We start from the raw sequence: 57,671 nt of genomic DNA on the forward strand, positions 1-57,671 counted from the left end.
CTGAAGTCCAACATCGGCCACGCCCAGGCCGCCGCCGGCGTCGGCGGCATCATCAAGATGGTCATGGCGATGCGCCACGGCGTCATCCCGCAGACTCTGCACGTGGACGAGCCGACGCCGCACGTGGACTGGTCGGCCGGTGAGGTCCGGCTGCTGACCGAGGCCATGGAGTGGCCGGAGACGGACCATCCGCGCCGTGCCGCAGTGTCGTCCTTCGGCGTCAGCGGCACCAACGCCCACACCATCATCGAACAGGCCCCGGCCCACGACGAGGAGACCGCAGCCGAGGAGTCTGCAGGGGCTCCTCCCGCCGCCGACCCGCCGGCCTGGGTGCTCTCCGCCAAGAGTGACGCGGCGCTGCAGGCCCAGGCGGCCCGGCTGCTGCCCTTCGCACAGGGCGAGGCCCGGCCCGAGGACGTCGGGCTGTCCCTGGCCACGACCCGGGCGGCGCTGCGCCACAGGGCCGCGGTCGTGGGGGAGAGCCACGAGGAACTGCTTCTCGGGCTCAAGGACCTGGCCGCAGGGACCCCCTCGTCCCGTGTGCTGCTGGGACGCCCGGCCGGCGGCAAGACCGGCTTCCTCTTCTCAGGCCAGGGCTCGCAGCGCATCGGCATGGGCCGTGAGCTGTACGCGGCGTTCCCCGTCTTCGCCGAGGCCTACGACGAGGTGTGCGCGCGTCTGGATGCGCCGGTCGACGTCGATGCTGAAACGCTTCACCAGACCGGGTGCACCCAGCCCGCGCTGTTCGCCGTCGAGGTGGCGCTGTTCCGGCTCCTCGAATCCTGGGGCGTGCGACCGGACTTCGTCGTGGGCCACTCCGTGGGCGAGATCGCGGCCGCGCACGTGGCCGGCGCACTGTCGCTCGACGACGCGGCGAAGCTGGTGTCCGCCCGCGCCCGGCTGATGCAGGCGCTGCCGGCCGGCGGCGTGATGGTCGCCGTGCAGGCCACCGAAGAGGAGGTCTTGCCGCACCTCACCGACGGGGTGGCCATCGCCGCGGTCAACGGCCCCTCGTCGGTGGTGATCTCCGGTGACGAGACGGCAGCCCTGGCGATTGCCGCGGCCATCGCCGAGCAGGGCCGCAAGACGTCCCGGCTGAAGGTCAGCCACGCGTTCCACTCCCCGCTCATGGACCCCATGCTGGAGGAGTTCGCGCAGGTCGTGCGCGGTCTGACCTTCGAGCAGTCGCAGCTCCCCGTCGTCTCCAACGTCACGGGTGAGCTCGTCGAGGCGTACACGGCCGAGTACTGGGTCCGGCACGTCCGCGAGGCAGTCCGCTTCGCCGACGGCGTGCAGACCCTGCACGACCTGGGCGTGACGACCTTCGTCGAGATCGGCCCCGGCGGCGTCCTGAGCGGGATGGCGCAGGGCTGCGTGGACGGTGCCGTCACGGTGCCGCTGCTGCGTGCGGACCGTCCCGAGCGGCAGGCGCTCGTCACGGCACTCGCGCAGCTGCACACCCACGGTGTCGCGGTGGACTGGAGCGTCCTCTTCTCGGGTGCGCGGAAGGTCGACCTGCCGACGTACGCGTTCCAGCACGAGCGGTACTGGGTGGAGACGCAGCATGCTGCCCCCGCGGCGGTGGATCCGGTGGACACGGAGTTCTGGGAGACCGTGGAGCGCGAGGACCTGCAGGCCCTCGCCGAGACCCTGGACATCGCTGCCGAGGACGCGTTCAGCGACGTGCTGCCCAGGCTGTCGTCGTGGCGGCGGCAGCGCAAGGAGCAGTCCGCCGTCGACGACTGGCGCTACCGCGAGTCGTGGACCCGCCTGGGCGGGATCGCTCCGGCCGGCATCGGCGGCACCTGGCTGCTGGCCGTGCCGGAGGAGGAGAACGAGCAGATTGCCGCGGTCCGCACCGCGCTGACTGCCCGTGACGTCGACCTGAAGACCCTGGTCGTCGGTGCGGAGAGTGACCGCGCCGGGCTGGCCGGGGAACTGGCCGGGCTCGGGCCGGTCGACGGCGTGCTGTCCCTGCTCGTCAGCGACGACCCCGTGCTGCCTACCCTGCTGCTCGTCCAGGCCCTGGGCGACGCGGGCGTCGACGCCCCGCTGTGGTGCCTCACCTCGGGCGCGGTGGCCGTGAGCGGCTCCGACTCCTTACGCAACGCACGGCACACCCAGGTCTGGGGCCTGGGCCGGACCGTCGCCCTGGAACTGCCCCGGCGCTGGGGCGGCCTGATCGACCTGCCGGAGACCGTCGACGACCAGGCCGCCGCACGTCTCGCCGGGGTGCTGGGACGGGCGCAGACGGGCCGGTGGGAGGAGGACCAGCTCGCCGTCCGCGCCTCCGGCGTCTTCGCCCGGCGGCTCGCCCACGCACCGGCCCGCCCGGCCACCGGCCGCTGGCAGCCCGGGGGCACCGTCCTGATCACCGGCGGCACGGGTGCGCTGGGCGGCCACGTCGCCCGCTGGCTGGCACGCAACGGCGCCGAGCACCTCGTCCTCACCAGCCGCCGGGGCGCGGACGCCCCGGGCGCCGCCGCACTGCGGGCCGAACTGGAGACCTTCGGCGCCCGCGTGACCGTCGCCGCGTGCGACGTGGCCGACCGCGACGCCGTGGCGGCCCTGCTCGCCGAGCACACCTTCGCCGCCGTCGTGCACACCGCCGGAGTCGCTGACGCCGGCATGGTGGACGACAGCACCCCGGCCGCCTTCGCCGCCGCGCTCGCCGCGAAGGCCGGCGGCGCGGCACACCTGGACGAGCTGCTGGGCGATCAGGAGCTCGACGCCTTTGTCCTCTTCTCCTCCATCTCCGGCGTCTGGGGCAGCGGCGGCCAGGCCGCCTATGCGGCGGGCAACGCCTTCCTGGACGGGCTCGCGCGGCAGCGCCGCGACCGCGGCCTCACCGCGACCGCCGTCTCCTGGGGCCCGTGGGCCGACGGAGGCATGGTCGAGGACGGGGACGACGAGGAGCGGCTGCGCAGCCGCGGGCTCCGCGCGATGACCCCCGCATCGGCGATCACCGCCCTGCAGCGTGCACTCGACCGCGACGAGACCCTGCTGACCGTGGCCGACGTGGACTGGTCGCGCTTCATCGTGCCGTTCACCCTCGGCCGCCCCAGCCCGCTGCTCGGCGACCTCCCCGAGGTGCGCGCGACCCTCGCGGAGGACGCCCCCGAGGCGGGCCGCGGTTCCGGGGCGCTCGCCGAGAGTCTGGCCGGGTTGTCGCACGACGACCGGGAACGCGCCCTCGTGGACCTCGTGCGCACGCACGCCGCCGCCGTCCTCGGCCACCGCGGAGCGGGCGCGATCGAGGCCGACCGGTCCTTCCGGGACCTCGGCTTCGACTCCCTGACCGCGGTGGAACTCCGCAACCGGATCAACGAGGTGACCGGCCTGGCCCTGCCGATGACCCTGGTCTTCGACCACCCCACGGCCGCGGACCTCGCCGCTCACCTGCTTGCTGAAGTCACCGATGGGGAGGACCCGGAGGCCACGGCCTCGGCGGCCGCCGCAGTGCTGGACGAGCCGATCGCCATCGTCGGGATGGCCTGCCGCTACCCCGGCGGCGTGCGCTCGCCCGAGGACCTGTGGGAGCTGGTCGCCTCCGGCCGCGACGCGATCTCCCGGTTCCCCGGCAACCGCGGCTGGGACGTCGAGGCGCTCTACCACCCGGACCCCGACCACCCCGGCACCACGTACACCACCCACGGCGGTTTCCTGCACGACGCGGACGAGTTCGACCCCGCCGTCTTCGGGATCAGCCCGCGCGAGGCCATCGCCATGGACCCGCAGCAGCGCCTGCTGCTGGAGACCACGTGGGAGGCCTTCGAACGCGCTGGGATCGCCCCCCACACGGTGCGCTCCACCGGCACCGGCGTGTTCATCGGCTCCGGCTACCAGGACTACGCCGCCCGCCCGCTCAAGGTGCCCGACGGCGTCGAGGGCTACCTCTCCAGCGGCAACTCGGCCAGCGTGATCGCCGGCCGCCTCTCCTACGCCTTCGGCCTGCAGGGGCCGTCGGTCACCGTGGACACCGCGTGCTCGTCCTCGCTGACTGCCCTCCACCTGGCCGTGCAGGCGCTGCGCAACGGCGAGTGCTCGATGGCGCTGGCCGGCGGCGTGATGGTGATGGCCGGCCCGTCCGCGTTCACGATGTCGAGCAGGCAGCGCGCGCTGTCCGCCGACGGCCGCTGCAAGGCGTTCTCCTCGTCCGCTGACGGCACCGGCTTCGCCGAGGGCGTGGGCCTGGTCCTGGTCGAGCGCCTGTCCGACGCGCGCCGTAACGGGCACGAGGTCCTGGCCGTCGTGCGGGGCAGCGCGGTCAACCAGGACGGCGCCTCCAACGGCCTGACCGCTCCCAGCGGCAAGGCCCAGCAGCAGGTGATCCGGCAGGCACTGGCCAACGCCCGGCTCGCCCCGGGCCAGGTGGACGCCGTGGAGGCCCACGGCACCGGCACCAGGCTCGGTGACCCCATCGAGGCACAGGCACTGCTGGCCACGTACGGCAAGGAGCGCTCGCAGGACCGGCCGCTGTGGCTCGGCTCGCTGAAGTCCAACATCGGCCACTCCCAGGCGGCCGCGGGCGTCGGCGGCGTCATCAAGATGGTGATGGCCATCCGCAACGGCGTCCTGCCGCAGACGCTGCACGTCGACGAGCCGACCCCGGACGTCGACTGGTCCAGCGGGAACGTACGCCTGCTGACCGAGCAGACCGCCTGGCCCGGCCAGGGCAGCCCCCGCCGCGCAGCCGTCTCCTCGTTCGGGATGAGCGGCACCAACGTGCACACCATCATCGAGCAGGCTCCGGAGACCGGGCCCGCCGCCGAGGACGAGCAGGCCCCCGAAACCCCGGACGGTACCCCCGCCGCCCAGGCCGTGGACGTGTTCCCGTGGGCGCTGTCCGCCAAGTCCGTGCGCTCCCTGCGCGAGCAGGCGCGTCGGCTGCTGAACCACCTCGACCGCACCGAAGGGCTCTCCCTGCCCGACGTCGGCCGCGCCCTCGTCACCACGCGGACGCAGCTGGAGCAGCGGGCCGTGATTGTCGGCCGCGACCGGCACGAGCTGCGGGCCGGGCTCGCGGCGCTCGCCGACGGCGAACCCGCGGACACCGTGGTCCAGGGCACCACAACAGCCTCCGGCAAGGTCGTCCTCGTCTTCCCCGGCCATGGCTCGCAGTGGACGGAGATGGCCAGGGAACTGTTGGACATCTCCCCGGTCTTCGCCGAGCAGGCGAAGGCCTGCGCCGAGGCGTTCGCCCCCTACGTCGACTGGCCGCTGCTCGACGTCCTGCGCGCCGAGCCGGGCGCGCCGGGCATGGCCGAGGTGGAGGTCGCCCAGCCTGCGCTGTTCACGGTGATGGTGTCGCTGGCCGCCCTGTGGCACTCCTACGGTGTGACGCCTGCCGCCGTCGTCGGCCACTCGCAGGGCGAGATCGCCGCCGCGTACGTCGCGGGGGCGCTGACGCTGGACGACGCGGCCCGGATCGTAGCCCTGCGCAGCCGCGCGCTGACCAAGCTGATGGGCAAGGGCGCGATGCTGGCGGTCGCGATGCCCGCTGACCGGGCCCGCGCGAGGCTGGAGAAGTACGGGGACCGGTTGTCGGTCGCCGCCGTCAACGGGCCCGCCGCCCTGACCGTCTCCGGAGCGCCCGGTGCTGTCGACGAGCTGCTGGCGGAGCTCGAAGGTGAAGGCGTACGCGTGCGCAAGGTCCGCGGCGCCACCGGCGCCGGGCATTCCGCCCAGGTCGAGAGCCTGCGCATGGAGCTGCTGGAGTTGCTGGCCCCGGTCGCGCCGCGCGCGGCGGAGATCCCCTTCTACTCCACGGTGACCGGTACGGTGCTGGACACCACTGCCCTGGACGCCGAGTACTGGTACCGCAACGCCCGCCGCACGGTGGAGTTCGAGCAGACCGTGCGGACGCTGCTGGAGGACGGGCACGGGGTGTTCGTCGAGTGCAGCCCGCACCCGCTGTTGACCGGCGCCGTGCAGGAGATCGCAGAGGAGGCCGGTGCCGACGCCGTAACCGGTGCCTCGTTGCGCAGGGACAAGGGCGGCATGGACCGCTTCCTGCGCTCCGTGTCCGAACTGCACGTGAACGGCGTGCACGTGGACTGGACGGTCCCTTTCGCCGGGCATCCCGAACGGCGCGTGGACCTGCCGACGTACGCGTTCCAGCGGCAGAGCTACTGGCTGGAGGGCCTCGCCCCGGTGCCCGTGGGCGCCGATCCGGTCGAGGCCCGGTTCTGGGAGATGGTGGAGAACACGGACCTGCCCGGGCTCGCCGGTGAGCTCGGGGCGGACGACGCCCTCATCGGCCCGGCGCTGCCGGTGCTGTCCGCCTGGCGCCGGCGAAGCCGCGAGAAGTCCATGGTGGACAGCTGGCGCTACCGCGTCTCCTTCCGGCAGCTGACCGACCACCCCGCACCGGACCTGGGCGGCCTGTGGCTCGCCGTCCTCCCCGCCGGCCTGGCGGACGAGGAGTGGGCGCCGTGCGTCGTCGGGGTGCTCGGCGCCCACGGCGCCAAGGTGCGGGTCGTCGAACTCCCCGTCGACTGTGACCGCGCGGACGCAGCGAACCGACTTGCCGAGGAACTCGGCGCCGAACAGCCCGCCGGAGTCCTCTCGATGCTGGGCCTCGCACCCGGCCGCCACCCGGCCCACCCGACGCTGTCCGCGAGCCTCGCCGCGACCGTGACCCTGATGCAGGCGCTGGGCGACCTGGACGTCCAGGCACCGCTGTGGTGCGCGACCCGAGGCGCCGTGTCCACCGGAGCCACCGACCCGCTGCGCGACGCCGACCAGGCACAGCTGTGGGGCCTGGGCATCGTGGCCGCGCTGGAACAGCCCCGGCGTTGGGGCGGTCTGGTCGACCTGCCCGAGGCGCTGGACGAGCACGCACTGCGCCGCCTGGCCGGAGTGCTGGCCCAGCACGACGAGGACCAGCTCGCCGTACGCACCGACGGCGTCTTCGGTCGGCGCCTGGTCCGTGCGCGGGCCGCCGATGCGGAGCCCGCCATGCCGTGGCAGCCTCGCGGCACCGTCCTGGTCACCGGCGGAACCGGCGGCGTGGGACGGCACCTCGCCCGCTGGCTGGCCGGCGCGGGCGCGCAGCACCTGGTGCTGACCAGCAGGAGCGGGCCCGACGCCCCCGGCGCGCAGGAACTGCACGCGGAGCTGACCGCACTGGGCACCGAAGTCACCATTGCCGCCTGCGACATCGCCGACCGCGACGCGGTCGCGCGGCTGCTCGCCGGTATCGAGACCAGGCACCCGCTCACCGCGGTGCTGCACGCCGCCGGCACGGCACGGTCGTCCATGCTGGCCGACGCCGGCCTCGACGAGTTCGCCGAAGCCGCAGCCTCCAAGGTCACCGGTGCCGTCCACCTGGACGAGCTGCTCGACGGCCGTGAGCTGGACGCGTTCGTCTTCTTCGCCTCCGGCGCCGGCGTCTGGGGCAGCGGCGGGCAGGCCTCCTACGCCTGTGCCAACGCCTTCCTCGACGCCCTGGCACTGCGGCGGCGGGCCCGCGGCCTGACCGCGACCTCGGTCGCCTGGGGCGGCTGGGCCGGCGGCGGCATGGTCGACGAGGCGGTCCAGGAGCGCGGCGAGAAGCGGGGCCTGGGCTTCATGGCCCCCGAGCTGGCCATCTCCGCACTGCACCAGGCCGTCGAGCACGACGAGGCGGCCCTGACCGTCGCCCCGATCGACTGGGAGCGGTTCCTGCCCGCCTTCACCGTGGGACGGCCCAGCCCGTTGCTGGCCGATCTGCCGGACGTACAGCGGCTCCTGGAGGCCGAGCAGGCCGCCGACGAAGAGACCGGCGCCGAAGCGGGATTGGCTACCGAACTCGCCGGACTCGCCCCGGCAGAGCAGGAGGAGCGCCTGCTCGAGCACATCCGCTCCCAGAGCGCCGTGGTGCTCGGCCACGTGTCGGCCGAGGACGTGCCGCCCACCGCGCAGTTCCTGGAGCTGGGCTTCGACTCGCTCACCGCGATCGACTTGCGCCGGCGCCTGTCGGCGGCGACCGGTCTCAAGTTGCCCGCCGGACTGGCCTTCGACCACCCCACGCCCGCCAGGCTCGCCAAGCACCTGCTGACGCAGCTCTCAGGCGCGGGCCGCGGAGCCGCGGAGGAACGGCCGGCCGACATGCTGGTCCAGCTCTACCAGCATGCGAGCGAGAACGGGACGGCCGCCGAGGCCATGGGGATGCTGATGGAGGCGGCCCGCTTCCGGCCCTCCTTCGAGCGGCCCGAGGAACTGGCCGAACGGCCCGCTCCGGTGCGGTTCTCGCAGGGCGACCGGCACCTCGCGCTGATGTGTTTCTCGCCGTACGTCGTACCGGCCGGGGCGCACCAGTACGCGCGGTTCGCCGCACCCTTCCGCGACCGGCTGGACATGTGGGCGCTGACCCACCCGGGCTACGAGAAGGGCGAGCCGGTCCCGTCCGATGTGGAGGCCGTGCTGCGCCTGCACGCGCAGACGGTACGGGAACGCGCGGGCGGCAAGCCCGTCGTCCTGCTCGGCTACTCCTCTGGCGGCTGGATCGCCCACGGCGTGGCGGCGCGCCTGGAGGCCATGGGCGAGAAGCCTGCGGCCGTGGTGATGGTCGACAGCTTCAGCCGCGAGATCCCCTTCGACCACCAGGTGCTCAACGCCATGGCCCAAGCGCAGTCGCAGCGCCTGGACTTCATGAGGTCCGGCGGCGAACAGCTCACCGCGATGGGCCGCTACATGCACCTGTTCGACGACTGGGCCGCGCCGGAGATCGCCGCGCCGACCCTGCTCGTACGGGCGAGCGAGCCCATGCTGGTCGGCGCCGCGGACGGCGATGGACGCGCGGCACCGCCCGAGCACGTGGACACGATCGTCGAAGTGGCCGGAAACCACTACTCGATGATGGAGGACCACGCCGGCACCACTGCGGCGGCGGTGGGGTCCTGGCTGGCGGACATTGTCACGGATCCGTCCGGCCCCGCCGCCCCTCTCGACGAAACGACCGCTTGACCGGCCCGCGACCACCGCGAGCACTCCGGACCAGACAGAGCAGAGGTGGGAGAGAGACATGACGAAGCCGCTCTACGAGGTCGGCGAGACGCCGCCGCTCGGTGAGGTCCCGCGGCAGATGTACGCCTCGGTGATCCGTCAGAACCGTTTGGGTCCGCCGAAGCAGGCGTTCCGGACCGAGGTCGTCGACACCCCCGCCATGGGCCGGGGCCAGGTGCTGGTCTACGTGATGGCCGCCGGCATCAACTACAACAACGTGTGGTCCTCGCTGGGCAAGCCCGTCGACGTCATCGGCATGCGGCAGCGCCAGGGCCAGACCGAGGACTTCCACATCGGCGGCTCGGAGGCCTCCGGCGTGGTGTGGGCCGTCGGCGAAGGCGTCCGCAACGTCAAGGTGGGCGACCACGTGCTGCTCACCAGCGGCCAGTGGGACGAGACCGCCGAGGACATCCGGATGGGCACGGACCCGCTGGTCTCCGAGAGCATCAAGGCCTGGGGCTACGAGACCAACTATGGTTCCTTCGCCCAGTTCTGCCGCGTCGACGAGTACCAGTGCCACCCCAAGCCCGCCCACCTGTCGTGGGAGGAGTCGGCGGCCTTCCTGCTCACCGGACCCACTGCCTACCGGCAGCTGTTCGGCTGGCAGGGCAACACCGTCCGCCCCGGCGACCCCGTCTTCATCTGGGGCGGCGCGGGCGGCCTCGGCTCGATGGCCATCCAGCTCGTCAAACTGGCCGGCGGCATCCCGATCGCCGTGGTCTCCGACGAGGACCGCGCCGCGTACTGCCGCCGCCTCGGCGCGGCGGGCACCGTCAACCGCCGCGACTTCGACCACTGGGGCCGGCTGCCCGACACCGGGGACGCCGAGGCGTCGGCGCGGTTCCTGCGCGGTGCCCGCGGGGTGGGCAAGAAGATCTGGGAGATCCTCGGCGAGCGCAAGTCCCCGCGGATCGTGCTGGAGCACAGCGGCCAGGACACCCTGCCGACCTCGATGTACCTGTGCGACAACGCCGGCATGGTGGTGATCTGCGGCGGCACCTCCGGCTACAACGGCGACGTCGACCTGCGCCACCTGTGGATGCGCTCCAAGCGCCTCCAGGGCTCGCACTACGCCGACACGCGCCAGTGCCGCGAGGTCATCAACCTCGTCGGCGCGGGCATGCTCGACCCCTGCCTGTCCGCCTGCGAAGGCTTCGAGGACATCGGGCGCATGCACCAGATGATGCACGACAACGTGCGCCCCTCCGGGAACATGGCCGTCCTCGTGAACGCGTCCCGGCGCGGCGAGACGACGCTCGAACTCCCCGCCGCCTGAACCGCCCCCGCCGTACGAACCTCACCGTACGAGCCCGCACCGCACGAACCGTCCCTCCTCCCACCAGCAAGCGCAAGGAGAGTCATGTCCCAGCCCACCGCCGGCGTGCCCGCCGTCCCCAAGGCCCGCAGCTGCCCGTTCCTGCCGCCGGACGGCATCGCCGGCATCCGGGAGGCCTCCCCGGTGACCCGGGCCACCTTCACCAGCGGCCACGAGGCCTGGCTGGTGACCGGCTACGAGCAGGTGCGCGCCCTGCTGCGTGACCCGTCGTTCAGCGTCAAGGTGCCTCACGCGCTGCACACCCAGGACGGCGTCGTCACCCAGAAGCCCGGCCGCGGCAGCCTGCTGTGGCAGGACGCCCCGGAGCACACCGACGACCGCAAGCTGCTCGCCAAAGAGTTCACCGTCCGGCGTATGCAGGCGCTCCGGCCGAACATCCAGCGCATCGTCGACGAACACCTCGACGCCATCGATGCCCAGGGCGGCCCGGTCGACCTGGTGAAAACCTTCGCCAACCAGGTGCCGTCCATGGTGATCTCCGACCTGTTCGGCGTCCCGGCCGAACGGCGGGCGGAGTTCCAGGAGATCGCCGAGGCGATGATGCGGGTCGACCAGGACGCCGCCGCCACGGAGGCCGCCGGCCTGCGCCTCGGCGGACTGCTCTACCAGCTCGTCCAGGAGCGCCGGGCCAACCCCGGCGACGACCTGATCTCGGCGCTGATCACCACCGAGGACCCCGACGGCGTCATCGACGACATGTTCCTCATGAACGCGGCCGGTACCCTGCTGATCGCAGCCCACGACACCACCGCCTGCATGATCGGCCTCGGTACGGCGCTGTTGCTCGACCGCCCCCACCAGCTGGCCCTGCTCCGCAAGGACCCGTCACTGATCGGCAACGCCGTCGAGGAGCTGCTGCGCTACCTCACCATCGGCCAGTTCGGCGCCGAGCGCGTCGCCACCCAGGACGTGGAGATCGGCGGCGTGCGCATCGCCAAGGGCGAGCAGGTCGTCGCGCACGTCCTGGCCGCCGACTTCGACCCCTCCTTCGTGGAGGAGCCGGAGCGCTTCGACATCACCCGCCGCCCCGCCCCGCACGTGGCCTTCGGCTTCGGCGCCCACCAGTGCATAGGCCAGCAGCTCGCCCGGATCGAGTTGCAGATCGTCTTCGAGACCCTGTTCCGGCGCTTCCCGACCCTGCGCCTGGCCAAGCCCGTCGAGGAGCTCCGCTTCCGCACCGACATGGTCTTCTACGGCGCGCACGAGCTGCCCGTCACCTGGTGACCTCCGCGCCACGGCCCACCCCACAGGTGAGCAGCGCCCGCGAACCGCGGGCGCTGCTCACCGCGCTCCAGCGCGCCGCGTCGCGCCGGAGACGGCCGGGGCAGCCCTGAACTCTAGGGGTTGCCCTACCGCAGGGCGCAGAGCCTCCGGACATGGCCGAGCGGGCGCTGACCGGACTGCGCACAGCCCTGCCGACGGACCGGATTCTGCACACCCTGCTGACGGACCGAATTCCTTTTCCCGCGACCATTCCGCAGCCATTTCCACGGCCGTTCCCGTATCCATTCCCGTATCGACGGACGACGGCACTGCCGATCGTTTGAAAGGCATGACATGACCGAGACCGAAATCCGCCCCACCGGATCGCTGGCCCCGTCCTTCCCCGTGGACCGGACCTGCCCGTACCAGCCGCCGCAGGTCTACGCGGATTGGCGGGGCGAGAGCCCGCTGAGCCGGGTCACGCTCGTCGACGGCCGGGAGGCGTGGCTGGTGACCGGGCACGCCGAGGGACGGGCGCTGCTCGCCGACCCCCGGCTGTCCTCCGACTGGGGCCACCCGGCCTTCCCCGTCGTCGTCCAGCGCACCGAGGACCGCGGCGGGCTCGCGTTCCCCCTGATCGGCGTCGACGACCCGCTGCACGCCCGGCAGCGGCGCATGCTGATCCCCAGCTTCGGCGTCAAGCGCATGAACGCCATCCGCCCGATGATCCAGGACCTCGTGGACCGGCTCCTGGACGACATGCTGGCCAAGGGGCCGGTCGCGGACCTGGTGTCGGCCTTCGCCCTGCCTGTGCCCTCGATGGCGATCTGCGAGCTGCTCGGCGTCCCGTACGGCGACCACGACTTCTTCGAGGAGCGCTCCCGCGACTTCGTGGGCGCCGCGACGTCGGAGGAGGCCGACGCGGCCTTCGCCGCGCTGTACGGCTACCTGCACGAGCTGGTGGCTAAGAAGCAGGCCGACCCCGGTGACGGCCTGCTGGACGAGCTGATCGCGCGCCAGCTGGAGGAGGGCGCGCTGGACCACGACGAGGTGGTCATGATCGCGCTGGTCCTGCTGGTGGCCGGCCACGAGACCAGCGTCAACGCGATCGCCCTCGGCGCCCTCACGCTCCTGCAGCACCCCGAGCAGCTCGACGCGCTGCGGCGCGATCCCGGGGCGATCACCGGAGCGGTCGAGGAGCTGCTGCGCTTCACCTCCGTCTCTGACTTCATGGTCCGGATGGTCAAGGAGGGCATCGAGGTCGGCGGCGAGACCCTCAAGGCCGGGGACGCGGTGGTCGTCTCCATTTCGCTGATGAACCGTGACGCCAAGGCGTACGAGGACCCCGACACCTTCGACATCCGGCGGAACGCCAAGCACCACGTCGGCTTCGGCCACGGCATCCACCAGTGCCTCGGGCAGAACCTCGCCCGCGCCGAGATCGAGATCGCCCTCGGCACGCTCTTCGCCCGCATTCCGGACCTGCGGCTGGCCGTCCCCCTCGACGAGGTGCCCATCAAGGCGGGTCACGACGCCCAGGGCCCGATCGAGCTCCCCGTCACCGTCACCTGGTGAGGACCCGGACGGAGAGAACGGAAGCGACGGCAGGAACGGAGAAGGAGCGCGCCATGCGCATCACCATCGACCGCGATCGGTGCATCGGCGCCGGCCAGTGCGTACTCACCGCGCCCGGCGCCTTCACCCAGGACGACGACGGGCTGGTCACCCTGCTCCCCGGGCACGAGGACGGGACAGACGACCCGAACGTACGCTACGTCCCGGGGGCCTGTCCGGTCCAGGCAGTCACGGTATCCGACGACTGAACCGCGTCTGCCGAGAATTGATCCAGCCCGTCCCATGACTCACGACAAGCCGCTCGGTCGGGGAACGCACGCTGACGTGCACCAAGGGCTGAAGACGTTGCCCACCACGGACAGTTGGCTGAGTCCATTGCCCGTCCGGCTGCTGTCGAGTCAGCAGGGTGTTCGCCGGTGCGGATGACCGGTCGAAGCCGACCCTCCGCGTCCCTGCGGGTGCTCACCTCTCGGTGAGCACCCGCGGCCGCGGACGTGGCCCGAGTCGTCCGTGCCGGTCTCTGACGGTCGTGCCGCGGCCGGGGCAGCAGGGCGGGAAGGAGTGGGGCATACGGTGCGCTTTGTGCGGCGGTGGTACTCCTCGTTCACTGAGCGGAGGTTGGCCGTCAGACCGCGGCCCTGCGGTGCTGATGGATTCCAGGCGGAACTGCACACCCCACGGCGGCAGCGCGCGGTGGCGCACGGGCACGACGACCCGCGGGGGGCCCAGGCCGTGGCCTCCAGCGGGTAGTCGACCCTGGCAGCGTTCTCGAAGCAGAACCCGAAGTCGGCCGGGCGGTGCGGGGGGCTGGGACTGGGCGAGAGGACGACGTTGAAGGCACTTTCGCGTTTCCGCTCAGGATCCGGACGCCGCCGCAGGTGAAACGCGGAGGCTAGGACGCTGCCTTGACGTCCTCCGCGATGATTCGCTCGATGTTCCGCTCGGCCAGCGCCGTGATCGTCACAAAGGGGTTGACTCCGATGGACCCCGGTATGAGCGCGCCGTCCGTGACGTAGAGGTTGCGGTAGCCCGCGACCCGGCCGTACACGTCGGTGGCCTTGCCCAGGACGCAGCCGCCGAGCGGGTGGTAGCTGAAGTCGTCGGAGAAGTTCTTCAGATGCGGCCCGAACAAGTCGTAGCGGTACGTCGTCGTGTTGGCCTCGTTGATCCGGTCGAAGAGCGACTTCGCGGCGTCGACCGCGGGCGTGTTCTGGTCCCGGGTCCAGCGCAGCACGGCCCGGTCGGTGGCCTTGTCGTAGACGAAGGTGCCGCGCTCGGGGTTCTTGGTGATCGCCAGATAGAGGCTGATCCAGGTCTCCAGACCGGCCGGCATCGGCGCGATCTCCGCGAAGACCGGGGCGGCGGGGTTGTCCCAGTCGTCGATGCCCAGGGCGGGGATCGACGACTGGTGGGCTCCTGTGGGGCTCCAGACATGGTTGGCCCGGCCGGTCATGATGTTGCCGTTGGGGCCCCAGCCTGCGCCGACTTCGGCGTTTAGGTCGGGCAGCGCGCCGGTGTCCCGGGCGCGCACGAGCAGCTCGGTGGAGCCGAGGCTGCCGGCGCCGAGGAACAGATGGCGGCAGGCGATCTCCTTGTGGACGACGGCCGTGCCGTCGGCGTCGATCTGGTCCACGGACAGCACATAGCTGCCGTCCGGCTGTTGATGGATCGCCTTGACCTGATGCAGGGTCTCGATGGTGACCTTGCCGGTGCCGAGCGCCGCGGCCAAGTAGGTCTTGTCCAGGCTCTGTTTGCCGTGGTTGTTGCCGTAGATGACCTCGCCCGCCAGCGCGGACTTGGGCACCTCACCGGCCGCCTCGCGCCGCATGTGGCCGAAGTCGTAGACGTTGGGCACGAAGGTGGTGCTCAGGCCCGCCTTGCCCGCTTGTTCGCGCGAGACCCGCGCGAACTTGTACCACTCCGTTTCCTCGAACCAGCCCTTGTCGATGTGGTTCACCTTGAGCATGGAGTTGGCACGCGGGAAGTACCGGTCGTACATCTCGGCGGCGTCCACCCGCGGGAGGACCTCCTGGAAGTACGAGCGCTTCGGCACGACGGCCATACCGCCGTTGACCAGCGAACCGCCGCCCACGCCCCGCCCCACATACACCGACATCTGGTCGAAGTGCACCCTGTCCAGCACTCCCGCGTACGGGTCGATGTCCCGGTTGATCACATCCAGCCACAGGAACGAGCCCAGCGGGGCCTCGGTGCGCGACTTGAACCAGCTGGAACGCCGGTCGGGCTTGAGCATTCCGCAGAAGACGTTGCCGTCGTCGGCGGGCTTGTTCCACAGCTGGCCCATTTCGAGCATGAGCGTCGGAATTCCGGCCTCGCCGAGCCGCAGTGCGGATACCGCGGCGCCGTATCCCGTACCGATCACCACGGCCGGTACGAACGAGCCGCTGCCGCCCTGTGGATTCCTCTTATCGGCGGCCGCTACACGTGGGGCGGCGGAAATCGTGGTCATTCCGGCGACGGCGGCGCCGCTGAGGGCGGCCAGTCCTAGCAGGCGGCGCCGTGACAGTTGCTGGTTCTCGAACACGCTGGTAGTACCCGACCTTCGCCGACAGGATCCTCCCCCGCGGGGCTGTTCCGCGGGGCCGTTCCGGCAGGGATCGCGGGCCTTGTCGACCAGCCCGAGCCGCCGGGTTCCACCATCCTGTTCAATAAAGACTGGGGGAAATGCCAGAGACACAGAGGCCGTTGACCGGCTGAAATGCGATGCCCCATCCGGAGCGGCGGTCCCCGGCTCGCCCGTGCCGGTCTCTGACGGTCGTACCCCGGCCGGGGCAGTGGGGCGGGAAGGGGTGGGGCATATGGTGCGCCCTGCGCAGCCGTGGTACTCCTCGTTCACTGAGCCGAAGTTGGCCATCAGGCGGCGGCACTTCGGTGCTGAGGGATTCCAGGTGAAACTGCACACCCCGCAGCAGCAGTGCGCGGTGGCGCAGGGCCACGACGACCCGCCGAGCGCCCAGGCCGTGGCCTCCAGTTCCGGAGGCAGGTCCGCTATGGCCAGGGAGCGGTAGTGCACCACCTCCAGCGGCGCGGGCGGACCCTCGAACAGACCGGTGTCGTCGTGCCGTACCGGGGAGATGCGGCCGTGGCGCGGTTGAGGGGCGCACTCACCCGGGCGCCTTGGAAGATGACGAGGCCCTGTTTGCCCAGGCCCCCCGAGGCCGGGCAGCCGACCCTGGCAGCGTTCTCGAAGCAGAACTGAAGTCGGCCAGGCGGTGCGGGGAGCTGGGACTGGGCGAGAGGACGACGTTGTCGAAGGAGTCCAGCAGCTCCGGGCCCCAGGCCGTGTCGTCGTTGCGCACGACCTCGGGTTCATCGCCGTTGACCTTGGCGTGTGGTGGAAGAGGTTGCAGGTTAAAGGAGTCGTAGTTGTCGACCAGCAGCGTACGCATCACAGCCGCCCGAGTTCGCGGGATATGAGGGACACGACCGCGGCCTGCTGCCCCGTCAGGAAGAAGTGCCCGCCGGGCAGCACCTCCAGTCGGAAGGAGCCGTCGGTGTGCCGCTCCCAGGCCGTTGCCTCGTCGATGGTGGTGCGCGGGTCGGCGTCGCCGGTCAGAGCGGTGATTGGGCAGCTCACGCGGCGCTGTTCGCCGCAGTGGTACCTCTCGATCGCCTCGTAGTCGCCACGGATGGCCGACAGCGCCATGCGTAGGATCTCCTCGTTGCCCAGCACCTTCTGGTCGGTACCGTCAAGGATCTTCAACTCGGCGATGATGCCGTCGTCGTCGCGCCGGTGGACACTCTCCGCGCGATGGGTGGAGGGCGCCCGGCGCCCCGACGCGACCAGGGCTCGGGGCGCGGCTCCTGAGCCCTTCTGCTCCAGTCGCCACGCCGTCTCGAAGGCGAGGACGGCCCCCATGCTGTGACCGAAGAACAGGGTCGGTTTCTCGTCCAGTTGGAGGAGCTTGTCGGTGATCCGGTCAGCCAGTTCCCCGATGTCGGTGACACAGGGCTCCAGCCTGCGGTCTTGTCGGCCGGGATACTGCAGGGCGATGACGTCGGCGCTGGAGGAGAAGGCGGTCGACATGGGCAGGTAGAAGCTGGCCGACCCGCCGGCGTACGGGAAGCAGACCAGCCGGGGGGCATTGCCGGGCGCCGGGTGATATCGCCTGACCCACATGGCCAGGTCGTCGTCCACGCTGTTCAACAGCTCGGGTCCTTTCTTGCTGGGGAGTGGCGACAGGGCCGCGGGGTTGCGACGGTGCGCGTGCTCAGTCCTTGTGCACGGTGATCGCCAGGCCGGGACACAGGTCGGCGTACTGTGCACCGCGTCCCGCTCTGACGCGGCGGGCCGTGGTGGCCGCTGAGCCCCATGCGCCGCCGGGCCTGCAGGCACTCGCGGGTCATGTCGAAGCCGGCACCGTCGCCCGGCCGACGGAGGGCTCCAGGGCCGCGGTCAGAATGCCGACAGGGGTGGTTTGCCCGCTCCGTCGTGGCCGAGTAGCGTCAGTACCGTTCCCGAGGAGTGGACAGGGCGACCGAGTTGAGTGCGCGTAGGGAGCCGAAGGCTTTGCTGACGCCATGTGCCTAGATCACGTTCTCGTCTCCTTCCTGATGCGGGGGAGGCGTTGGACTGGGTCAGGACATCACTGACTCCTATGGGTTGGTCGGTCCGGTACCCCGGCCTCCTGCCGCGGAGGGTGGGACGGTTGCCTTCGATACTCGGGCAGGGACATTCGGGAAAACCCTAGAAGTGCCGCCCCCGGGAGGCACGCACAGCCTTGCCGCGCCCGGGCAGGCGGGCACCCAACAGGGTCAGCAGCGGTTCTGCCTGGAGGGCGGTCTGCTCGAGCACGTGGTCAGGGTCGGACGCCGCGGTGATGATGGCGCCGACGCCATAGCGCAGTCCGTGGCCGGTGAGCAACGCGGTGTGTGTGGCGAGGGCGAAGTCGGCCGCACCGGTCAGGGAGAAATACCCGACCGCGCCCGCGTGGATGCCGCGGGGGCCGCTCTCCAGCCGGTCGGTTATCCGAGTCGTGCCGAGTTTGGGGGCGCCCGTGACCGAGGCACCCGGGAAAGCCGAGCGCACCGCGGCCGCGGCTCCGGCGTCCGCGCGCAGTTTTGCCCGTACGGTGCTCACCATGCGGTGGGCCGAGGCACCCGTCTCCACATCCAAGAACGGATCGACCGAGACGTTGCTGGTGAGGGCGAGGGAGCCCAGATCGTGCCGGACAACGTCAACGAGTGTCAGATGCTCGGCCCGGTCCCGCTCACTGGTCGCCAGGTCCGCGACCAGCAGCGCGTCCTCCTGCGGGGTGGCTCCGCGCTGCCGGGAGCCACCCACGATGGTCGACTCCACCCGTGCGTCCTGGTTGACGTGAAGGAAACGCTCGGGGGAGGCGCTGAGCACTGACAAGGGACCGAAGCTGAGAAAGGCTCCGAACGAAGCCGGATGGATCCGCCGCAGGGATCGGTAGGCGTGCCAGGGGTCGAGGCCCGTTCTGGCCTCGATCATGTTGGCCAGGTACGCGCCGTAGCTGCGACCGGCCGCCAGCTCCTCCAGGCAGGCGTCGACGAGCCTGAGGTACCGCTCGCGCTCGTGACGCAGTCGAAGTCGTACCGGCGTGGCGGCCGACGGGTGAGAGGCGGCCGAGGCATGCGGCAGCCGCAGGTGGGTGAGGGTTGCGTGGGCGGTGCTGAGCCAGGCCCGCGCCGGGGCTTCCTGCCCTTCCTCGGCGAGGGCGAGCAGATGGAGGGTGTCCGTGTCGTGGTCCAGGACGACTGCTCGGTCGGCGAAGACCATGACGGCGTCGGCATGCCGTGACCGGTGGGCTCGCGCGCCCCCGCACTCGGCCTTCAACTCGTAGGCGAGGAAGCCGACCCAGCCGAGCGCGAAGTCGCACGGCACGTCCGGGCAGTCGACCGCGAGGGAGCGCAGGTCCGCTTCGATGAAGTCCAGGAAGCCGCTGCGTACGACCTCCACCGACCCCGCCGCCTGAACGGACACGGTGCCCTTGGCGACGTTCGCGGTGGCGATTCGGGCGAGCGGCCCGTCGGCGTTGCCCAGTACGGAGAAACGCCCTGCACCGACGCCGGTCCGGCTGCTGTCCAGCCAGAACGCATGGTCACCGGAGCGGAACAGCCGGTCGAAGACGGCCTCGGCGTTCCTGTGGCCGTGCAGTCGCCTTAGCAGCACCCGCAGTTGGCGTCGCCGCTGGGGCGGCCGGCCGCCGCGCGGGGACCGGCCCGGCGCTCTGGGGGGCATGGGAGCGTGCATCGGCAGAACGGTTCGTACACGGCCGTGCCGCTCGGTGAGGTCACGGAAGTTGGCCAGCAGATGAGGGCCCGTCTCGGCGCCGGCGGACTCGGGGTGGAACTGCACGCCCCACAGGGGGAGGGCGCAGTGCCGCAGGGCCATGACCACGCCGTCGTCCGTCGCCCAGGCGGTCGGCTCCAGGGCGGGCGAGAGGCCGGTGACCGCGAGGGAGTGGTAGCGGACCACTTCCAGCGGGTTGGGCAGGCCGTGGAAAAGACCGCTGCCGGTGTGCCGCACGGGTGAGGTGCGTCCATGGCACGGCCAGGGGGCCCGGCCCACCGAACCGCCGTGCGCCAGGGCGATGGCCTGGTGGCCGAGACCCACCCCGAGCACCGGCAGCCGTCCGTGTGCGGTTACTTCGGCGCAGATACCGGAGCGGGCGGTCTCGAGCGGGGTGCCCTGCCCCGGGGACAGCAGCACGTTGTCGAAGCCCTTGAGCAGGCCGGGACGCCAGGCGGGGTCGTCGTTGCGGACGACCTCGGGCTCGCGTCCGTTCACTTCGGCGATGCGATGGAACAGGTTGTAGGTGAACGAGTCGTAGTTGTCGACCAGCAGAGTGCGCATCACGGGTCCTTGTTCCGCACATGCTTGGGCGGGACCGGGGCTTGCGGCCAGTTGAATCGGGCCAGGAAGCGGCCCGGTGGGTCGGTCTCCTGTGCTGTCTGGCGCGAGGGGAAAGCGTTTCCTCGATGGGATTCCGGAAGGGGAAACCGCGGCCGGAAGTCGAATCAGAGAATTTTCAGGAGAGGGAGCGTCGTTCGCGGAAAATTACCCGGAAGGCTGCACTGGGCGGACTTATCCGAGTGGTTGATCGATGGAGAGCCGGTGCCGATGAGTGGGATGCGGGCCGAAAACGAATGGCCGGATCGCGTCGCGTTCTCGGGGATGGGTCAACTTCGGAAAGAGTACCTGCGTGGTGGGCGCCGAAGTCGTCCAGACAGTGTGTGCTGATTGTCACGTCGATCCGTTCGAACCCTCGACCCTCTGAATTCAGTCGCGGGAGCTGCCGGGCGGCGCCATGCCGCGCCCTGGCGGGGTGTCCGAGTTCCGGAAGGTCGACGGGCGGAATCGTTCTTGTCGCGGCGCTCGTCGCTCCCCCCGTTGTCCGAGGCCGGGGTCCACATTGCATCCCTATGTAATCTCATGGTCGGCGCCGGGAATTCCTTAGACTTCCGCAGTTGGAAGAGCAAGATTTGTGACTGTTCGTCACCTTTGTCGCAATTTATCGAATCGGGTTTAGTGATGTGATGACGGGAACTTTCATGGCGGCGCGCCCCCTGCTATCTCGGCTACCCAAAGGAGGTATCCTCCGGAACCAGGGGGGTGCTCCGGCGATCCTCGCAAGCTTGCGCAAATGTGATTCGTGCTGTTTGGGTGCGCTGCTCACCTCGGCGGAAATTTGCTGCAAATTCGCGAGCGAGTCGGTCGCCGAGCAATGTTGCTAAAAGGTGTGTTGAGGGTGCGAGGGGGTTGCGTGCGTAACCATGGGAAAATACTGCAGCACGACGTATTGCTCGGCCGCGACAACGAACTGGCAGCACTCGTCGCGCGGGTGAGCGCCGCGCGCCGCGGCGATACCGGATGCGCGATCCTCACCGCGCCCTCCGGCTTCGGGAAGAGCGTTCTGCTCGACTCGCTGCTGCGTACCCCCGGATGCTGGGGCATGACGGTGCTGCGCGGCCACTGCGGGGAGGCGGCCGGAGGGGCCGGGGCATACTCCGGATTACGGGCCCTGTTCGCGGCGACGGGCACCCCGGCAACGCACCGCGAGGAGACAGACGGGGGTGCCGGCCATCCGGCTGAGTTCCTGCCCGGACCCGGGGGTACACAACGGTTCAGCCTCCCCACCGCTTACCCGGTGTTCCGCCGACTCCACAGGCACGCCTTACGTCTGATGGCGCATCGACCACTCATCCTCGCGCTCGACGATGCCCACGACTGCGACGAACACTCCTTGCGCTGGCTGGATTTCATCCTGCGGCGGGCGGCCGGGCACCCCCTGCTGGTCCTCCTCGCACGGCGTTCCGAGGCCCGTCTGCGAGCCCCCGAGGCCTGGGCCGGCCTCCTTGCGCAACCCGCGATGTCCCTCCTGCACCTCGGCGCTCTCGGTACCGACACCGTCGGCAGCCTGGCCGAGCAGGTCTTCGGGACACCGGTGCACCCCCGACTGGCCCGGGACGTGGCCGCGGTGACCGGCGGCAACCCGCGGACCGCTGTACGACTGCTGCGCGAACTGCGACGCCGGGGGGCCGGCCCGGACGAGGCGGGCGCGCGCCAGGCGGTGGAATTGGGCGCTCGCATGGGAGCCAGGTCGGTGCGGCGCGTGCTCGCCCGTGAGCGCGCCGACCTGCGGAGCGCCGCGGCTGCCGTCGCGCTGCTCGGCACCGAACCCCTCAAGTACATCGCGGTCCTGGCGGACGTGGATCGCGGGTCGGCCGAAGAGGCGGTGACAGTACTGCGCCACGCCGGAGCCCTGTCCCCTGATGGCGCGGAAGTGGTGCACGACGCCGTACGGGACGCGCTTCTAGAGTCGCTCAGTGTCAGCCAGAGGGCAGAACTGCACGCGCGCGCCGCCCTGTTGCTCAGCGACGCTGGCAGCCCGGCCGACCAGGTGGCCCGGCATCTGGTTGAGCTGCCCCAAGTCCACGAACCGTGGATGGCGGCAGTACTGCGGGATGCCGCCGCCTGGGCCGAGCAGCGCGGCGCCTTCAGCGACGCGGCCGGTTTCCTGCGCCGTGCCCTGGAGGCGGAGCCGGACGACGCCGAAGCCCGACTGCGGCTCGCCCTCGCCGTGACCCCCACCGACCCCTTGGCCGCGGCTGCGCTGTTCCGAACCGCACTCGCCGACGCCGCAGACACCGCCGCACGAGCCAGCATCGCGGTCCAATACGCCATGGCCTGCCTGACCGTGCCCCTCCCGGCCTCTCACCGGGCGGAACTGCTGGAGGCCCTGGAAGCCGCCCGGGACACCCTCACGAACGACTCGCAGACCGACGTACAGCTGCGCGACCAGGTGGCGGCCGTCCTGCTGCTCATGGGGCGGCGTCGAACTGACACGGCGGGCCGGCAACCCCACGGTCCCGTAACGGCGCCGCACCAGGTGCGAACCGGCCTCAGCGACCCGCTCCAGACAGCGGCGCTCGGCGCATTGCACGACGCACTGTCCGGCCACTCCCGGGAGAGGGCGGTGCGGGACGTCCGCCGGGTGCTCGTCGCCGCCCCCAAACAACCGCTTTGGCTGCAGTTAGCCGCCGCCACCACCCTCGCCCTCGCCGACGAGACCGCGGACGCGCACGCCGCACTCGACACCGTGCTACGCCGCACCGCCGATGAACCGGCCTCCTGGACTCGCGTACTTGCCCTGACCACACGGTCCACCTTGCTGCGCCGCGACGGCGCCTTCTTCGATGCCACCGCCGCGGCCCGCGTCGCGATCGACACGGTGGGCGAATCGGGCAGTGACGCGTGGATGCGGCAGGCGCGTGCGGTGCTGGCGTCTGCTCTCGTCGACCAGGGCGAGCCCCAGCGGGCGGAGCGCCTTCTGGACGGGATCAGCCGCGCCGAACCGAGCAGCTCCGCCATCGAAAACCAGCTGTACCTGTACGCCCGGGCTCGGGCCCGCTGGGCCGCCGGTCACCCCGCGCAGGCCCTTCGGCTGCTGCGCGAGTGCGGCTGGGCACAGGAGGCTGCCGGTGTGGTGAACCCGGTGGTCACCCCGTGGTGGGCGGAGGCCTGCCTCATCCTCGCGGCCATGCGCCACCCCGCCGACGGCAGGGAACTCGCCGACCAGGGAGCTGAACGCGCCCGCCGCTGGGGAACGCCACGCGCCCTCGGCCTTGCCGCGCTTGCACGGGGCGTGCTCACTCGGGGCCGGGCAGGGGTCGATCTGCTCGCCGAGTCGGTGCATCACCTGTCCCGCTCACCCGCTGTTGCCGAATGCGCCCGGGCTGAATACGCCCTTGGCCGAGCCCTCCTCCTGCACGGCGACGAGACCGCCGCCCGGAACCGGCTGCGCAGGGCGGCGGGCCTCGCCGGTGGCTGCGGCGCGCTCGCGCTGGCGGAGTCGGCCCGCAACCTGCTGGTCTCCGCCGGAGGACGGATGGCGGGCGCCACCGGTACGTCGACTGGGGGTCTGCTTACCACGACCGAGCTCAAGGTGGCCGGACTGGCGGTGTCCGGAGCGAGCAACCGCCAGATCGCACAACGACTGTTCGTCACCGTGCGGACCGTCGAGTCCCATCTGACCAATGTCTACCGCAAGCTCGGGGTGCGTCGACGGGAGGGACTCGGCCTCGCTCTGCGCGCCGTCCAGGGCCGCTCGATGCAGCTCCCGGGCGCATCAGTGCTGGAGGGAACGTGAATGTCCGCCCTGCCGGAGACGCACGCCACGGACGAAGGAGCGGAGGCTGGACAGCCAGGTGAGCACCGGATGACTTATTCGGCCAACTCCTCCCGGTTCCACCACGCCCAGTCGGCGACGGCCGCCACACATCTGCCGCCCTGCACCGGTGAACGGGAACGGACGCGCCTGGCGGCGCTGGTCGACGCCCTGGACACCGCGGGCCCGGTACTGGTCACGCTGTCGGGCGGAAGTGGATCCGGCCAGAGCGCCCTCGTCCGCTGGGCCGTGGACCGGGCACGCACGGCCGGTCGCCGGGTGCTGCACGCCCGCGCCGTCCTGTCGGAGAAGGAGCAGTCGTATGCCGTGGTGACACAGTTGCTGGACCAACTCGACGGCATGGCCACGAGCCATCGGGCAGCGCGACCCGAGCCTCTTCCGGGCTTGACGAGGGTGCTGCGCGCCGTGCGTGAGCACCCGACCGTCCTGGCCGTCGAGGACACGCACTGGCTCGACCGGGAGTCGCTGCACTGGCTCCAGGCGCTGCTGCGCCGGTCCGCCGGTCTGCCGCTCGTCGTCGCGTGCGGTGGCAGCGAAGCGGTGGCCGATGAACCGGGATGGCTGAGCGCGCTCGGCTCTGCTCCGGGCCCAGCCTCCTGCCACCACCTGCCCCTGGCGCCGCTGTCACCGCATGAGGTCGCAGCCGCGGTCACGCGGATCTGTGGGCCGGGGAACGATGAGCGGTTCGCGGCGGAGGCGGGCCGGATCAGCGGCGGCCAACCCGCGGTGCTCCACGACCTGTTGCTGCGGTTCGGCGCCCTAGGGCACCACACGGGCGCAGCCCGTGTGTCGCTCCTCCACACGATCGGCACCGAGGTACGCGGCGACCACCTCGTCCACGCGATGCACACGCTCGGCTCGGAAGGGGGCGCGGTGGTACGGGCCCTGGCTGTCTGCGGAGACCTGCTCGACTTCCCTTTCGTGTGCGCTCTCGCACGCGCGACCCGTCTCAACCAGCACCGGCTGCGCGCCGCCTTGACGCAGACGGTCGGTATCCAGGGCCTGCCGGGCGGCCGTCTGCGGGTCGAACCGTCCCTGCGCACGCGGGTCCTGGAGGGGATGACCGCAGCTGACCGGACCGACTTGCACACGCAGGCCGCCGAACTTGCCCATCGCGCCGGAGCCGAGGACAGGGCGGTGGCCGATCTGCTGCTCGGCGCCCGCCCGATCGCAGCGCCTTGGGCGGTGCGGACGCTGCGACGGGACGCGGACCGGGCGGTCCGGGACGACACACACGGGCGCGCCGTCGTACTGCTCACCCGGGCCTCGCAGGAGGTACGGGACCCCGCCGAGCGCGCGCGGCTTGACCTGGAACTGGCCGCCGTGCACTTGGTCACCGAGCCTGAGGCGGGTGATCTGCGGATCGAGCGGCTGATCCGCACGCCCGGCAACCCCGTCGTGGTGCGTGTAGCCGCCGCCGACCTCGGCATCACCGCAGGCGGCACCCGGGCTGTGCGCCGCGCTCTCACGGACGTGCTGACGGAGGCGACCGGCGCCGAACGGGAGGATATGCTCGCGCTGTTCTGGGCCGCCGACCCCACCGCTCAGGAGCACGACGTGGTGTCCGTTCCCTCGGTCCCACCGCTTCCTGAGCGGCCGGCCTCACCCGCTCAGGCCGCCGTGCGTGCCTGGCAACTGGCCCTGTACGGCGAGGCGCTCGACGAAGTCCGGAGCCTGGCGCGGACGGCCCTGGCCTACGATCACCGGTCCGACGGCCCGCTCGTCCAGCCTACGCTGGCCGCCTGCAAGGCCCTGTGCCTCGCCGACGCGCTGGACGAGGCGGAAGCCGGCTTGAACCGGTTGCTTGGCACACTCGGCGGCAGCCGGCTCCGGCTGGCTGCCCCGCGCCTTCTCGCGTTGCGCGGCGAGGTCCATCTGCGCCGTGGTCGGCTTGCCCAGGCCGAGCGGGACCTGCGGGAGGCCGAGCAGGCGGTGGGCCTGCTCGTGCGGTCGGCCGCCGTCCTGCCGCACTTGCACGGCATCGGCACCATCGTCGACGTGGAGAGCGGCCGTGATGAGCGAGCCCGTGACCGCGTCACCATGCCCATGCCGTCCGCTGCCGAACACAGCGAGTACTGGCCCCATCTGCTGTTCGCCCGGGGCGTGGTCGCATTGCGCTCCGGCAGCCCCGCGGAGGCGCGGGACCAGCTGCTGGAATGCGGCCGCCGGCTGTTGAGCCGTCACCATCTCAATCCCGCTCTGGTGCCTTGGCGTTCGCTGACCGCGCTGGCCTGCCACGCCGCGGGTGATGCAGACGCGGCCCTGAGCCTCAGCGAGCAGGAGCTGACGCTCGCCCGGCGCTGGCGCATCGGCAGCAGCGTCGCCTGGGCCGAGCTGACTGCAGTCCTGGTGACCGCGCGGAAAGACCGTCTGGCCACCCTCCGCTCGGCCATGGAAGCAGTCCGGTCCGGACCGACCGGTCCGGAATACGCCCGCGTGCTCGCCGAGTTCACCGCCACGGAGTTGACCGCCCCCGGGGGTGACCGGCAGCTGGCGGCGGTGTCCCTGGTCGAACTGAGCGCGCTGACCGCCGCCCATCCGGCAGCCCCGATGGCGGCCCGGGCTCGTGCCCTGGCCGGAATGGCCGCCGAAACGGTACCGGTTCCGGGCTGGGACGTGCTCTCCCCGGGTGAGCGGCAGGCCGCACTGCTCGCCGGCATCGGCCGCAGCAACCGTGACATAGCCGCTGTGCTGCAGGTCTCCAGCCGTGCCGTGGAACTCCGGCTAGCCCGGGTGTACCGCAAGTTGTGCATCAACGGGCGTCAGGAACTGCGGGCACTGGTCCGCGCGACGGAAGGACACTGAACGCGATGCTGCTCGACCGAGGAGCCGAACTGGCGGTGGCACAGGGCGCTCTGCGCGCCGCTGCCGGAGGGAGATCCTCGCTCCTTCTGGTGGCCGGCCCCCTGGGAATTGGTCGATCGGCGCTGTTACGTGAACTGTCCGAGCGCGTCGATCCGAAGACGGTGCACCTGTTACGGGCCAACGCGGCGGCGGGGGAACGGGACTTTGCCTTCGGGGTGGTACGCCAGCTGTTTGACAGTGTGTTGACCACTGCATCCAGCCAGGCCCGAGAACACTGGTTCGCCGGCGCAGAAGCCGCCCGGCAGGTCTTGGACTACGACACCCACGCACCGGACGAAACGATTCTGCGGGACTTGCGCTCGCTGCTGGCCGAAGTGAGCGCCACGGTACCTCTGCTGGTTCTCGTCGACGACGTGCAGTGGGCGGATGCCTGGTCGCTGCGCTGGCTCGCTCATCTCGTCCTGCGCCTGGAGGGCCTGCGGATGCTGCTCGTGTGCACACTGCGCGACGGCGATCCCGGTGCGGGCGACCCGCTGGTCGAGGAGGTCGCGGCGGCCTCGGCACACGTCCTGCGACCCGCGCCGCTGTCCCTGGCCGCCACCGGGGAACTCGTCCGCGAGCACTTGGGCCGGCCCGCCGACAAGGAGTTCGTGCGGGCGTGCCACGAGACTTCCCGGGGCAATCCGCTCTTCCTTCTCTCCGGGCTCTCTGAACTCTCCGCCACCGGTTGCCGGCCACTGGCCGGCAACGCCCACGTCGCGCGCTCGCCGCACTCTGTCCGGCTCCGGGACCGGATCACGAGCTGCCTGCTCATGCAACCGCAACCGGTCAGGGACGCAGCGGCTGGGCTCGCCATCGCCACCCCGGACGGGCAGCAGGACTCCCACCTTGTCGGCCGGCTCGCGGGCCTCGACGACGTCGGCCTGGCGACGGCACTGCGCGCGCTGCACCGGCTTGGGCTGCTGGCTGAGGCGGGCCGGCCGCGCTTCGCGCACCCGGCGGTGCGCGAAGCGGTCGAGTGCTCGATGAGTTCCGCCGAGCTCCAGCGTCGGCACGAAGCCGCCGCCGAGATCCTGTATGAACACGGTCGCCCGGCGGAAGAGGTAGCTGCCCACCTGATGGAGGTGCCCACCTCCAGGCACTCTTGGTCCGTTCCGGTTCTGCGCAGCGCGGCGGACGCTGCCGCACACAGAAGCGCGCCGGAACTGGCCGCCCGGTATCTGCAACGGGCGCTGCTGGACGCGGTCGAGCAGGACCGGACGAGGGCTCGGCTCCTGGTTGAACTAGCTGCTGCGGAGGGGTCCTTCGACCCGACCGCCGCCGAACGCCACATCGCTCAGGCTGTGCCCCTGCTCCCCACGGCCCGTGACCGGGCCACTGCCGCGCTGCAGCTCTCGCCCTGTTTGACCGCCCCCCTGAGCCCCGCGAGGATCGACCTGTTCAGACGGGCTGCCGAGGATCTGGCGGGTCCTGATGCTCAGGAAGGCGCCGGCAGTGAGGAGGCGCACCGTTTGGAAGCGAGGCTGCGCTACGCGGGCCTTTGCGACTACGCGCAACTCACCGATGCCGTCGCGAGGCTGCGGGCGCTGGAGCCTTCCGTCCTCGTCCGCACGCGCGGTGGCCGGGAACTATTGGCCGTGCTGCTGTACGCGTCGGCGCTCGGCGCCGACGGCGAGGCGTCGGAGGTTGCGCGGCAGGCCCGCGGCATCCTGGAATGGGAGGCGGCCACCGCCCCCGGCCACGGCTCGGTGGTCCACCTGGTCCTGCTGACCCTGGTGGGGGCCGATTCCGTACAGGCTGCCGAGCCCTGGCTGAATGCTGCCCAGCAGAGCGCAAGCAGGGATGGTGGCACGCCCGGTGCCGTGGGGCATGCCCAGCGCGAGCTGTTCCAGCTTGCTCTGGGCCGGTTGCCCCAGGCGCGTGAGGAGGCGCAGCGCGTCGTCGACCTGGATGGGACCGTGAGCGAGGAGCGCCGCTGTTTCTACGCCGCCGTACTCGCCGCGCTGACGCTGTCGACACAGGATGCGCACTTGGAGACGCGGGTGGCGACGGAGGCGCCAGGCCAGCCGCTCGGGCCGGTCCCAGCCGCGCTGCTGAGCCTGTTGCGGATCTCGCAGGAGGCTCAGGCTGGAGATGCCACCGCGGCACTGGACACCGCCATGCACTGCGGTCGCCAACTGGAGTGCGCGGGGTGGCGCAACCCTGTTCTCTTCCCGTGGCGCCCCTGGGCGATCTCCCTGTCCCACCGGCTCGGTGACCACCACATCGCCCGGACACTCGCGGTCGAGGAGTACTCGCAGGCGAGAGAGTGGGGAGCGCCGGTAGCCATTGGCAGGGCACTACGGCTGCAGGCGCTGACGGAAGGGACGGGCGCGAGCGTCGATCTGCTACGGGAGGCCGTCGAGACGCTCCGTGGCTCCGTCAACGAGCTGGAGCTCTTCAGGGCTGTGCGCGATCTGGGGCAGATGCTGGGCAGTGGCGCGGAGTCGAACCGGCTGTTGCGCGAGGCGGGAGAACTGGCGAAGTCCTGCGGCGTGCCATGGGTACCCGCGGCGGTGGCGCGCAGGGCCTCGGCCCGCACCGCGGCGGCGGTGCTGACCCGTACCGAGAGCCGCGTGGCCGCATTGGCTGTCAGCGGCCTCACCAATCGGGAAATTGCGACTGAACTTCAAGTCAGTGCACGGGCCGTGGAAAAGCATCTTACGAATTCCTATCGTAAACTCGGAGTTTCGGGCAGGTGTCAGCTTGCTGCAGTTCTGCACGACACGCACGCACACGCTCCTTGTTGAAAGGGGAACTGTTCGCGCATCCGCCCGGTCCTTCGGTTGAAACTCGATCGAAAGACCGGGCGATTTTGTTGGGGTTGCCTGTCTGACCTGCTCGTTTGCGACCGTACCGAAGTGAAGGTGCGATGCTCGTGGCGCTGACCGAACCTTCCTGGGGTAACCCCACAGAATCGGCGCGAGTAGGGCGGATCGCGTTGACCGGATCATCAGGGAATCTCTATGGTTCAACTATGTTCCAGTGATAAGGACTCGGTGAAACGTGCGCGTCCCATGATCCGTATTCTCCCCGGCCGTTACTTCACACAAGAAAGGAGAGTCCTTTGAAATCCTGAAGGGCGGCCATGGGCGGTGGTGAGTTGGTTGGTCCCTGCTGTCCCCCTCTCCAGCGTTGGATGTCCACCTGATGCGGGCATCACGCTGGGGCTCAGTCCCGGCGGTGCAAGGCCGCCGGCGAGGTCACTGTCGCGTTTGACGCGGTCCGCCGGACGACGGTGGATCGGGCAGGCCATCGCCGTGCAGACCGTCCCCCCGTTTGTCCCCGTCCATCCATCACCGAAGGACCAACTGCTGCGCAGGCCGGCGTACCCCTACTGAGGGCGACGAGGAAAGCGTCGTCTTCGCCAACGATGTCATGCGCGAGTGGCTCGACCCACCGCGATCCGTTGACGAGGGCGTTCCACGAGGGAACGCCCAAGACGATAGTGCGCTGTGCATACGGACCCCCACCGTACGAAGGGCGATCATGCCGCAGGTCACCAACCCACGACGTCAGACGAGCTCCGTCACTTCTTCCCTCCCCGCCCCGAAGGCCCACGTCCACGATCCCGTCTTCGAGGACGGTCGGCTGCCCCGGACGGGGTTCGCCAGCGACAGCCGCCTGAGCATGGCCCGGCTCGACCATGCCCTGACCATCCAGCAGGCCAACGAAGAGTTCTTCTGGCAGTTCGGCAAGTCGGCGGCGGAGCTGTGCGGCCGGACCTTCAGTGACCTGGTCCATCCGAGCGTCCAGCAGCCGCTGATGCGCCAGTTCTCCGGCCTCACCGAGGGCCGCCGCGACCGGTTCGCCGCCGACGTCATCGCGGTGGGACCGGACGACGCTACGTTCACTGTCCCGCTGACGGCCATCATGGTGCGCGGCGGACTCCCGGATGAGTCGTCCATCCTCGTCATGATGCCCAACGCGGGAACTGGTTCAGCCGACTCGGAGCCGGCCGTAAGTGGTCGCAACAAGAAGCTCCTGAGCCCGATCGACGCCCGCATACTTGAGGGCATAGCCTCCGGACTGTCGACCATCCCGCTCGCCTCACGGCTGCACCTGAGCCGGCAGGGCATCGAGTACCACGTGACTGGTCTGCTGCGGGAATTACGTGTGCCGAACCGGGCCGCATTGGTCTCTCGTGCCTACTCCATGGGCGTACTGAAGGTTGGCATCTGGCCGCCCAAGGTGGTTCCGGACTTCATCAAGAACTGACAGTGGTGATTGCTGTGAACCGTCCTGGGTTCGTTGGAGGCTCAGGCCTGCCCCGTGTGAACCGGGGCGGTTCACACGGGGAATGCAACTACACCGTGCACCCCCCGGCCCACGCAGCCGGCGAACTCCAGCGGACCGGCAGCTCGCCTTGAGCGTGAGGCCCTGTCGCACCCCACCCTGACCGGCATGACCAGCACCGAACTGACCGGGCTGACCGCGTCCTGGCCACCGCGCTGCACCAGCACCTCGCCCTGTCGCCCACCATGCTCGTCCCCCTGTTCACCGTCAGCAAGGACACCATCCGCCAGGCCACCGGCGAGATCGGACAGCAGATGGACCAGCACGGGCACACCCTCGCTCCCGCAGCGGACACCTGACCACACTGACCGGCCTCCTCGTCTGCACCACCGCACACGGCGTCACTGTCACACCACAGGCAAAACCCACGCCTTGATTCTTTAGGGCCCAACCAGTCTGCCAACGAGCGGATCGACGCCCCATGCCGACGGCAACTTGGCCCACTGGCTATTCCCGGGGCTCGTTCGGCCGACTCCTTCCGCCGGAGCCCCCGCAGTCCACGGGGAGTTGACGGCGATCAGCGGGCTGTCGGAGACGTCGACGCACAGTAGCCCGCCTACTGCCGTGGTAGGCGCGGGAGAGTACCGACGCGGTGGGCCCCCTCCACTGCAAGAGTTATCCCGGGCGCGATCTCCGTGAAGCCCGCGTCGCGCACCACCGGAAGGCCGCTGACCGTGAGTGTGCGCCAGTGTGCCGCATCGGCCGTACGCGCCGACAGGGGGTACCCGGCCTCCCGCCACGCCTTGCGCTGCGTGTCCGGAAGGTCCAGCCAGGCCAGCTGGGCGCCGTGTCCCGCCTGGGCCATGGCCTTGCCCGCCGACATCTTGATCTCGGGACTCAGCCACAGCACCGGTCCGGCGAGGTCGGGGGCCCCGGGCGGCTCGGGGTCGGCCAGCTCGGTGCCCGAAACCTGCAGTTTGGCCAGTTCCTTGGGCCAGCCGTCGAGCGGAACGGGCGGAAATACCCGTACTTCGGCGGTCGTACCGGTCACCGTGATGCCGGGCAGTGCCGCGGCCTTGCGCCACTCCGCGCCGCGCGCCCGGCGCACCACCTTGCGGATCCGGCCGTCGTGCCAGTCGCGCATGGACCGCGCCCACTCCCCGTCGCCCTCTGACCGCTCGTCGCCGAGGATGGCGAGCACCGCGCGGGCCGCGGTCTCCAGCGCGTCGGTACGGGCCGGGGGTTCGGCCTTCTCGATGTGTACGACGAGCGGGAGGACGAACTGCGGTGCCTCGTCGCGCGAGGTCCTCTCGTGCCGGAAAGGGCTGCCGGGGTTGTCGGTGGGGGTGTTTTCGCTGCTCACGCGTTCAGTCTGCCAGCCGCCCCAGCGGGGGGTGTTGGCGGAACGTATGCCTCCGGGCGACGATGCCCGGTATGAAGAGTGATCTTTTCTCCACCGAGAACATGGCACAGCAGGCGGCTGTGCCCGGAATGACCCTGCAGAACGCCAAGTCGATCAAGTACGCGGTCAACGGCGAGATGCACGCGCGACAGGGCTCGATGATCGCCTTCCGCGGCAACCTCCAGTTCGAGCGCAAGGGCCAGGGCATCGGCGGCATGCTCAAGCGCGCCGTCACCGGCGAGGGTCTGCCGCTGATGGCCGTGCGCGGCCAGGGCGAGGCGTGGTTCGCGCACGAGGCGGCCAACTGTTTCATCGTGGACATCGACCAGGGCGACGCGCTCACCATCAACGGCCGCAACGTGCTCTGCTTCGATGCGACCCTCACGTACGAGATCAAGACGGTGAAGGGCGCCGGCATGACCGGTGGCGGCATCTTCAACAGCGTCTTCAGCGGTTACGGCAAGCTCGGAGTCGTCTGCGAGGGCACCCCCATCGTGATACCGGTCACGGCCCAGCAGCCGGTGTTCGTCGACACGGACGCGGTGGTCGGCTGGAGCGCCCAGCTGCACACCTCGCTGCACCGGTCGCAGTCCATCGGCTCGATGATCCGCGGCGGTTCCGGCGAAGCGGTACAGATGAAGATGGAGGGAGAGGGCTTCGTGATCGTCCGGCCCAGCGAGGCCACCCCGCAGAAGGCGGGCCAGAACTGACCATGAGCGGCGCGGACGGCAGGTGGACGGCCCGTCGGGGCCGTGCGCATCGACGACCGGAGGGGTGAGCGCATGGACGTGCACGAGCCGTACTGCGGGACACCGCCCGCCGTCGCATCTGCATCCGAAGAGGCCGCGGCCTTCGAGGGGCCCTTCGCCGAATGCGTGCTGTGCCGCGAGCCGACCGAGTACCCGGAGTCGGTCAAGGGCGCGCCGCTGTGCCCGGTCTGCGCGTGGCAGGAGGCCCAGCGGTCGGCATGTTCCGGCTAGGACCCGACCGGGCGCTCCTCGAGGACGCCTGACAGGACCGCCCGGACCGGTCCGGACCTCCCGGACCGGCTCAGGGCGCGTCCGGAGGATCATCGGCGAGCAGCGAGGTGCGCATCAGCTCGGAGACCTTGACCATCCTGTAGCCGCGTGCGCGGAGTTCGGGGACGATCTTCCGGATCGCCTGCTCGGTGGCCGGGGCCGCGCTGCGGGTGCAGTGCATCACCACCAGCGAGCCCGGTCTCACACCGGTGAGGACCTGCTCGGCGACGGCGTCCGCGTCCGTGGCGAAGGCGTCACCGCCGACGACGTCCCACTGGACGGCGGTCACTTCGGCGGGGGCGATGGCGCGCAGCGCCGTGTCGTCGTAGCAGCCGCCGGGAAAGCGGAAGTACGGCACGACGTTGCGTACACCTGCCGCGCGGAAGGCGGCGAAGGCGCGTTCCACATCGGAGCGCATCTCCTGCTCGCGGATCACCGGCAGCCCGTAGCAGGGCGCGGTGAAGGCGTAGTGGCTGTAGGAGTGATTGGCGATCTCGAAGAGCGGATCGCCGCCGATCGCCATCGCCTGGTCCGGATACTCCTCGGCCCAGCGGCCGGTCATGAACACGGTTGCGGGGACCTTCAGTTCCCGCAGGGTGGCGATCAGCGCCGGGTTGTCGAACCGCTCACCGTCCGCCGCGCGCCTGCCCTGGTCGGCCGTCATGTCCGCGTCGAACGTGAGCGCCACGGTCCTCCCTGTGCCGGCCGCCGAGGCGGCTGCGCGCCGGAACACCGGTGTGAGCCCGCCCGGGCCCGGCGCGAACCTCGGAGCGGTGTTCAGGAACGGCTTCCCCTGCCGCGGCGATGCGGCCTCGGCAGAGCCGGGGGAGGGCCCATCGGGGGCGCCGGGGCCGCGCCCGGTGCCGCAGCCGACCAGCAAGGTGTACAGAACGGTGGCGGCCAGTACTCCTCGCACAAAGGCAGTCATTTGCGGAATATATGATCATTCCACCGGTTTGAGGGGTGTGCCGCTCCCGTCCCGGGATCAGGTTCCGTCGGTCCAGCCCAGCGGATGCAGTTCCACCGGCCGGGCCGGAGCCGGTTCCCCACCGGCCTCGTTGAACGCCGTCAGCGCCGCTATCAGCGCGGCACGCTGCCCGGGAGCCAGCCGCTTCACGATCGACGCGATCTCCTTGCGGCGGCTCGCCATGACCTCCTCGACGATCCGCGCACCCTCCGGCGTCAGCTGCAACACGGTCTCGCGGCGGTTGTCCGGGTTGGTCCGCCGGTTCACCAGTCCGACGCCGATCAGCCGGTCCACCATGCGCATCGCGGTCGAGGGGCTGACCCCGAGCCGTTCGGCCAGCAGGACGAGCTTGGCGGCGCCGTGCGTCGACAGCACCACCAGCAGCCGGAACTGGTGCAGTGTCACGCGGTCCTCGACCGAGGCGAGGGAGCGCGCGGACACGGCAACGAGGAGCCGGGACGCCGTCAGTACCGCACCGGTGACCGCGTCCACGTCGTCCATGCCGTCGCCCGGCTGAATCTGCTCGACCATGGCCCCTTTCTATCCTGCCGCCCGCGGGGGCCGCCGGGGAGTGTCCCCCTTGACCGTCCAGGCGGGCCCTGTAAAGCCCCGCCGGACTTTTTGCACTGTGCAATGATGCCCTCGCGAGGGGTCCGGCGTGCGGTCGGCAACTGCTCGGGACGGCACCGGTACGGTGACGCGGTTCGGCCGCGCCGCCCACGTGCCGAGACCCTCGGACCGTGTGCTCAGGAGGCATGAAGGATGGCAGGGCCCCCCTCGGCCGGTGTGCTCGCCGGGCTGGCGAATCTGATCGACGTGCCCGCCGACCAGGGCGGAGCTGTGTGGCGCCTGTCCACGGCAGGCAGGCAGCTCGACGCCAACCTGATCCGGGTCCTGCCCGGCGACCGGGTGGAGGGCCATGTCGAACCCGACCTGGACGTACTGGTGTGTGTCCTGACCGGCACCGGTGAGCTGGAGACGGACGGCCGCCGGCAGAAGCTGGTGGCGGGCTGCGTGGTGTGGCTGCCGCGGGGCACGTACCGGTCGCTGTCCGCCGGGCCGGTCGGGCTGGCCTTCGTCACGGCGCACCGCCGCCGCCCGGGCCTCGCCATCCGCAACGCCGCTTCATCCGCTGCCTCCGCTCCGGCGGCCGTCGAGGGCGGTGAGCCGGCATGTGTCCTCCATCGGGTCTGTCCGGGCTGTGACCGCCCCGCCGAAGACGTCGGCGCACGTTACTGCAGCCGGTGCGGCACCGAACTCCCGTCGTAGGCACTGGTCTGACGGCTCGTCACAAATACTCTTTCGCAATCGCGATGAGTACAACTCCCGCCTCATCCGTATCAAGGGTCGGACGCGTCCCCCCGGTTCCCCATCGGCAACCGGACTCCGTACCCCCCTACAGGAGGCGACGAGTTGAGTCACAGGCGAATACCCAAGCGAAAGGCCATTCTGGCGGGAGCCGGAGCGGTCGGGATCGCCGCAGCAGCTGTGCTGCTGCCCCAAGCCAACGCCTCGCAGGACGGCGACTCCCGGTCCGGGGCCGAGGCCCCCCGGAAGCTGAGCGCCGCAGCTGCGGCGGATCTCCTCGAGCAACTCGGCCAGAAGCTCGGCGATGCCTATGGCGGCGCCTACTACGACGCCGACAAGCAGCAGCTCGTGGTCAACGTCGTGGGCGACGACAACGATGTGATCGTGCAGGTCAACAAGGCCGGCGCGGTGGCCCGCGACGCGAACAACAGCTGGGGCGACCTCAAGGCCGCCACCGGCACCCTGTCGAAGAAGGCCACCATCCCGGGCACCGCATGGGCCCTGGACCCGAGGACCAACCAGATCCTGGTCACGGCGGACCGCACCGTCGCCGGCGCCCGATGGGACAGACTCGAGTCGGCGGTGGAGTCCCTGGGCTCGGGAATGGCCAAGATCCAGAAGTCCGAGGGTGAGTTCAAGACCTTCCTCGAGGGCGGCGACGCCATCTTCGGGGGCGGAGCTCGCTGCTCGCTGGGCTTCAATGTGACCACGCAGGACGGGCAGCCCGGCTTCCTCACGGCGGGCCACTGCGGAGTGGCCGCGGAGCAGTGGTCCGAGGACCAGAACGGCGCACCCATCGGTACGGTCCAGGCGGCCACGTTCCCTGGCGAAGGCGACTTCGCCCTCGTCACGTACGACGACCCGGCGGTCGACGCCCCCAGCTCGGTCGACCTGGGCAACGGGCAGACGGTGGAGATCGTGCAGGCGGACGAGGCTGCCGTGGGGCAGCAGGTGTTCCGTATGGGCAGCACCACCGGCCTGAAGGACGGTCAGGTCACCGGTCTCAATGCCACCGTGAACTATCCGGAGGGCACGGTCACCGGTCTGATCCAGACCAATGTGTGCGCCGAGCCGGGCGACAGCGGCGGTGCGCTGTTCACCGGTGACGGCAGCGCGATCGGTCTGACCTCGGGCGGCAGTGGCGACTGCACGAACGGCGGCGAGACCTTCTTCCAGCCGGTCACCACGGCGCTGGAGGCGGTCGGCGCGCAGATCGGCGACGGCGGTGCGGGTGCCGGTGACGGTGCAGGTGCCGGAGATGAGGGTGCCGGCGCCGGTGACGAAGGTGCCGGTGACGCGGGCGCGGGTGACGCGGGTGCCGGTGACGAAGGTGCCGGTGACGCGGGCGTCGGTGACGAAGGTGCCGGTGACGCGGGTGCCGGTGACGAAGGTGCCGGTGACGCGGGCGTCGGTGACGAAGGTGCCGGTGACGCGGGTGCGGGCGACGCCGGTGCGGGACAGGCCGGGAACGGCCACGCGGGTGCGGACGACGGCGCGGCCGTCCCGGGCGACGGATCCGACGGACTCGGCTGACGCGCGCCTGGACCGGGGATGGGGACAGGGCCCGGGCGTCGTTCACGGGCGACGTCCGGGCCCTCCGGCTTCCCTGCCCCGCCGTGAGCCGTCGAGCAGCGCCGAGGCCACGGGGCGAGCCTGTGGATCGCACAGTGGCGGTCCACATCCGCAACGGCGCAGCGCTCGTTCGCGGCGTCCGTGGCCGAACCGCTCGCCATCGCACTCACCAACCGGTCGCCGCGGCCCGGGCTAGCTGCGCTGAGCCTTCGCGATACGCGGGGTGGTCTGCTGCTCGCCGGCCTTCTTGCTGATGGCGTACTGCTGGGCACGCTCTCCCGCTGGGATGTCGTCGAAGCCCAGGACGACCGAGTCGACGACCGAGCCGTCGGCGCCCACGAAGTCGACCTGCACCGAGTAGAACGCGGGCTCACTCGTCCTGTTGGTGACCCTGACCAGAGCCGCACGCGAACCGTCGGAGCGGGCGGTGGGCACGCCGCTCTGGGAGACGTCCGCGATCGCATTGCCTCTGCCCTCGACCTGGGCCAGCTCCGCCGACGCGGATGCGCGGACACGAGCGGCCTCCGCGGACACCGATTCCTCGAACTCCTTCTGCGAGCGGGGTGTCTCGGTGGAGGTGTCGCGGGGGGTCGGGGACGCGGTCGCGGTGGGGCTGGCGCCACTGCCGCCGCCGTCGGATCCGCATGCGGTCAGACAGGCCGTCAGCAACGCAGCGACGACGGCAGGGGCCAGGCGAAGGTGGTTCACGACGTCTCCGGTCTGCGGCGCCAGCCGCCTGATGAATCCGACATTGCTTGACAAAATATGCCGAATTCCAATGAGAAGCGCGTTATGCCGGAGCCAGTGGACCGGGTGTCGGCCGCCGGGAGGTGCGTCCTCGCCATGAGGCGGCTCGCCCGGACCCTGTGCAAAGCGTCCGGCCCGCCCCCGTTGGCCGGGCCGGACGCCCGTCTCATTGCATGCGCTCAACGCCCATACGGGGTACGGGTGTTCCCGTGGGGCGGTCCGGCAGGGCGAGCAGCCCGAAGAACCGGTCGGCCGCGCCGCCGCGCCGTACGACGAGCAGCCAGGTGGCCAGGGCCGCCGCCGCGACGCCGAGCCACCAGCCCAGCAGATGCACCAGGACCGAGGACACGACGGCCGTACCGAGCGCCACCACGAAGACCGACCCCAGGACGGCACCCAGCACCCGGAAGGTCCCCGTCGCCGTGCTGCTGCTCGCCTCTCGTTCCCCGGACCGGATCCAATGGGCCATGAGGGCCAGCATCACCGGCACAAGGACGACCCCCATGCCGTACAGCGTCAGGGCGACGGGGGAGCCGAGCCACTCGCCTGCGCGCGAGAACGCGTCGCCGACGCCCGGCCGCTCGGGCCAGGAGGCGAACGTCTCCCGGTCGGCGGAGAAGAACCGCTGGTACCCGCGGCCGTCCCAGCCGTGGACCAGGATGAAGAACATCCCCGCGTAGCCGATGCCCGCCTGAAGGAAGGCCGCGTACACCCGCCCGGTGGCGATGAGACGCGACGCGACCCAGTAGCCGAGCACCCCCTGGCTCACGTTCGTCGCGGCGAACAGCGCCACCAGCCATGCGGGCAGCGAGTCGTGCTCTCGGGCGGCCTGCATGGTCTCCCAGTCCGGGAACCCCCACAGCAGCCAGGCCCCGCTGGGCGCGAACAGCACCGCGCAGTACAGGACGGTCGCCATGAGATACGGGTCGGACCACCTGCTGCGGTCCCTGCGGGCCGCCGCCCCCAGTTGACGGGCGGCGGCGGTCGCGAAGCCGGCGCCGATCCCGTACGACCAGAACACATCCACCTGGACCATCGTGCTTCCTTTCCGGAATGACACGTCATTCCGTTCTGAAGGCAAAGAAATGACAGCGGTCCTTGCCGGCCGCGGCTCAGGAGGAGCCGAGGCCGTCGAACATGAGCGTCTCCACCGTGCGGATCCAGGGCCCGCGCATGGCCTCGGCGTCCTGTGCGTGCAGCAGCCGCACGGCCCCGGTCAGGATCATTCCGTTCACCGCCATGCCCACCACATGGGCATCGAGGTCCCGCCGCAGAAAGCCGCGGTCCTGCCCGTTGTGGATGAAGGCGGCGGTGTACGCCGCCGCGGCTTCCATGGCCCTGCCGGCCAGCTCCGGCTCGGCCCGGTCGATCGTCACGGCGTCGTAGAACAGAATCCGGCACAGCGCGGGCTCGGCCACGACGAGGTCGAACAGCTTGTGCCCGATGCGCCGGACCTGCTCCCGGTACTGGGCCAGGTCCTCGCTCGCGCCGGGTTCCTCGTCGGCGAGGGCCTCCATGACCTGGCCCAGTGCGCGGGACACCACGCTGCGCGCGATGTCCTCCTTGTTCTTGAAGTACCGGTAGAAGGTGCCGTGACCGGCCCCGAGCTCCCGGGCGATGTCCGAGATGCCGGTCGCGTGGTACCCGCGCTCGGCGAACACCTTGCCTGCGGCGAGCAGGATCGCGTCCCGTTTGCCGCCCGCGTCGTGCCCCACGCCCGGCCCCTTCCCCCGACGGAATGACGCGTCATTCTGGCGTCGGGGGTCAACTGGCGTCAATAGCGCTGCAGTTCGTCAGTCGTCGGTGCCCGCACAGGCCGCGGCCTCCACCTCGGCGCTGTCCAGGGTGGCCGTCAGTGTGTCGAGCTCCTCGCGCAGGGCGCGGATACGGTCCAGGGAGAGCCCGGTCGCCTCGGCGATCCGGCGAGGTACGCCCAACGCCCGTTCCCGCAAGGCGGTTCCGGCGGCGGTGGGGCGAGCGGTCACGGAGCGCTCGTCCTCCTCGCTGCGCCTGCGCGCCACGTAACCGGCTGCTTCCAGCCGCTTGAGCAGCGGCGACAGCGTGCCCGAGTCGAGCCGCAGATGCTCCCCGAGCCGCTTGACCGGCAGCTCGCCGTGCTCCCAGAGCACCAGCATCACCAGGTACTGCGGGTATGTGAGCCCCAGGTCCTTCAGCGCCGCGCGGTAGACGCCGTTGAAGGCGCGGGTCGCCGCGTGCAGTGAGAAGCAGATCTGGCGGTCGAGCCGGAGAAAGTCCTCGTCCGGCACCTGGCTCAGCGTCGTGGTCTTCCGGGAGCTCTCCATGAGGTCAGTCTACCTGGACTGCGGGCCATTCAGTTGTGCGCAATTGAATTGTGTGCTTTATTAGTGGGGCTGGTTCCCCCACGGACGAAGAGGGATGTCACTCATGGACGCGCTGTACACCGCTGTTGCCACCGCCAACGGCCGCGAAGGCCGGGCCGTCAGCTCCGACGGCCAGATCGATCTGCCGCTCGCCTTCCCCGCCGCCCTCGGCGGCAACGGCCAGGGCACCAACCCCGAGCAGCTCTTCGCGGCCGGGTACGCCGCCTGCTTCGCCAGCGCCATGGGCGCCATCGGCCGCCAGGAGAAGATCGACGTCAAGGACGCCTCCGTCACCGCGGAGGTCTCCATAGGCAAGGACACCGACGGCGGCTTCGGCCTCTCCGTGATCATGCGTGTCGAGCTGCCCGACCACCTGCAGGGTGAGGCGGGTCGCGTGCTGCTGGAGAAGACCCACGCGTACTGCCCGTACTCCAAGGCGACGCGGGGCAACCTGCCGTTCGAGCTCGTCATCGAGTAGTCACCGGCGGGGCCGCACGCCGCACCCTCCTGACGAACGCCTGTTGCCACCGCCCCTACGGCGAGACCACGCTCCGCCGTAGGGGCGGTTTCTCGTGAGCGGCGAGGACCGCCGTGCGCCGGCGGTGGCGCACGGCGGTGCCGCCATTGCCGGGAGAGGGCCCGGTGCCGGCCCCCCCTCGCCGTCGTCGGCATCGACCAGGACTGCGACGGGTTCCTGTTCCCGGGCGTGGACCCTCCCGGCGATGTCCCCGTCGACCCGGTCCACGGGCAGTTCGGGCGGACACGCGAGTGCGGGTCAGGACCGGAGAGGCGGCTGCGTCAGCGCCATGGCCCGGTGACCGCGAAGGCGGTCCCGGGTGTGTAGCAGTTCACGTACATCGTCGCGCCGTCCGGCGAGAAGGTGACGCCCGCGAACTCGCCCCACTCGGTCTCCTCGGGGGCGCCGCCTCCTGCGGCAGCGGCCGATGTGATCGCCTGGGCGTTCCGGGCCATCGGGTACACCTCGCCCCGCCGGGTCAGCCCGTACACATGCTGGGCGCCGCCGCCGTCCTCACTCACCATCAGCCCGCCGCCGGGCGCCAGGCAGATGTTGTCGGGCGACTCGCCGGGCAGTTGGACGTCCGTGTTCGGACCGAACGCGATCACCAGCGTGAGACGCCGCCGCTGCGGTTCGTACTTCCACACCTGGCCGAAGTGGTCGCCCGCCGAGCCCTCCGCGCTGTGCGCGAAGCTGGAGACGAAGTAGACCGACGAGCCGCCCCAGTAGCAGCCCTCCAGCTTCTGGGCGTGCGTGATGCCCCGGGGGCCGAAGTCCTGCAGCCGGACGGGGGTCTGCCGCGCCTGGCTGTCCGGTACGGGGACCCATTCGATGCGGTCGAAGCTCGCACCGGTCTCCTGGATCCCGGAGAGGTCGGGTACACCCGGCACCCGCATCGCTTCCAGCGTGCCGCCCGCCCGCAGCGAACCGGTACCGCCCAGAGGCCTGTTCGGCAGGAAGCGGTAGAAGAGCCCGAACGGCCGCAGGAACGCGTCCTCCGTCTCGTACACGATGCCGCTGTGCGGATCGACCGCGACCGCCTCGTGCTGGAAGCGGCCCATCGCGGTCAGCGGTACGGCTCCCGTGCGGCGCGGGTCGGCGCCGTCGACCTCGAAGATGTAGCCGTGATCCTTGGTGTACCCGTTGGTGCCGGCCTTGTCCTCGGTCTCCTCGCAGGTCAGCCACGTGCCCCAAGGGGTTGGGCCGCCCGCGCAGTTGACCGCAGTGCCCGCGATGGCGACCCGCTCGGACAGCACGTTGCCACGGCCGTCCAGCGTGAGTGACGTACAGCCTCCTTTGCCCGCCGGGTCGTAGGTCAGGCCTTCGACCGTCGGGACGCCGATCTTTCCGTTGTGACGGTTCTCGTGGTTGCGCACGAGATGGACCCGGCCACGCCGCCCCGCGAAGGCGGCCATGCCGTCGTGGTTGCTCGGGACCGGGCCCTCCCCGGAGCGCAGGGGATCCCCCTCCCGGGACAGCACCCGGTAGCGGAATCCTTTCGGCAGATCGAGGAGCCCGGCCGGATCGGCAACGAGCGGGCCGTACCCGGCGTGGCCACGAGCGGCCGCGGTGCCGGCGAAGAGCTCGGAGAAGGCGCCCGAGAAGACGATGCCGGCACCCAATGCGCCGGTGCGGGCCAGAACTTGACGTCGTGTTGCAGACATGTGGCAACTCCCTGTGGGGGCACCCCCATGCCGAAGGCCATGGGGGAGGGACAGGAGATGTGACCCGCATGTGTGTATCACGCAGTTGTGGGTGCGTGAACCCATGCGGGCCACTGTGCCTCGTGGTGCGACTCAGCCGAGCTTGGCGGTGAGGGTGATGGTCGTGCCCGTCAGCGCCTGGCTGACCGGGCAGTTCGCCTTGGCGTCCTCGGCGGCCTTGACGAAGGCCGCCTCGTCGAGACCGGGGACCTCGCCCTCCACGGTCAGGTGGATGCCGGTGATACCGGTGCCGGGCTGGAAGGTCACCTCGGCCTGGGTGGTCAGCCGGGCCGGCGGGTTGCCGGCCTGGGTCAGACCGTGCGAGAGAGCCATCGAGAAGCAGCTGGAGTGCGCGCCCGCGATCAGTTCCTCGGGGCTGGTCTTGCCATTGGCCTGCTCGGCGCGCGACGGCCAGGAGACGGGATAGTCGCCGATGCCGGAGGAGTCGAAGGTGACGGTCCCCGTGCCCTCGGCGAGGTTGCCCTCCCAGACCGTGTGCGCCTGACGCGTGGTGGCCATGATGCGTTCCCTTCTTACAGAAAGCTGGGTTACGCACCCGAACTTACTGCTCCACCAAGCCCTTCGCGTCCCGTGCCAGCGCGGTGAGCCGCGAGATCGCCCGGAAATACTTCTTGCGGTAGCCGCCGTTCAGCATTTCGTCACTGAACAGTCTGTCGAACGGCAGGCCGGAGGCGAGCACCGGAACCTCGCGGTCGTACAGACGGTCGGCGAGTACCACCAGCCGCAGTGCGGTGGACTGGTCCGGCACCGGTTCGACATCGGTGAGGCACACCGCGCGCAGCCCGTCGGTGAGCGCGCCGTACCGGCTCGGGTGGACCCGGGCCAGATGCTCCAGCAACTGCGGGAAGCCGTCGAGCGACGCGCCCTCGGTGGCGTACGCGGCCTTGGTGACCTGTTCGTCCGAGTACGGGGGAGGGGCCTCGGGCAGACCGCGGTGACGGTAGTCCTCGCCGTCGATCCGCAGCGGGCGGAAGTGGGCGGACAGGCCCTGGATCTCGCGCAGGAAGTCGGCTGCGGCGAACCGGCCCTCGCCGAGCTTGCCGGGCAGCGTGTTGGAGGTCGCCGCGAGCGCGACGCCCGCGTCGACCAGCTTGCCGAGCAGGGTGGAGACCAGAACGGTGTCGCCCGGGTCGTCCAGCTCGAATTCGTCGATGCACAGCAGCCGGTGTCCGCCGAGTGTCTGCACGGTCTTCTGGAAACCGAGCGCACCCACCAGATTGGTCAGCTCGACGAAGGTGCCGAAGGCCTTGTGCTCGGGGGCCGCGGGAGTGGCGTGCCACAGCGACGCGAGCAGATGGGTCTTGCCGACGCCGTAGCCGCCGTCGAGGTAGATGCCGCGCGGCCCGGTGGGGGCGGCCGGCTTCTTCGCGAACCAGCGGCGCTTGCCGGCGCTCGCTGCGTGCGCCCCGCCCAGACCCGACGCGAACTCGCTCAGCACCTTGACGGCCTCGGTCTGGCTGGGCTGGTTCGGGTCGGGGACGTAGGTGTCGAAGCGGACCGTGTCGAAGCGCGGCGGCGGCACCATCTCGGCGACCAGACGGTCGGCGGGTACCTGCGGCTCGCGGGCGCACAGCGAGAGGGGAGTGGCTTCGGTTATCGGGCTGGTCGTCGACACAGTCCTTAACTGTAAGCGCCGTGTCAGACTGCACGGCATGCGACGCCTGTTCCCTGTGACCGACCAGACACCGACCGACCCTGCGGCCGCCGGGCCGGGCGCAAGCGACCGGGAGTGGTCGCTGGACGAGCTGGCCGAGGCCTACGCGTACCCGGACACGGGGGTCCCCGGGACCGGGGCCGCCACGGCCGGGGCCTGGCTGCGGGCCAACATGGTCTCCTCCCTCGACGGCGCCGCGCAGCACGAGGGCCGCTCGCAGCCCATCTCGTCCGACACGGACATGCGGATCTTCGGCACACTGCGCGGCCTCGCCGACGCCGTCGTGGTCGGCGCGGAAACGGTACGGCTCGAGGGCTACCGGCCCGCCCGCGCCCGGGACGCCTTCGCCGAGCGCAGGGCCGCGTCCGGCCAGGGCCCCGCGCCCGCCATCGCGGTGGTCAGCGCCTCGCTGCGGCTGGACTTCGCACTGCCGCTGTTCAGCGAGCCGCTGGTGCCCACCCTGGTGCTCACAGGGGCCGCCGCGCCTCCGGACCGGATCAGGGAGGCGGAGAAGGCCGGTGTCGAGGTGGTGATCGCCGGGGACGGCCCCGGTGTCGAACCCGCCAAGGCCGTGACCGCGCTGGCCGAGCGCGGTCTGGTGCGCCTTCTCACCGAGGGCGGACCCCGCCTGCTCGGTCAGTTCGTGGCGGCCGGTGTGCTGGACGAGCTGTGCCTGACCGTGTCGCCCACCCTGACGGCGGGGGACGCCCAGCGCATCGCGGGCGGGCCCGCGCTGCCCGACCCGGCGCGGTTCGCCCTGGCATCGGTGCTGGAGGAGGCGGGGTTCTTGTTCACCCGATACCGTCGCATCTGACAATCGGCGGAATTTACCCTTCCGCTTAGGTTCCGCCGGGCAGAATTGACTCGCAGGCTCTCACAGACCCCGTGCGGGCACGGGGAAGGATGGTTTCCGCAGAAGGGCTCCGGACGTGTTCACAAGCGTATTGATGATCGAGAAGCCCCTGACGTCGGAAGACGTGGAATTCGTCACCACTCTGCACGGTGACGAAGGGGTCTCCTTCGTCGTCCTGATGCAGCCCCGCGGCGACCAGGCCGACGTACTGCTGCGCGCCATCGACGACGTCGCCATCGGCGATCTGAAGAAGGCGGGCCGGGAGGCGGACGAGCCCGAGGGGAACGAGGCCAAGGCTCCCGCCGAGCGCGCCCTGGACCACTCGCTGGCCGCCCTGCGCGCGGCAGGATGCCCGGCACAGGGCCAGGTCGTCGAGAAGCACCCGCTGGACAAGCTGAAGTCCGTGGTCGAAGAGTCCGGGGCCGACGAGGTCATCGTGCTGACCGAGCCGCACTACGTGGAGGAGTTCTTCCACCGGGACTGGGCCTCCCGGGCCCGCCACAAGGTCGGTGTCCCGGTGCTGAAGCTCTTCGCGCACAGCGAGTAGCGACGGCGGGGCGGGGCACCTCGCCGGTGCCGGCGCCCGCACCGGCCTGCTGCTCCTGGGCAGCCCGAGGGAGCCGGCCCGTCGTGGGGCCGGACCGTCGCGGCCGGAGCGTCGCGTACGGCCCGGAGCGCTGCCCCGCGGCCGGGAGCCCGGAGCCGGGGAGGGGCACGGTGCGGTGTGCCGCAGGGAATAGGCTGGGGCCTCGCACGTACTCGTACATCCTGGGAGACACACACATGGCACCCGCCGTCCCTAGCGCCATGGAACGCCCGCACTTCATCGGCATCGGCGGAGCCGGCATGTCGGGCATCGCGAAGATCCTCGCCCAGCGGGGCGCCGAGGTGGCGGGCAGCGACGCCAAGGAGTCGGCGACGGCCGAGGCGCTGCGCTCGCTCGGCGCGACCGTCCACATCGGGCACGCGGCTTCGCACCTCGCGCAGGATGCCAGCTGTGTCGTCGTCTCCAGCGCGATCCGCGCGGACAACCCCGAGCTGGCCCGCGCCGCCGAGCTGAACATCCCCGTCGTGCACCGCTCCGACGCGCTCGCCTCCCTGATGACCGGGCTGCGCTCGATCGCCGTCGCGGGCACCCACGGCAAGACCACCACGACCTCCATGCTCGCCGTGGCCCTGACCGAGCTGGGCCTGGACCCCTCGTACGCGATCGGCGGCGACCTCGAAGGCCCGGGGACCAACGCCCGGCACGGCACCGGCGAGATCTTCGTCGCCGAGGCCGACGAGTCCGACCGCAGCTTCCAGAAGTACGACCCCGAGGTCGCGATCGTCCTCAACGTCGAGCTGGACCACCACGCCAACTACGCCTCGATGGACGAGATCTACGAATCCTTCGAGACCTTCGTCGGCAAGATCGTGCCCGGCGGCACTCTGGTGGTCTCCGCCGACCAGGCCGGCGCGGTCGAGCTGGCGTCCCGCGTCCGTGACCTCTCCTCGGTGAAGGTCGTCACGTACGGCGAGTCCGAAGGTGCGGACGTCCGTGTCCACAAGGTCACGCCGCGCGGCCTGACCAGCGAGGTCACCGTTCTGCTGAACGGGAAGCTGCTGACCTTCACCGTCTCCGTCCCCGGCCGCCACTACGCACACAACGCGGTGGCCGCCCTCGCCGCCGGTGTCGCCCTCGGCATCCCGGCCCACAACCTCGCCTCGGCGATCGGCAAGTACACCGGGGTCAAGCGCCGCCTCCAGCTCAAGGGCGAGGCCGCCGGTGTCCAGGTCATCGACTCCTACGCGCACCACCCCACCGAGATGACCGCCGACCTCGAGGCCATGCGCGGCGCGGCCGCCGGCTCCCGGCTGCTGGTCGTCTTCCAGCCGCACCTCTTCTCGCGTACCCAGGAGCTGGCCACCGAGATGGGGCAGGCCCTCGCACTCGCGGACGCCTCGGTGGTCCTGGACATCTACCCGGCGCGCGAGGACCCGATCCCGGGCATCACCAGCGAGCTGATCATCGACGCGGCGCGCAGGGCGGGCGCCGATGTCACCGCCGTCCACGACAAGGCGGCCGTCCCCGACGTGATCGCGGGAATGGCGAAGCCCGGCGATCTCGTTCTCACCATGGGCGCCGGCGATGTCACGGACCTCGGTCCGCAGATCCTGGCGCGCCTGACCGACTGAGCCTGTCGACCTGAGGAGGCGCACCTTCATGGCGTACGACGTCGAGAAGCCGGACGAGCAGTGGCGAGCGGAGCTGACCCCCGCGGAGTACAAGGTCCTGCGCCAGGCCGGCACCGAGCCGGCCTTCGTCGGTGAGTACACGGACACCAAGACGGCCGGCACGTACTCCTGCCGTGCGTGCGGCGCGGAGCTGTTCCGTTCGGACACGAAGTTCGAGTCGCACTGCGGCTGGCCGTCGTTCTACGAACCCAGGGACACCGACGCCGTCGAGCTGATCGAGGACCGCTCCGCCGGCATGGTCCGCACGGAGGTGCGGTGTGCGCGCTGCGGCTCCCACTTGGGACACGTCTTCGAGGGCGAGGGCTACCCGACGCCGACGGACCAGCGGTACTGCATCAACTCGATCTCGCTGCGGCTGGAGCCGGACGGAGCCTGAGCCGGCCGGGAGAAAATCGGCTGCGGCAGAGCACCGGGCCCGCCCACACTGGGCGGGCCCGTTCCTCTTCCCCGAGTTCGCCGAAGGAACCCACCACGTGCAGGCTGCCGTCACCGTCACTCCCGCCCAGGTGCCCGAATTGCTGCTCGGCCTCGCCACGGTGCGGCCCGTGTTCCTGTGGGGTGCACCCGGGATCGGGAAGTCCTCGCTCGTGCGGAAGTTCGCCGAGTCACTGGGCCTGGAGTGCGTCAGTCTGCTTGGGACGCAGCTCGCGCCCGAGGACCTGATCGGGGTGCCGCAGATCCGGGACGGCCGGTCCGTCTTCTGCCCGCCCGAGGCCATCGCCCGAGACGAGCCGTACTGCCTCTTCCTCGACGAGTTGAACGCCGCGACGCCGGACGTCCAGAAGGCGTTCTACTCCCTGATCCTGGACCGGCGTATCGGTTCCTACGAGCTGCCCGCGGGCTCGATCGTCATCGGGGCCGGCAACCGCGCCACGGACAACGCCCTCGCCCGGCCGATCGCTTCCGCGCTGGTCAACCGGCTCGCGCACGTCCATCTGCGGGCGTCGGCGGCGGACTGGCTGGTGTGGGCGGGCGAGCACGGAATCCACCCCTGGGTGGGGGACTACCTCACCGACCGGCCCGACCACCTGTGGTCCCAGCCGCCCAAGACCGAGGAGCCGTTCTCCACACCCCGCTCCTGGCACATGCTGTCCGACGCCCTGCACTCCTTCGGCCCGGGTATCGACGAGAACACCCTGCGCGTGGTCGTGCACGGCACCCTCACTCCCGCGCACGCCGTCTCCTTCTGCGGCTACGCGAAGATCGTGCGCCACACCTTCGGTATCGAGGCCATCCTCAAGGGCGATGCTTCCTGGCCGACCCGGCTCGAGGACCGGGACCTGCTCTACTACCTCGCGGAGGCGTTCCGGGGGCGGCTGGTGAAGGAGCTCCCGCGGCAGAAGGAGCATGTCTCCCCGTCTCTGCGGCAGACCGCCTACCGGGCCAAGGCGCTCCTCGTCCAGCTCGCCGAGATCTCCGTGGAGGTCGCACAGACCGTCATCGCGGACGACGCCGACGGCCTGCCGGTGCTGCCTGCCTGGTTCCTCGTCGAGGCCGCACGCGACATGCCCCGGCTGGTCGAGGCCCGGCGATGACCACCCGGTCGTACACCGCTCACCGGGACGTGACCCGGTGAGCTCTGCATCCAGGAAGCAGAAGAAGCCCGACCTCGCCGCCGAGGCGTTCGCAGCCGGACTCGCTCTGGTCAAGAGGAACCCGGCCTTCGCGGCCGTCGACGCCTCCTTCTGCCGCCAGGCCAAGTGCGCCGGAACCCCCGCCGGGGGACTGGCCGCCGTCGACTCCAACGGCACGGTCCACGTCCACCCCACCAAGCGGGCCGAACCGGCCGAGTGGGCGTGGACGATCGCCCACTGCCTGCTGCACCTCGGCTTCGGACATGTACCGGCCGCCAAGGACGACCCGCGCGAGCAGCCCGACCGGTTCGAGCGAGCGGCCCGCTGCACCGTGGTCAACCGTTTCCTGCTCACCTTTCCGGTCGGCCGGGCCCCCGGGCACCTCCCCGAGACGTATCCCGGAGGTGACGAGGCCGAGCTCGCGGCCCGCTGGCGACGCGACGGCATCCCCGCCGACCACGAGCACTGCGGTACCGCCGGCGAACACCCTGACCAGGTCCTGCAGCCCTGGCCGCGGTGGAACACCGCCGTACCCGACTGGGAGACCGCCTTCGCGCACGCGCTCACGCGCAGCGTGTCGGCCGCCATGGACGTCGCGGGCGGCCGTCGCGACCGGACCACCGGCGAACGCGTCGAGCAGCGGCCCTGGGACCGTGCGCTGAACTGGTTCGTCTCCTCGTACCCGCTGCTCGGCGGCCTGGCGGCGGGCCTCACCGTCGTCGCCGACGCCGAACTCGCCCGCGCCCAGGACATCGCCGTCGCCGCCGTGAGCTCCGCCGCCGGCGAGATCTACATCAACCCGCTGCGCACCTTCACCGATGAGGAGTGGCGCTTCATCCTCGCCCACGAGATGCTGCACGCCGCCCTGCGCCACGGCGAACGCTGCGGCGCCCGCGACCCGTTGCTGTTCAACGTCGCCGCCGACTTCGTCGTGAACGGCTGGCTGGTCGAGATGCGTGTCGGCGAGATGCCCGAGGGGCTGCTGCACGACCCGGATCTGAAGGACCTCTCGGTGGAAGAGGTCTATGACCGCATCGCCACCGACCTGCGCCGTCGCCGACGGCTCGCGACCCTGCGCGGCAAGGGTGTCGGCGACATCCTCGGCGAGCCGCTGCCGCACGCGGCCTCCGGTCCGTACGCCGACCTGGACGACTTCTACCGGCGCGGCCTGGTCCAGGGATTCGACCTGCACCAGTACGGTGCGCGCGGGCTGCTGCCCGCCGGTCTCATCCAGGAGATCCGGGCCCTGGCCCACCCGCCCGTACCGTGGGACGCGCAGCTCGCCCGCTGGTTCGACGAGTACGTGCCCCGGCCCGAGCCCGTACGGTCCTATGCCCGCCCGGCCCGGCGGCAGGCGTCCACTCCGGACATCCCCCGCGCGGGCCGCTACTTCCCCGTCGAGGAGACACCGCACTGCACCTTCGGGGTCGTCCTCGACACCTCGGGCTCGATGAGCAGTGTGCTGCTCGGCAAGGCGCTGGGCGCCATCGCCTCGTACGCCGAAGCTCGCGACGTACCCGCGGCACGCGTCGTCTTCTGCGACGCGGCCCCGTACGACGTCGGCTACCTGCCGCCCACCGAGATCGCCGGCCGGGTACGGGTGCGGGGGCGCGGCGGGACCGTGCTCCAGCCCGGGATCGATCTGTTGCAGCGGGCCGGTGACTTCCCGCCCACCGCCCCGGTGCTCGTGATCACCGACGGCTGGTGCGACCCCTTGCGCATCCGGCGCGAGCACGCCTTCCTGATACCGCAGGGCGGCTCCCTGCCCTTCACACCCCGTGGCCCGGTCTTCCGGCTGACCTGAGTACGCCCACCGGCAGCCTTCCGGCCGGTGCACCGCCGCGACCGGCGACCACGCCGCGCCGCGCGGAGTGCGGTCAGAGCACGCTGCCCGCCTCGTCGTGGAACACCTCCGGCCAGTAGCGGAAGTCGTCGGGGTCCGTCGCCGGGAGGCAGGCAACCGGATCGACCGAGGCGAGCGTGGCGATCATGGTGTCGGCGAGCTGGTGGTAGAAGTCGTCGGTGAAGTCGTGTTCCTCCTCCAGGTCTTGCTGACGGCTGTGCATCCACACCGTGAAAGCCAGCGTGGAGATGTCGGCGTTGACCGGGACCACCCGGTCGGCGTCGTACTCCGCGTAGTGGACGGCCCCGGTCCGCCCGTCGATGAGCACCGTGAAGTCGTGCATCAGGCCACCGAGGACCAGCAAGTGCTCTGCCTCGGGCGGAAGTTCGTCGGTACCGTTCCACAGGTGAGCGTGATCCGGGTTCTGCTTGGAGCGCTCGCGGTCCTCCGGCAGGGACAGAAGCAGGGTCTCTTCCTCGTCCATCCAGAACATCAGGGCCTCCTGGGGCAGCCCGACCTCCGTCAGGAACCGCCGCGTCGGCTCGTGCTCCAGGGCCGCCGGCAGTCTCGACGGAGCGACGCGGACGACCTCGTCCGCCCCGAACTCCTCGTCCAGCAGCCCCTTCGGCAGGTCCAGGCGCAGGCCCTTCCCCGGTCCGGCGATCAGCGCCATCGGCCGTATGAGCGCGGCCATGCGCCAGAACGCGGGGATCTCGTGATCCCAGCCGGAACGGGGACCCGCGCTGCCCCAGTCGGCGTCGCCCCATTCCTCCTCGGTGAAGACCGACATCAGCAGCGCCGATGCCTCCGCCACCGCCTGCGCACCTGTCTTGTCGGCGAGGCCTGCGAACCGGCCGCACAGACGCCCGAATTCGTCGATGACCGTGAGGAAGCGTGTCAGGGCTTCTAGAGACGGCGCGAGCGGGAACAGCTCAGCGTTCTGCGGAGATTTCTCGTAGAGCCACATGCTGAAAACGCGACCGGTGGTGCCGTCGAGGACGACCTCGTCCGCCTCGTAGCTGTCGATGAGGAGATGGCCGACAACGAGCAGGTCGGCAATGTACGCGTCGAGCCTGTCCGGGTCCGCGTTCGACGCCTTGGTCAGGAGGTGTTGCCGCACGGTCGGCGTCGGGGCCTCAGCCGGTGAGAACCGCATCAGGCTGTGCCCGTCCTGCAATTCGCTCTCGGCCAGCCATCGCCGCGTCGCCCCGTGCGTGATCTTCGGATGGAGTGCGTCCTCCGGCACGGTGATGATCGTCCCAGCCATGATGCCCCCGTAGCTGTCGGTGGTGATCTTCCGGTGACAGCCACTCTAGAAGCCGCCACTGACAACAGAGGTGGGCCGCCCCGTTGCTGGGGTGGCGTGTGCGCGTCAACCGGCAGTCCGGTTGGCCGAGTTCGTCCTGTACAACGGGGGTTCACCATGCAACGCCGTCACGTCCGTGTCGTGGCCGAAATGGCAGTCGTCATGATCGCTCTGACCGGGGGCAGGAGGTCCGGCGGGGGCGGCTGCGACGACAACGACAGAGGCGGCTCAGGAGGCGGCTCCTACTCTTCCTCCGGCGGCAGTACGAGCGGCGACTCGACCTCCTCGTCCGGTGGCGGCACCGGCGGCCAGGCGTCGGCCACGCCCGAGGACCAGGATGCGACGGCCGACATCAAGCCCGGCACATGCACCTATGACGAGGCTGCCGAGAAGCTCAACTACACCGTCACCGTGACCAATTCCTCCTCCCAGGCGTACGAGTACTCCTTCTACGTCCAGTGGGAGGACACGGCCGACAACGGCCTCATCGGCATCTACGACGACTACGCGGACAAGCCGCTCACGCTCGGCCCCGGTGAGAGCAGGACGATCAAGGCCGAGGACACCTATCACTTCGTCAAGGACAACGTCCGCTACCGCTGCACGGTGGACTGGGCGCTCAAGTCACCGGTGGGCTGACCCCTTGCCGCTGCTGTGCGAGGCTGCGGGGCATGAGTGTCGAACCGAGCGAATATGTCAGGCGGTTGCCCATCGGGGAGCGGATCCCCTTCCCGTCCGAAGGCATTCCGTTCTGGGAGGTCTTCCCTTACGAGGGCGACCTTCGGATCAAGGTGCTTGAGGAGCCGACGCTGCCCGAGCCGCCTCGGCACGGGGAGGCCGGGGCCGAGGAGTGCGGCGCCTGCAGCAGCCCGGACAGCGAGTTCCTGTGGACCGACGAGCACTGGCGGCTCAGCAGCGACGAGGAGCCCGGTGCGCTCCCCGCGACCGTGCTGCTCCAGCCGCGCGGCCACTACGACCTGCACGAACTGCCGCCGGAACGCGCGGCCGAGCTCGGGGCGATGCTTCAGCGGGTGGAGCGGGCGATCAGGTCGCTGGAGGGCGTGGCCCGGGTGCATGTGAACAAGTGGGGCGACGGTGGAGCCCACCTGCACATGTTCCTGATGGCCAGGCCCGAGGGGATGATGCAGATGCGCGGGACGTGCCTCCCGCTCTGGGACGACGTGCTGCCGAAGGTCCCCAAGGAGGTCTGGCTCGACACCAACCGCCGGATCGCCGCGGCCATGGCGGCCGCCGGGGGCGTTGCGCACGTCTGACCCTCTCGATCCGCCTGCCTGCCCCGCGGCCGGGTGCCCCGGCCGCGCGGCGGCACCGGCGCGATCACGTCATGACGCTACGGTGGCGCCACCGTCGGTGCCGGACGCTGGAGTGTTGATGCGCAGATGCCTTCCGGCTCTTACCGTCGCTCTGGTCTCGGCAGCACTGATCACAGTGTCGGGGTGCGACGACACCCCGATCGAGAAGAGCGCCGCGGCCGCTCGCACTCGTGTGCCGGCGGCGAAGGACATTTCCGGACCGGTCGATGTCGGCGGCGGTCGGAAGATCTATCTGCGCTGCAAAGGGAGCGGAAGCCCCACGGTCATTCTGGAATCCGGGATCCACGACTCGTCCGACACCTGGAACCTGACCGACACACGACCGCCCGTGCCGAAGTCACCGGCGGTCTTCCCCGGGGTCGCAGCGTTCACCCGTGTCTGCGAGTACGACCGGCCTGGAACCATCCGGTACACCGAGCCCCCTACGCTCACCACCCGCAGCACGCCAGTGACGGGCGAGCGCTCCTTGACGAGCATGGTCAGTGATCTCGACAAGCTGCTGACGGCGGCGAAGGTGCCCGGCCCGTACCTGCTCGTCGGGCACTCCTTCGGAGGAATGGTCACGCGCTTGTACGCCCAGACCCATCCAGAGTCGACGGCCGGACTCGTCTTCGTTGACGCCTTCGGTACGAACATGAAGCCGTTCCTCGGCAAGGAATGGGCTGCGTATCTGGAGGTCCTCAACCGGCCCGGTACCGCACTCGACGCACGGCGTGGATTCGAGACCGTCGACGTCGACGGCGCGATCGAAGCGGTCACCAGTGCGCCGCCCCTGCCGGAGGTGCCCCTCGCCGTCCTCAGCAAGACGAAGGCGTTCGCTCGGCCACCGGGAATGCCGGTGTCGCTGGCGGCACGTCTCGAGGAAGCCTGGCCGGGAGCTCAGCAGGAACTGGTGGAACTGGAGCCCCAGACCCCTCACTTGCTTGCCACGGGAAGCGACCACTATGTGCAGATCCATGATCCTGACCTGACGATCAGCGCGATCGGGCTCATTGTCGGCCGCGTCAACAACGGGTCGTGAGGCGGGCCGTATCGGCCCGAGCTGAACACCGGCTGATGGCACCGTGGCTGTGTCGCTCGGGCGGCGTCCGGCCCGCTTCTCCGGTGCCCGGGAGGTGGCGGTGGCCCTGCCGAAGGCGTCCTGAGCCCGCAGCCTGACAACCGGACCGCCTAAGTGCCGTGTTCCATACAGCTCGGAGCCCGGCCGGCCCGGCACCTGGCTCCGCATGCCGGGCCCGCGGAGGACGGGCGGGTCAGCCTGTGGGTGCGCAGGCTGTCGCGCCGATCACGACATCGCCGGTGATCTGGCTGGCCGGGGCGAACCTGATGTGCAGCGCATTGAGGGCGACGCTGCCGTCGCCGGGCTCGGGCACGATCACCTCGTTGAAGACGACTTCGGCCAGGACGGTGCCGTCGGACTTCGTCACCTGGTGGACGTGATTGGACGGGATCTGCTCCGGCAGGCCCGAGATCCCCGACAGCCCGCTGAAGGTCCAACTGGGCTTGGTGCCCTCGGGCGAGGCCTCACAGGTGACCTTGTAGCTCTCGAGTCCGATCCGGGGTCCGCCCGCCGAGAGCAGCGCGCTGAGCTCGAAGTCCTTGCCTCCGGCTTCCGACGTCGTTGTCGTCCCGCCCGACTCGGGATCGACCACCGTGGTGCATCGGCTGGTGCCGCCGCCGAACGAAACGCCCGGCCCGGACACGAGACCGGAGGAGTTGGATGTCTGCTCGTGGACGTCGCAAGGGGCGAGTGCCGGTACGGCCACCGGTGCCTGGCCGCTCTTGGTGAAGTCGGCCGAGCCCAGTGAGGCCACCCCGGCAGGGTTCGCGGCGGAGGCCGGCGCCACGGTCAGGAGTGAGCAGGCGGCGGCCAGTGCGGCAACGCTCAGACCGCGTGCGCGCGTGAAGTCGTGTCTCATCGGGTGCCCATCGCGTCAAAGGACCGTCCCACCCGGGACGGCGTACGGATGATCAACGACGCCCGCCCGCCGCGGTAACAGGTGACCGGCGCCCGGTTGTCAGGCCGGCTGGACGCCCTCGATGCCGGAGATCGAGAACGTCCGCTCGTCCTCGCGGAGATGGCAGTAGGCGCTGATGACAGGCGGATCGAAGTCGATGTCGCTCACGGTGCGGATGGTCCGGCTGCCGGAGGCTGCGACGTACTCGATGGTGATCGGCTCGCTCTCGTGAATGGCGTGGGCGAGCTGCCGGACGTCCGTGAGCGTCAGCCCCTTCGCGTACCCGGCCAGGATCTCCTCGGTGTCGGTCTGGAACGGGATGCCGCGTTCCGGATCAGGGTCCGGCAAGCGGTCGGGGGCGGCCAGCAGGCGCGCTGCCAGGTCGCCGGAAGGGGCGGCGGCTGCCGGGGAACGGGGCACCGGTACGCAGACGCGGGGGCCCTGGGACGAGGGCGGAGCGGCGCGGGGACGCTCGCGCCGCTCGACGCGGACCTCGCCGTCGGCCGTCTCGGCCACCGGCGCGTAACCCGCGGCGCGCAGGGTGTCCAGCGCGGCGGACGGTTCCGTGCGGCAGAGCAGCACGGTCGGTGCGATCCGGCGCAGTCCGAGCACGGCCAGCCTGCGGTGCACGGCGATCTCCGCGAGGAGCGCCGTGTCGTCGCTGTGGATCACGCAGGCCGCGGCTGCGAGGCGTACCCGGCCGTGGCTGCGGGCGGTATCGGCGATCAGATAGGTGAGCGGCTGCGGCAGGGGCCCCTCGGCCACCTCGCGCAGGTCGGCCTCGATCCCGTCCGCCGTCAGTCCGGCATCCAGTGCGCGGCGCACCGAGGCCGCGCTGAAGCGCCACACGGATGCCGCCGAGCGGCTTTCCCGGTCGGCCAGGCAGTCCAGCAGCTCGTTCAGCCGGGCCGTGGGCACACCCGTCACCACGGCCGTGAGGTCGGCCCCGATCCGGGCGGTGCCGGTGGCGGCAGGCAGCAGCCGTCGGGCGTGGTCGTGCAGGGCGGCGGGGTCCTCGTCCAACAGGGCGGCACCGAGCGGGGTCAGCGTGCCCCGGGCGAGGACGCCGAGCAGTTCGGCCTCCTCGATCACTGTGGCGAACGGTGTCGCGTCCTGAGGGGCTTCGTCGGCCAGCGGGCGGTACCAGTGCAGCCGCGCGCCGATCACCGCCGGGTCGGCCACGCCCCGGCCGGCGGGGAGCGCGGCGACGGCCTCCAGCGCTCCCTGCCTGGCGGCGAGACACCGGGAGCAGGTGCCCTGTCTGCCCGCCGCGGGCAGGACTTTTCCGTCCTCGTCACGGGAGGCGGAGGGCGTGAGCCCGAGCAGCCACCAGGCACGCAGCAGAAGGACGAGGCGGTCGGCCGGTTCCTGCGCGGCCCAGGTGTCGTAGTCGGCCGTGGCGGCGAGGGCAGTGCCTTCGTACGCGACGAGCCCGCCCGCATACGCGCACTCCAGGGCCAGGCGTACGACCGGTTCCCCGCAGCCTGTCGCCTTGCCGATCCGGGTCAGTTCGCGTGCGCCGATTCCGCCGGACTTGAGTGCGACCGGGGGACGCGCGGCGCACTCCGCGAGCAGGGAGGCGGCCTGCCCGGCGAACGAGGTGGCCGCAGCGGCGGCTTCGCGCTCCACCTCGGCGGAGGTCAGCCCCACCAGTTCGACTCGGGGCGGTGCCGGGTCGAACGGCGCGTGCCAGTCCGGGCCGCGCAGCGCGCGGACGACTTCGGCGGGCACCTGGCCCGGCTCGTAGGACCAGTCGCGTCCGACGAGCAACGCCCGTTCCAGCAGCCATCGCTCGGCCGAGCCCATCTGCGGGATGCCGTAGGTGATGAGGTGCGGTTCCTGGGCGGCGGCGCGGCGCTCGAGCAGTGCGCGCGCGGGTTCGGGAGCCGAGGCGATCAGGTCGCGGAGCCGGCCGGGGTCGCCGTGATGTTCCAGGATGACGTCGACGCGCGCCTGCCGCCTGCTCCCGGGCTTGAGCCCCAGCGTCGTGGCGATCGTGCGCAGTTGCTCCGAGGTGACGAAGGAGAGCAGCTCCTCGAGCCCGGGACCGAGACCAAGTGGTGCGTCCCATGCATCACGCAACGTTGTCACCAGGTGCAACGCGCCGGAGAGGTCCGGCCACACCAGTGCATGGTCCGCGAGTATGCGCAGTGTCGGCGCGAGCGTCTCGCTGTCCGTGCCGAGCAGTGTCTGCAGCGCCTCGTGGGATGCCGGCCCTGGCAGCGTGGCCAGGGCCTCGGCCGTCTGGAGGCAGGGGAGCGGCAGCCGGTTCAGGGCCTGTACCACCGAGCCGGTCCGGGCCAGCCGGTCGGCGAGTTCGCCGAGCGTGCGGGGGTCCGGTGCGCGTACGCAGTCGGGGCGGGCGGCGAGCAACTCCCGCAGCCGTTCGGCACCGAGGGCACGCAGCCACTCGACCGTGGGCCCGCTGGGGCTCCGCACTGTGAATCACCTGCCT

At 70.8% G+C, this 57,671-nt stretch carries 39 protein-coding genes and 2 pseudogenes; 25 read left to right on the plus strand and 16 right to left on the minus strand.

Annotated features, from left to right (window positions below; genetic code table 11):
- Nucleotides 1–12 precede the first annotated feature (12 nt).
- The 6 genes and pseudogenes from ABZ208_RS21785 to ABZ208_RS21810 all read left to right on the plus strand — a co-directional run.
- A pseudogene (locus tag ABZ208_RS21785) lies at nucleotides 13–93 on the plus strand (hypothetical protein); the annotation flags it as partial.
- A gap of 9 nt (nucleotides 94–102) precedes the next feature.
- Nucleotides 103–8,949, plus strand: a complete 8,847-nt coding sequence (locus ABZ208_RS21790) for a type I polyketide synthase (RefSeq protein ID WP_356911203.1) — start codon at nucleotides 103–105, stop codon at nucleotides 8,947–8,949.
- 58 nt (nucleotides 8,950–9,007) lie between these two features.
- Entirely contained in the window at nucleotides 9,008–10,264 is a 1,257-nt protein-coding gene (gene ccrA, locus ABZ208_RS21795) for a crotonyl-CoA carboxylase/reductase (protein ID WP_328395034.1), read from the plus strand.
- A gap of 84 nt (nucleotides 10,265–10,348) precedes the next feature.
- Entirely contained in the window at nucleotides 10,349–11,548 is a 1,200-nt protein-coding gene (locus ABZ208_RS21800) for a cytochrome P450 (protein ID WP_328395032.1), read from the plus strand.
- Between the two features lie 333 nt (nucleotides 11,549–11,881).
- On the plus strand, nucleotides 11,882–13,102 hold the full coding sequence (locus ABZ208_RS21805; protein ID WP_356911115.1) for a cytochrome P450: 1,221 nt from the start codon (nucleotides 11,882–11,884) through the stop codon (nucleotides 13,100–13,102).
- Between the two features lie 53 nt (nucleotides 13,103–13,155).
- Nucleotides 13,156–13,350: a ferredoxin gene (locus tag ABZ208_RS21810; protein ID WP_356911116.1), complete on the plus strand. Its 195-nt coding sequence runs from the start codon at nucleotides 13,156–13,158 to the stop codon at nucleotides 13,348–13,350.
- Nucleotides 13,351–13,994: 644 nt separating this feature from the next.
- Here the strand turns inward: ABZ208_RS21810 and ABZ208_RS21815 are convergent.
- The 3 genes from ABZ208_RS21815 to ABZ208_RS21825 form a co-directional block, all read right to left on the minus strand.
- Nucleotides 13,995–15,647, minus strand: coding sequence for a GMC oxidoreductase (locus ABZ208_RS21815; protein WP_328395026.1), 1,653 nt, complete (start codon nucleotides 15,645–15,647; stop codon nucleotides 13,995–13,997).
- 864 nt (nucleotides 15,648–16,511) lie between these two features.
- A complete protein-coding gene (locus ABZ208_RS21820; protein WP_356911117.1) occupies nucleotides 16,512–17,270 on the minus strand; it encodes an alpha/beta fold hydrolase in 759 nt (252 codons plus the stop codon).
- 540 nt (nucleotides 17,271–17,810) lie between these two features.
- Nucleotides 17,811–19,943 carry a chorismate-binding protein gene (locus tag ABZ208_RS21825; RefSeq protein ID WP_356911118.1) on the minus strand — a complete coding sequence of 711 codons (2,133 nt, stop codon included), beginning with the start codon at nucleotides 19,941–19,943 and terminating at the stop codon, nucleotides 17,811–17,813.
- Nucleotides 19,944–20,853: 910 nt separating this feature from the next.
- On the opposite strand from ABZ208_RS21825, the gene ABZ208_RS21830 reads away from it, so the two are divergent.
- The 5 genes and pseudogenes from ABZ208_RS21830 to ABZ208_RS21850 form a co-directional block, all read left to right on the plus strand.
- The gene (locus tag ABZ208_RS21830; RefSeq protein ID WP_356911119.1) at nucleotides 20,854–23,739 is read left to right on the plus strand and encodes an AAA family ATPase; all 2,886 of its coding nucleotides are present in this window, start codon (nucleotides 20,854–20,856) and stop codon (nucleotides 23,737–23,739) included.
- Nucleotides 23,740–23,808: 69 nt separating this feature from the next.
- The gene (locus ABZ208_RS21835) at nucleotides 23,809–26,583 is read left to right on the plus strand and encodes an AAA family ATPase (RefSeq protein WP_356911120.1); all 2,775 of its coding nucleotides are present in this window, start codon (nucleotides 23,809–23,811) and stop codon (nucleotides 26,581–26,583) included.
- 5 nt (nucleotides 26,584–26,588) lie between these two features.
- The gene (locus ABZ208_RS21840) at nucleotides 26,589–29,372 is read left to right on the plus strand and encodes an AAA family ATPase (RefSeq protein ID WP_356911121.1); all 2,784 of its coding nucleotides are present in this window, start codon (nucleotides 26,589–26,591) and stop codon (nucleotides 29,370–29,372) included.
- Between the two features lie 880 nt (nucleotides 29,373–30,252).
- On the plus strand, nucleotides 30,253–30,840 hold the full coding sequence (locus tag ABZ208_RS21845; protein ID WP_356911204.1) for a LuxR C-terminal-related transcriptional regulator: 588 nt from the start codon (nucleotides 30,253–30,255) through the stop codon (nucleotides 30,838–30,840).
- A 132-nt stretch (nucleotides 30,841–30,972) separates the two neighbouring features.
- Nucleotides 30,973–31,294 (plus strand): annotated as a pseudogene (locus ABZ208_RS21850) (ISAzo13 family transposase); the annotation flags it as partial.
- A gap of 180 nt (nucleotides 31,295–31,474) precedes the next feature.
- Here the strand turns inward: ABZ208_RS21850 and ABZ208_RS21855 are convergent.
- On the minus strand, nucleotides 31,475–32,221 hold the full coding sequence (locus ABZ208_RS21855) for a peptidyl-tRNA hydrolase (protein ID WP_356911122.1): 747 nt from the start codon (nucleotides 32,219–32,221) through the stop codon (nucleotides 31,475–31,477).
- Between the two features lie 71 nt (nucleotides 32,222–32,292).
- Here ABZ208_RS21855 and ABZ208_RS21860 point away from each other — a divergent pair, with 71 nt between their 5' ends.
- Together ABZ208_RS21860 and ABZ208_RS21865 are read left to right on the plus strand one after the other, a co-directional pair.
- Nucleotides 32,293–32,970: an AIM24 family protein gene (locus ABZ208_RS21860; protein WP_356911123.1), complete on the plus strand. Its 678-nt coding sequence runs from the start codon at nucleotides 32,293–32,295 to the stop codon at nucleotides 32,968–32,970.
- Between the two features lie 72 nt (nucleotides 32,971–33,042).
- Nucleotides 33,043–33,240 (plus strand): hypothetical protein, encoded by a 198-nt coding sequence (locus tag ABZ208_RS21865; RefSeq protein ID WP_356911124.1) that lies wholly within the window; start codon nucleotides 33,043–33,045, stop codon nucleotides 33,238–33,240.
- A gap of 70 nt (nucleotides 33,241–33,310) precedes the next feature.
- Here the strand turns inward: ABZ208_RS21865 and ABZ208_RS21870 are convergent, their stop codons facing one another.
- Nucleotides 33,311–34,207 (minus strand): polysaccharide deacetylase family protein, encoded by an 897-nt coding sequence (locus ABZ208_RS21870; RefSeq protein WP_356911125.1) that lies wholly within the window; start codon nucleotides 34,205–34,207, stop codon nucleotides 33,311–33,313.
- Between the two features lie 57 nt (nucleotides 34,208–34,264).
- Nucleotides 34,265–34,777 (minus strand): MarR family transcriptional regulator, encoded by a 513-nt coding sequence (locus ABZ208_RS21875; protein WP_356911126.1) that lies wholly within the window; start codon nucleotides 34,775–34,777, stop codon nucleotides 34,265–34,267.
- A 231-nt stretch (nucleotides 34,778–35,008) separates the two neighbouring features.
- On the opposite strand from ABZ208_RS21875, the gene ABZ208_RS21880 reads away from it, so the two are divergent.
- Together ABZ208_RS21880 and ABZ208_RS21885 are read left to right on the plus strand one after the other, a co-directional pair.
- A complete protein-coding gene (locus tag ABZ208_RS21880) occupies nucleotides 35,009–35,515 on the plus strand; it encodes a hypothetical protein (RefSeq protein WP_328395004.1) in 507 nt (168 codons plus the stop codon).
- Between the two features lie 144 nt (nucleotides 35,516–35,659).
- Nucleotides 35,660–37,087, plus strand: a complete 1,428-nt coding sequence (locus tag ABZ208_RS21885; protein WP_356911127.1) for a S1 family peptidase — start codon at nucleotides 35,660–35,662, stop codon at nucleotides 37,085–37,087.
- Nucleotides 37,088–37,318: 231 nt separating this feature from the next.
- On the opposite strand, the gene ABZ208_RS21890 is transcribed toward ABZ208_RS21885, so the two are convergent.
- The 4 genes from ABZ208_RS21890 to ABZ208_RS21905 all read right to left on the minus strand — a co-directional run bounded on the left by ABZ208_RS21890 (nucleotide 37,319) and on the right by ABZ208_RS21905 (nucleotide 40,176).
- A complete protein-coding gene (locus ABZ208_RS21890) occupies nucleotides 37,319–37,834 on the minus strand; it encodes a hypothetical protein (RefSeq protein ID WP_328395000.1) in 516 nt (171 codons plus the stop codon).
- 205 nt (nucleotides 37,835–38,039) lie between these two features.
- Nucleotides 38,040–38,909 carry a hypothetical protein gene (locus tag ABZ208_RS21895; protein WP_356911128.1) on the minus strand — a complete coding sequence of 290 codons (870 nt, stop codon included), beginning with the start codon at nucleotides 38,907–38,909 and terminating at the stop codon, nucleotides 38,040–38,042.
- 76 nt (nucleotides 38,910–38,985) lie between these two features.
- Entirely contained in the window at nucleotides 38,986–39,588 is a 603-nt protein-coding gene (locus ABZ208_RS21900; protein WP_356911129.1) for a TetR/AcrR family transcriptional regulator, read from the minus strand.
- A gap of 78 nt (nucleotides 39,589–39,666) precedes the next feature.
- The gene (locus ABZ208_RS21905; protein WP_356911130.1) at nucleotides 39,667–40,176 is read right to left on the minus strand and encodes a MarR family transcriptional regulator; all 510 of its coding nucleotides are present in this window, start codon (nucleotides 40,174–40,176) and stop codon (nucleotides 39,667–39,669) included.
- A gap of 103 nt (nucleotides 40,177–40,279) precedes the next feature.
- Here ABZ208_RS21905 and ABZ208_RS21910 point away from each other — a divergent pair, with 103 nt between their 5' ends.
- On the plus strand, nucleotides 40,280–40,693 hold the full coding sequence (locus ABZ208_RS21910; RefSeq protein ID WP_356911131.1) for an organic hydroperoxide resistance protein: 414 nt from the start codon (nucleotides 40,280–40,282) through the stop codon (nucleotides 40,691–40,693).
- A gap of 320 nt (nucleotides 40,694–41,013) precedes the next feature.
- Here the strand turns inward: ABZ208_RS21910 and ABZ208_RS21915 are convergent, their stop codons facing one another.
- From ABZ208_RS21915 to zapE, 3 genes are all read right to left on the minus strand, one after another.
- On the minus strand, nucleotides 41,014–42,396 hold the full coding sequence (locus ABZ208_RS21915) for an alkaline phosphatase PhoX (protein WP_356911132.1): 1,383 nt from the start codon (nucleotides 42,394–42,396) through the stop codon (nucleotides 41,014–41,016).
- A gap of 132 nt (nucleotides 42,397–42,528) precedes the next feature.
- On the minus strand, nucleotides 42,529–42,954 hold the full coding sequence (locus ABZ208_RS21920) for an OsmC family protein (RefSeq protein ID WP_328394988.1): 426 nt from the start codon (nucleotides 42,952–42,954) through the stop codon (nucleotides 42,529–42,531).
- A 43-nt stretch (nucleotides 42,955–42,997) separates the two neighbouring features.
- The gene (zapE, locus tag ABZ208_RS21925; protein ID WP_356911133.1) at nucleotides 42,998–44,110 is read right to left on the minus strand and encodes a cell division protein ZapE; all 1,113 of its coding nucleotides are present in this window, start codon (nucleotides 44,108–44,110) and stop codon (nucleotides 42,998–43,000) included.
- On the opposite strand from zapE, the gene ABZ208_RS21930 reads away from it, so the two are divergent.
- The 6 genes from ABZ208_RS21930 to ABZ208_RS21955 all read left to right on the plus strand — a co-directional run bounded on the left by ABZ208_RS21930 (nucleotide 44,109) and on the right by ABZ208_RS21955 (nucleotide 50,579).
- Complete coding sequence (locus tag ABZ208_RS21930) at nucleotides 44,109–44,924, plus strand: pyrimidine reductase family protein (RefSeq protein WP_356911134.1); 816 nt, start codon at nucleotides 44,109–44,111, stop codon at nucleotides 44,922–44,924. The genes zapE and ABZ208_RS21930 overlap by 2 nt on opposite strands.
- 115 nt (nucleotides 44,925–45,039) lie before the next feature.
- The gene (locus ABZ208_RS21935) at nucleotides 45,040–45,510 is read left to right on the plus strand and encodes an indole-3-glycerol phosphate synthase (protein WP_356911135.1); all 471 of its coding nucleotides are present in this window, start codon (nucleotides 45,040–45,042) and stop codon (nucleotides 45,508–45,510) included.
- A 236-nt stretch (nucleotides 45,511–45,746) separates the two neighbouring features.
- The gene (gene murC / locus ABZ208_RS21940; RefSeq protein WP_356911137.1) at nucleotides 45,747–47,141 is read left to right on the plus strand and encodes a UDP-N-acetylmuramate--L-alanine ligase; all 1,395 of its coding nucleotides are present in this window, start codon (nucleotides 45,747–45,749) and stop codon (nucleotides 47,139–47,141) included.
- A gap of 28 nt (nucleotides 47,142–47,169) precedes the next feature.
- On the plus strand, nucleotides 47,170–47,577 hold the full coding sequence (gene msrB / locus ABZ208_RS21945; RefSeq protein ID WP_356911138.1) for a peptide-methionine (R)-S-oxide reductase MsrB: 408 nt from the start codon (nucleotides 47,170–47,172) through the stop codon (nucleotides 47,575–47,577).
- 97 nt (nucleotides 47,578–47,674) lie between these two features.
- Nucleotides 47,675–48,736, plus strand: coding sequence for a MoxR family ATPase (locus ABZ208_RS21950; protein ID WP_356911139.1), 1,062 nt, complete (start codon nucleotides 47,675–47,677; stop codon nucleotides 48,734–48,736).
- Between the two features lie 37 nt (nucleotides 48,737–48,773).
- A complete protein-coding gene (locus ABZ208_RS21955; RefSeq protein WP_356911140.1) occupies nucleotides 48,774–50,579 on the plus strand; it encodes a hypothetical protein in 1,806 nt (601 codons plus the stop codon).
- A 73-nt stretch (nucleotides 50,580–50,652) separates the two neighbouring features.
- Here ABZ208_RS21955 and ABZ208_RS21960 read toward each other — a convergent pair whose 3' ends face one another.
- Entirely contained in the window at nucleotides 50,653–51,885 is a 1,233-nt protein-coding gene (locus ABZ208_RS21960) for an SUKH-4 family immunity protein (protein ID WP_356911141.1), read from the minus strand.
- Between the two features lie 156 nt (nucleotides 51,886–52,041).
- Between ABZ208_RS21960 and ABZ208_RS21965 the strand changes: the two genes are divergently transcribed.
- The 3 genes from ABZ208_RS21965 to ABZ208_RS21975 all read left to right on the plus strand — a co-directional run bounded on the left by ABZ208_RS21965 (nucleotide 52,042) and on the right by ABZ208_RS21975 (nucleotide 54,279).
- Nucleotides 52,042–52,563 carry a hypothetical protein gene (locus tag ABZ208_RS21965; RefSeq protein ID WP_356911142.1) on the plus strand — a complete coding sequence of 174 codons (522 nt, stop codon included), beginning with the start codon at nucleotides 52,042–52,044 and terminating at the stop codon, nucleotides 52,561–52,563.
- Nucleotides 52,564–52,595: 32 nt separating this feature from the next.
- Nucleotides 52,596–53,198, plus strand: a complete 603-nt coding sequence (locus tag ABZ208_RS21970; protein WP_356911143.1) for a hypothetical protein — start codon at nucleotides 52,596–52,598, stop codon at nucleotides 53,196–53,198.
- A 118-nt stretch (nucleotides 53,199–53,316) separates the two neighbouring features.
- Nucleotides 53,317–54,279 carry an alpha/beta hydrolase gene (locus ABZ208_RS21975; RefSeq protein WP_356911144.1) on the plus strand — a complete coding sequence of 321 codons (963 nt, stop codon included), beginning with the start codon at nucleotides 53,317–53,319 and terminating at the stop codon, nucleotides 54,277–54,279.
- A 232-nt stretch (nucleotides 54,280–54,511) separates the two neighbouring features.
- On the opposite strand, the gene ABZ208_RS21980 is transcribed toward ABZ208_RS21975, so the two are convergent.
- On the minus strand, nucleotides 54,512–55,177 hold the full coding sequence (locus ABZ208_RS21980; RefSeq protein ID WP_356911145.1) for a hypothetical protein: 666 nt from the start codon (nucleotides 55,175–55,177) through the stop codon (nucleotides 54,512–54,514).
- Nucleotides 55,178–55,276: 99 nt separating this feature from the next.
- Nucleotides 55,277–57,655 carry a helicase-associated domain-containing protein gene (locus ABZ208_RS21985; RefSeq protein ID WP_356911146.1) on the minus strand — a complete coding sequence of 793 codons (2,379 nt, stop codon included), beginning with the start codon at nucleotides 57,653–57,655 and terminating at the stop codon, nucleotides 55,277–55,279.
- Nucleotides 57,656–57,671: the final 16 nt, after the last annotated feature.

It is taken from the genome of Streptomyces sp. NPDC006208 (assembly GCF_040613775.1).
Taxonomy (GTDB): domain Bacteria; phylum Actinomycetota; class Actinomycetes; order Streptomycetales; family Streptomycetaceae; genus Streptomyces.

What these genes read in the sequence shown, in the direction of transcription:
- ccrA (WP_328395034.1), top strand. Translation starts at nt 9,008, where the DNA reads ATGACGAAGCCGCTCTACGAGGTCGGCGAGACGCCGCCGCTCGGTGAG.
- ABZ208_RS21800 (WP_328395032.1), top strand. Translation starts at nt 10,349, where the DNA reads ATGTCCCAGCCCACCGCCGGCGTGCCCGCCGTCCCCAAGGCCCGCAGC.
- ABZ208_RS21805 (WP_356911115.1), top strand. Translation starts at nt 11,882, where the DNA reads ATGACCGAGACCGAAATCCGCCCCACCGGATCGCTGGCCCCGTCCTTC.
- ABZ208_RS21810 (WP_356911116.1), top strand. Translation starts at nt 13,156, where the DNA reads ATGCGCATCACCATCGACCGCGATCGGTGCATCGGCGCCGGCCAGTGC.
- ABZ208_RS21825 (WP_356911118.1), bottom strand. Translation starts at nt 19,943, where the DNA reads ATGCGCACTCTGCTGGTCGACAACTACGACTCGTTCACCTACAACCTG.
- ABZ208_RS21835 (WP_356911120.1), top strand. Translation starts at nt 23,809, where the DNA reads ATGACTTATTCGGCCAACTCCTCCCGGTTCCACCACGCCCAGTCGGCG.
- ABZ208_RS21840 (WP_356911121.1), top strand. Translation starts at nt 26,589, where the DNA reads ATGCTGCTCGACCGAGGAGCCGAACTGGCGGTGGCACAGGGCGCTCTG.
- ABZ208_RS21845 (WP_356911204.1), top strand. Translation starts at nt 30,253, where the DNA reads ATGGCCCGGCTCGACCATGCCCTGACCATCCAGCAGGCCAACGAAGAG.
- ABZ208_RS21860 (WP_356911123.1), top strand. Translation starts at nt 32,293, where the DNA reads ATGAAGAGTGATCTTTTCTCCACCGAGAACATGGCACAGCAGGCGGCT.
- ABZ208_RS21865 (WP_356911124.1), top strand. Translation starts at nt 33,043, where the DNA reads ATGGACGTGCACGAGCCGTACTGCGGGACACCGCCCGCCGTCGCATCT.
- ABZ208_RS21870 (WP_356911125.1), bottom strand. Translation starts at nt 34,207, where the DNA reads ATGACTGCCTTTGTGCGAGGAGTACTGGCCGCCACCGTTCTGTACACC.
- ABZ208_RS21875 (WP_356911126.1), bottom strand. Translation starts at nt 34,777, where the DNA reads ATGGTCGAGCAGATTCAGCCGGGCGACGGCATGGACGACGTGGACGCG.
- ABZ208_RS21880 (WP_328395004.1), top strand. Translation starts at nt 35,009, where the DNA reads ATGGCAGGGCCCCCCTCGGCCGGTGTGCTCGCCGGGCTGGCGAATCTG.
- ABZ208_RS21895 (WP_356911128.1), bottom strand. Translation starts at nt 38,909, where the DNA reads ATGGTCCAGGTGGATGTGTTCTGGTCGTACGGGATCGGCGCCGGCTTC.
- ABZ208_RS21905 (WP_356911130.1), bottom strand. Translation starts at nt 40,176, where the DNA reads ATGGAGAGCTCCCGGAAGACCACGACGCTGAGCCAGGTGCCGGACGAG.
- ABZ208_RS21910 (WP_356911131.1), top strand. Translation starts at nt 40,280, where the DNA reads ATGGACGCGCTGTACACCGCTGTTGCCACCGCCAACGGCCGCGAAGGC.
- ABZ208_RS21915 (WP_356911132.1), bottom strand. Translation starts at nt 42,396, where the DNA reads ATGTCTGCAACACGACGTCAAGTTCTGGCCCGCACCGGCGCATTGGGT.
- ABZ208_RS21920 (WP_328394988.1), bottom strand. Translation starts at nt 42,954, where the DNA reads ATGGCCACCACGCGTCAGGCGCACACGGTCTGGGAGGGCAACCTCGCC.
- ABZ208_RS21930 (WP_356911134.1), top strand. Translation starts at nt 44,109, where the DNA reads ATGCGACGCCTGTTCCCTGTGACCGACCAGACACCGACCGACCCTGCG.
- zapE (WP_356911133.1), bottom strand. Translation starts at nt 44,110, where the DNA reads ATGCCGTGCAGTCTGACACGGCGCTTACAGTTAAGGACTGTGTCGACG.
- murC (WP_356911137.1), top strand. Translation starts at nt 45,747, where the DNA reads ATGGCACCCGCCGTCCCTAGCGCCATGGAACGCCCGCACTTCATCGGC.
- msrB (WP_356911138.1), top strand. Translation starts at nt 47,170, where the DNA reads ATGGCGTACGACGTCGAGAAGCCGGACGAGCAGTGGCGAGCGGAGCTG.
- ABZ208_RS21960 (WP_356911141.1), bottom strand. Translation starts at nt 51,885, where the DNA reads ATGGCTGGGACGATCATCACCGTGCCGGAGGACGCACTCCATCCGAAG.
- ABZ208_RS21965 (WP_356911142.1), top strand. Translation starts at nt 52,042, where the DNA reads ATGCAACGCCGTCACGTCCGTGTCGTGGCCGAAATGGCAGTCGTCATG.
- ABZ208_RS21970 (WP_356911143.1), top strand. Translation starts at nt 52,596, where the DNA reads ATGAGTGTCGAACCGAGCGAATATGTCAGGCGGTTGCCCATCGGGGAG.
- ABZ208_RS21975 (WP_356911144.1), top strand. Translation starts at nt 53,317, where the DNA reads ATGCGCAGATGCCTTCCGGCTCTTACCGTCGCTCTGGTCTCGGCAGCA.
- ABZ208_RS21980 (WP_356911145.1), bottom strand. Translation starts at nt 55,177, where the DNA reads ATGAGACACGACTTCACGCGCGCACGCGGTCTGAGCGTTGCCGCACTG.